At 70.3% G+C, this 55516-nt stretch carries 52 protein-coding genes (2 of these 52 cut by a window edge); 31 read left to right on the plus strand and 21 right to left on the minus strand.

What is annotated here, in order from left to right:
• A protein-coding gene (locus AB0B61_RS17775) for a hypothetical protein (RefSeq protein WP_358432620.1) crosses the window boundary here: on the plus strand, positions 1-468 show its 3' portion. The gene continues 78 nt to the left of window position 1, outside the view; 468 of the gene's 546 nt are visible here — the last part of the coding sequence; the start codon falls outside the window, past its left edge; its stop codon occupies positions 466-468.
• Positions 469-663: 195 nt separating this feature from the next.
• Here the strand turns inward: AB0B61_RS17775 and AB0B61_RS17780 are convergent, their stop codons facing one another.
• Positions 664-1218 carry a serine hydrolase domain-containing protein gene (locus AB0B61_RS17780; protein ID WP_358432621.1) on the minus strand — a complete coding sequence of 185 codons (555 nt, stop codon included), beginning with the start codon at positions 1216-1218 and terminating at the stop codon, positions 664-666.
• 435 nt (positions 1219-1653) lie between these two features.
• Between AB0B61_RS17780 and AB0B61_RS17785 the strand changes: the two genes are divergently transcribed.
• From AB0B61_RS17785 to AB0B61_RS17825, 9 genes are all read left to right on the plus strand, one after another.
• Complete coding sequence (locus AB0B61_RS17785; RefSeq protein WP_358433079.1) at positions 1654-2085, plus strand: YciI family protein; 432 nt, start codon at positions 1654-1656, stop codon at positions 2083-2085.
• A 110-nt stretch (positions 2086-2195) separates the two neighbouring features.
• Entirely contained in the window at positions 2196-3440 is a 1245-nt protein-coding gene (locus tag AB0B61_RS17790; protein WP_358432623.1) for an RNA polymerase sigma factor, read from the plus strand.
• Positions 3441-3917: 477 nt separating this feature from the next.
• Complete coding sequence (locus tag AB0B61_RS17795) at positions 3918-5258, plus strand: extracellular solute-binding protein (protein WP_358432624.1); 1341 nt, start codon at positions 3918-3920, stop codon at positions 5256-5258.
• Between the two features lie 57 nt (positions 5259-5315).
• Positions 5316-6236 carry a sugar ABC transporter permease gene (locus tag AB0B61_RS17800; RefSeq protein ID WP_358432626.1) on the plus strand — a complete coding sequence of 307 codons (921 nt, stop codon included), beginning with the start codon at positions 5316-5318 and terminating at the stop codon, positions 6234-6236.
• Positions 6233-7063, plus strand: a complete 831-nt coding sequence (locus AB0B61_RS17805) for a carbohydrate ABC transporter permease (RefSeq protein ID WP_225295030.1) — start codon at positions 6233-6235, stop codon at positions 7061-7063. Before AB0B61_RS17800 ends, AB0B61_RS17805 begins: the two co-directional genes overlap by 4 nt.
• Complete coding sequence (locus AB0B61_RS17810; protein ID WP_358432628.1) at positions 7060-8469, plus strand: GH1 family beta-glucosidase; 1410 nt, start codon at positions 7060-7062, stop codon at positions 8467-8469. Before AB0B61_RS17805 ends, AB0B61_RS17810 begins: the two co-directional genes overlap by 4 nt.
• Complete coding sequence (locus tag AB0B61_RS17815; protein WP_358432630.1) at positions 8450-9451, plus strand: LacI family DNA-binding transcriptional regulator; 1002 nt, start codon at positions 8450-8452, stop codon at positions 9449-9451. Before AB0B61_RS17810 ends, AB0B61_RS17815 begins: the two co-directional genes overlap by 20 nt.
• Positions 9452-9506: 55 nt before the next feature.
• Complete coding sequence (locus AB0B61_RS17820; protein ID WP_358432632.1) at positions 9507-10349, plus strand: aldose 1-epimerase family protein; 843 nt, start codon at positions 9507-9509, stop codon at positions 10347-10349.
• A 54-nt stretch (positions 10350-10403) separates the two neighbouring features.
• Positions 10404-11399 carry an aminoglycoside phosphotransferase family protein gene (locus AB0B61_RS17825; protein WP_358432634.1) on the plus strand — a complete coding sequence of 332 codons (996 nt, stop codon included), beginning with the start codon at positions 10404-10406 and terminating at the stop codon, positions 11397-11399.
• Here the strand turns inward: AB0B61_RS17825 and AB0B61_RS17830 are convergent.
• On the minus strand, positions 11343-13589 hold the full coding sequence (locus tag AB0B61_RS17830) for a M64 family metallopeptidase (RefSeq protein ID WP_358432636.1): 2247 nt from the start codon (positions 13587-13589) through the stop codon (positions 11343-11345). The two genes, AB0B61_RS17825 and AB0B61_RS17830, sit on opposite strands and share 57 nt — an antisense overlap.
• A gap of 58 nt (positions 13590-13647) precedes the next feature.
• Entirely contained in the window at positions 13648-14412 is a 765-nt protein-coding gene (locus AB0B61_RS17835; protein WP_358432638.1) for an anti-sigma factor, read from the minus strand.
• 120 nt (positions 14413-14532) lie between these two features.
• On the opposite strand from AB0B61_RS17835, the gene AB0B61_RS17840 reads away from it, so the two are divergent.
• The 3 genes from AB0B61_RS17840 (at position 14533) to AB0B61_RS17850 (ending at position 18057) form a co-directional block, all read left to right on the plus strand.
• Positions 14533-15732 carry an FAD-dependent oxidoreductase gene (locus tag AB0B61_RS17840; RefSeq protein WP_358433081.1) on the plus strand — a complete coding sequence of 400 codons (1200 nt, stop codon included), beginning with the start codon at positions 14533-14535 and terminating at the stop codon, positions 15730-15732.
• Positions 15733-15811: 79 nt separating this feature from the next.
• Positions 15812-17158: a class II 3-deoxy-7-phosphoheptulonate synthase gene (locus tag AB0B61_RS17845; protein ID WP_358432640.1), complete on the plus strand. Its 1347-nt coding sequence runs from the start codon at positions 15812-15814 to the stop codon at positions 17156-17158.
• Between the two features lie 122 nt (positions 17159-17280).
• The gene (locus AB0B61_RS17850; protein ID WP_358432642.1) at positions 17281-18057 is read left to right on the plus strand and encodes an SAM-dependent methyltransferase; all 777 of its coding nucleotides are present in this window, start codon (positions 17281-17283) and stop codon (positions 18055-18057) included.
• A gap of 60 nt (positions 18058-18117) precedes the next feature.
• Here the strand turns inward: AB0B61_RS17850 and trxA are convergent, their stop codons facing one another.
• The 3 genes from trxA to AB0B61_RS17865 form a co-directional block, all read right to left on the minus strand.
• Positions 18118-18492, minus strand: a complete 375-nt coding sequence (trxA, locus tag AB0B61_RS17855; RefSeq protein WP_225295049.1) for a thioredoxin — start codon at positions 18490-18492, stop codon at positions 18118-18120.
• A gap of 147 nt (positions 18493-18639) precedes the next feature.
• Positions 18640-20250, minus strand: coding sequence for a DUF6880 family protein (locus tag AB0B61_RS17860; protein ID WP_358432645.1), 1611 nt, complete (start codon positions 20248-20250; stop codon positions 18640-18642).
• Positions 20251-20360: 110 nt separating this feature from the next.
• Positions 20361-22043 carry an ExeM/NucH family extracellular endonuclease gene (locus tag AB0B61_RS17865; RefSeq protein WP_358432647.1) on the minus strand — a complete coding sequence of 561 codons (1683 nt, stop codon included), beginning with the start codon at positions 22041-22043 and terminating at the stop codon, positions 20361-20363.
• Between the two features lie 106 nt (positions 22044-22149).
• Between AB0B61_RS17865 and AB0B61_RS17870 the strand changes: the two genes are divergently transcribed.
• Positions 22150-23577, plus strand: a complete 1428-nt coding sequence (locus AB0B61_RS17870; RefSeq protein WP_358432649.1) for a pentapeptide repeat-containing protein — start codon at positions 22150-22152, stop codon at positions 23575-23577.
• A gap of 27 nt (positions 23578-23604) precedes the next feature.
• On the opposite strand, the gene AB0B61_RS17875 is transcribed toward AB0B61_RS17870, so the two are convergent.
• The 3 genes from AB0B61_RS17875 to AB0B61_RS17885 are packed head-to-tail and all read right to left on the minus strand — an operon-like array spanning position 23605 to position 24723.
• Complete coding sequence (locus AB0B61_RS17875) at positions 23605-24039, minus strand: SRPBCC domain-containing protein (protein ID WP_358432651.1); 435 nt, start codon at positions 24037-24039, stop codon at positions 23605-23607.
• Positions 24032-24373: a metalloregulator ArsR/SmtB family transcription factor gene (locus tag AB0B61_RS17880; RefSeq protein WP_358432653.1), complete on the minus strand. Its 342-nt coding sequence runs from the start codon at positions 24371-24373 to the stop codon at positions 24032-24034. Before AB0B61_RS17880 ends, AB0B61_RS17875 begins: the two co-directional genes overlap by 8 nt.
• A complete protein-coding gene (locus AB0B61_RS17885; protein ID WP_358432655.1) occupies positions 24370-24723 on the minus strand; it encodes a VOC family protein in 354 nt (117 codons plus the stop codon). Before AB0B61_RS17885 ends, AB0B61_RS17880 begins: the two co-directional genes overlap by 4 nt.
• A gap of 93 nt (positions 24724-24816) precedes the next feature.
• Between AB0B61_RS17885 and AB0B61_RS17890 the strand changes: the two genes are divergently transcribed.
• Complete coding sequence (locus AB0B61_RS17890; protein WP_358432657.1) at positions 24817-25509, plus strand: permease prefix domain 1-containing protein; 693 nt, start codon at positions 24817-24819, stop codon at positions 25507-25509.
• Here AB0B61_RS17890 and AB0B61_RS17895 read toward each other — a convergent pair.
• Positions 25480-25815, minus strand: a complete 336-nt coding sequence (locus tag AB0B61_RS17895) for a helix-turn-helix transcriptional regulator (RefSeq protein WP_358432659.1) — start codon at positions 25813-25815, stop codon at positions 25480-25482. The genes AB0B61_RS17890 and AB0B61_RS17895 overlap by 30 nt on opposite strands.
• A gap of 104 nt (positions 25816-25919) precedes the next feature.
• Between AB0B61_RS17895 and AB0B61_RS17900 the strand changes: the two genes are divergently transcribed.
• The 4 genes from AB0B61_RS17900 to cydC are packed head-to-tail and all read left to right on the plus strand — an operon-like array spanning position 25920 to position 31376.
• Positions 25920-27071, plus strand: a complete 1152-nt coding sequence (locus AB0B61_RS17900; RefSeq protein WP_358432661.1) for a cytochrome ubiquinol oxidase subunit I — start codon at positions 25920-25922, stop codon at positions 27069-27071.
• A 10-nt stretch (positions 27072-27081) separates the two neighbouring features.
• Positions 27082-27846, plus strand: a complete 765-nt coding sequence (locus tag AB0B61_RS17905) for a cytochrome d ubiquinol oxidase subunit II (protein ID WP_358432663.1) — start codon at positions 27082-27084, stop codon at positions 27844-27846.
• Positions 27847-27852: 6 nt separating this feature from the next.
• On the plus strand, positions 27853-29685 hold the full coding sequence (gene cydD / locus AB0B61_RS17910) for a thiol reductant ABC exporter subunit CydD (protein ID WP_358432665.1): 1833 nt from the start codon (positions 27853-27855) through the stop codon (positions 29683-29685).
• Positions 29682-31376 (plus strand): thiol reductant ABC exporter subunit CydC, encoded by a 1695-nt coding sequence (gene cydC, locus AB0B61_RS17915; RefSeq protein ID WP_358432667.1) that lies wholly within the window; start codon positions 29682-29684, stop codon positions 31374-31376. The genes cydD and cydC overlap by 4 nt, the downstream gene beginning before the upstream one ends.
• Before the next feature lie 10 nt (positions 31377-31386).
• Here cydC and AB0B61_RS17920 read toward each other — a convergent pair whose 3' ends face one another.
• The 5 genes from AB0B61_RS17920 to AB0B61_RS17940 form a co-directional block, all read right to left on the minus strand.
• Entirely contained in the window at positions 31387-32322 is a 936-nt protein-coding gene (locus AB0B61_RS17920) for a discoidin domain-containing protein (protein ID WP_358432669.1), read from the minus strand.
• 17 nt (positions 32323-32339) lie between these two features.
• The gene (locus AB0B61_RS17925; RefSeq protein WP_358432671.1) at positions 32340-33908 is read right to left on the minus strand and encodes an alkaline phosphatase D family protein; all 1569 of its coding nucleotides are present in this window, start codon (positions 33906-33908) and stop codon (positions 32340-32342) included.
• A 130-nt stretch (positions 33909-34038) separates the two neighbouring features.
• Positions 34039-35043: an aldo/keto reductase gene (locus AB0B61_RS17930; protein ID WP_358432673.1), complete on the minus strand. Its 1005-nt coding sequence runs from the start codon at positions 35041-35043 to the stop codon at positions 34039-34041.
• A 130-nt stretch (positions 35044-35173) separates the two neighbouring features.
• Positions 35174-36892 (minus strand): beta-galactosidase, encoded by a 1719-nt coding sequence (locus tag AB0B61_RS17935; protein ID WP_358432675.1) that lies wholly within the window; start codon positions 36890-36892, stop codon positions 35174-35176.
• A gap of 32 nt (positions 36893-36924) precedes the next feature.
• Positions 36925-38067 carry an ROK family transcriptional regulator gene (locus AB0B61_RS17940; protein WP_358432677.1) on the minus strand — a complete coding sequence of 381 codons (1143 nt, stop codon included), beginning with the start codon at positions 38065-38067 and terminating at the stop codon, positions 36925-36927.
• 200 nt (positions 38068-38267) lie between these two features.
• On the opposite strand from AB0B61_RS17940, the gene AB0B61_RS17945 reads away from it, so the two are divergent.
• The 4 genes from AB0B61_RS17945 to AB0B61_RS17960 are packed head-to-tail and all read left to right on the plus strand — an operon-like array spanning position 38268 to position 43466.
• The gene (locus AB0B61_RS17945) at positions 38268-39578 is read left to right on the plus strand and encodes a sugar ABC transporter substrate-binding protein (RefSeq protein WP_358432679.1); all 1311 of its coding nucleotides are present in this window, start codon (positions 38268-38270) and stop codon (positions 39576-39578) included.
• Entirely contained in the window at positions 39575-40489 is a 915-nt protein-coding gene (locus tag AB0B61_RS17950) for a sugar ABC transporter permease (RefSeq protein ID WP_358432681.1), read from the plus strand. The genes AB0B61_RS17945 and AB0B61_RS17950 overlap by 4 nt, the downstream gene beginning before the upstream one ends.
• A complete protein-coding gene (locus AB0B61_RS17955) occupies positions 40486-41343 on the plus strand; it encodes a carbohydrate ABC transporter permease (protein ID WP_358432683.1) in 858 nt (285 codons plus the stop codon). The genes AB0B61_RS17950 and AB0B61_RS17955 overlap by 4 nt, the downstream gene beginning before the upstream one ends.
• A gap of 11 nt (positions 41344-41354) precedes the next feature.
• Positions 41355-43466 (plus strand): alpha-galactosidase, encoded by a 2112-nt coding sequence (locus AB0B61_RS17960; RefSeq protein ID WP_358432685.1) that lies wholly within the window; start codon positions 41355-41357, stop codon positions 43464-43466.
• Positions 43467-43529: 63 nt separating this feature from the next.
• On the opposite strand, the gene AB0B61_RS17965 is transcribed toward AB0B61_RS17960, so the two are convergent.
• Positions 43530-44195 carry an AIM24 family protein gene (locus AB0B61_RS17965; protein ID WP_358432687.1) on the minus strand — a complete coding sequence of 222 codons (666 nt, stop codon included), beginning with the start codon at positions 44193-44195 and terminating at the stop codon, positions 43530-43532.
• Positions 44196-44243: 48 nt separating this feature from the next.
• Positions 44244-45215 (minus strand): HEAT repeat domain-containing protein, encoded by a 972-nt coding sequence (locus AB0B61_RS17970; protein ID WP_358432688.1) that lies wholly within the window; start codon positions 45213-45215, stop codon positions 44244-44246.
• Positions 45216-45320: 105 nt separating this feature from the next.
• On the opposite strand from AB0B61_RS17970, the gene AB0B61_RS17975 reads away from it, so the two are divergent.
• Positions 45321-45587 (plus strand): DUF1876 domain-containing protein, encoded by a 267-nt coding sequence (locus AB0B61_RS17975; protein WP_358432690.1) that lies wholly within the window; start codon positions 45321-45323, stop codon positions 45585-45587.
• Between the two features lie 54 nt (positions 45588-45641).
• Here AB0B61_RS17975 and AB0B61_RS17980 read toward each other — a convergent pair whose 3' ends face one another.
• Together AB0B61_RS17980 and AB0B61_RS17985 are read right to left on the minus strand one after the other, a co-directional pair.
• Complete coding sequence (locus AB0B61_RS17980; protein WP_358432692.1) at positions 45642-47045, minus strand: HAMP domain-containing sensor histidine kinase; 1404 nt, start codon at positions 47043-47045, stop codon at positions 45642-45644.
• Positions 47042-47749, minus strand: coding sequence for a response regulator transcription factor (locus AB0B61_RS17985; RefSeq protein WP_358432694.1), 708 nt, complete (start codon positions 47747-47749; stop codon positions 47042-47044). The genes AB0B61_RS17980 and AB0B61_RS17985 overlap by 4 nt, the downstream gene beginning before the upstream one ends.
• A 101-nt stretch (positions 47750-47850) precedes the next feature.
• Here AB0B61_RS17985 and AB0B61_RS17990 point away from each other — a divergent pair, with 101 nt between their 5' ends.
• The 7 genes from AB0B61_RS17990 (at position 47851) to AB0B61_RS18020 (ending at position 53095) form a co-directional block, all read left to right on the plus strand.
• Positions 47851-49194, plus strand: a complete 1344-nt coding sequence (locus AB0B61_RS17990) for a ferredoxin reductase family protein (protein ID WP_358432696.1) — start codon at positions 47851-47853, stop codon at positions 49192-49194.
• 49 nt (positions 49195-49243) lie between these two features.
• On the plus strand, positions 49244-49693 hold the full coding sequence (locus AB0B61_RS17995) for an FMN-binding protein (protein ID WP_358432698.1): 450 nt from the start codon (positions 49244-49246) through the stop codon (positions 49691-49693).
• Positions 49690-50454, plus strand: coding sequence for an FAD:protein FMN transferase (locus AB0B61_RS18000; RefSeq protein ID WP_358432700.1), 765 nt, complete (start codon positions 49690-49692; stop codon positions 50452-50454). The genes AB0B61_RS17995 and AB0B61_RS18000 overlap by 4 nt, the downstream gene beginning before the upstream one ends.
• Positions 50455-50537: 83 nt before the next feature.
• Positions 50538-51167 carry a hypothetical protein gene (locus tag AB0B61_RS18005; protein WP_358432702.1) on the plus strand — a complete coding sequence of 210 codons (630 nt, stop codon included), beginning with the start codon at positions 50538-50540 and terminating at the stop codon, positions 51165-51167.
• Complete coding sequence (locus tag AB0B61_RS18010) at positions 51164-51484, plus strand: transcriptional regulator (protein ID WP_358432704.1); 321 nt, start codon at positions 51164-51166, stop codon at positions 51482-51484. The genes AB0B61_RS18005 and AB0B61_RS18010 overlap by 4 nt, the downstream gene beginning before the upstream one ends.
• The gene (locus AB0B61_RS18015; protein WP_358432706.1) at positions 51481-52362 is read left to right on the plus strand and encodes an ABC transporter ATP-binding protein; all 882 of its coding nucleotides are present in this window, start codon (positions 51481-51483) and stop codon (positions 52360-52362) included. Before AB0B61_RS18010 ends, AB0B61_RS18015 begins: the two co-directional genes overlap by 4 nt.
• Complete coding sequence (locus tag AB0B61_RS18020; RefSeq protein ID WP_358432708.1) at positions 52355-53095, plus strand: ABC transporter permease; 741 nt, start codon at positions 52355-52357, stop codon at positions 53093-53095. Before AB0B61_RS18015 ends, AB0B61_RS18020 begins: the two co-directional genes overlap by 8 nt.
• 80 nt (positions 53096-53175) lie before the next feature.
• On the opposite strand, the gene AB0B61_RS18025 is transcribed toward AB0B61_RS18020, so the two are convergent.
• Positions 53176-54417: a trypsin-like peptidase domain-containing protein gene (locus tag AB0B61_RS18025; RefSeq protein WP_358432710.1), complete on the minus strand. Its 1242-nt coding sequence runs from the start codon at positions 54415-54417 to the stop codon at positions 53176-53178.
• A 185-nt stretch (positions 54418-54602) separates the two neighbouring features.
• Positions 54603-55516: the 3' portion of a hypothetical protein gene (locus tag AB0B61_RS18030; protein WP_358432712.1), read on the minus strand. 532 nt of this gene lie beyond the right edge of the window; only the last 914 of its 1446 coding nucleotides appear in the window; its start codon lies off the right edge, out of view — the gene reads right to left on this strand; its stop codon occupies positions 54603-54605.

The raw sequence follows: 55516 nt of genomic DNA on the forward strand, positions 1-55516 counted from the left end.
TTGCCAACCATCGTAGCCATCGGTGACCGCTACGCCCGGATCCGCGGCTATGCCCCCACTTCCGCCGAGGCGCAGCGCCTGCGCGCGGCTCTGGAGCACTGGTGGAAGACGGTCCTGTCCCCCATGGACGCCGACGGCAACCATCGAATCACCCGCGAGGAGGTCGCGCAGAGGGTGGCGGCGGCGCTCTCCGACGCCAAAGGAGCCGAGGCATTCCGTGGTGCCGGCGACGCGTTCTTCGAGGTCGCCGATGCCAACGGGGACGGACGCCTGATCAAGGACGAGTATGTGGACATCTTCGCCGTCGGATGCGGGCTGGCGCGGCGAGATATGATTCAGGCGTTCCAGCGCCTGGATCTCCAAGGTCGGGGCTACCTGGACCTGGACGAGTGGCGCAAGCTGGTCGAAGAGTTCTTCACGAGCACGGACGCCGACGCCCCTGGGAACTGGCTTTACGGCACCTACTGAATCGGCCATTGCCGCTGTGAGCGGTGGTGAGCTCGGCGACGGCGAGCTGGCGGCAGAGCGCGATGGAGTCCTGCGGGAGGAGCGCGCCCTCGTCGCCAGGAGGTGCCGGCGGCGCTGCGGACGGTTCGGCCGCTGACGCCGAGCTCCTCGCTCGATTCGCCGATGGCCCACACAGCTCCGGGGAAGATCGGCTCCTCAAGACCGATGCTCATGCCTGCCCACCATCATGGGCCAGGGCCGGAGCTGTGCATGGCTAGGCGAAGGGGAAGGAAGGTTGTCCTCCTGTCCAGATAACCGTGTACTCCACGGCTTCGCCCGGCGGGCGGTGCAGCTCTTGGCGAAGGACCCGTTGCGGATGGCTTGGGGATCGGTGCCGTAGAGGTCTCGGAGGTTGGCGCGGAGTGGCACGCCCGCGGTGTGAGTGAGGAGGTGGCGGGCCGTGACATGGCCGAGCGGGTAACCGACGACTTCCGGCCAGAGGGTCTTTAGCGGGTCATCCAGCGGAAGCTGCTGGTCGTGCCACAAGATGCCGATGACCGACCACGCCGCGACGATCTTGGTGAGACTTGCGACATCCCAGAGAGTATCGGTCCCCACCGCCGAGGTGGGGACGGCGGGATCGGCCAGCCCGCAGGCACCGACGTCGAGAATGGTGTCGGCGTCGCCTGTGGCCCATACAGCGGCTGGAAATACCCCCTCGCGTACACCCCGGTCGAGGAGAAGGGTGATGGCGTTGTGGGTGTCAGCCATTGTGGGTTTTCCCTCAGGTCTGAGCGGGCCAGGTCTGCATGTCAGAGTAGTGAACAGGCAACGGAGCCGCCGAGTATGCGCAGCGTGTCAGGCGATCTGCCAGCGAGGGCAGGGAAGACGCTGTCGATACCCTTCTCCTTACCCTTCCCTACTACCGCAAGAACTGGCGGGAAGCGGACTACGGCGGATCCCAAGCCCGGATCATGGCCAGGAAGCTGTCCGGGTCCTTGCTTGGAACGTAGATCGCCGGCCCTTTCCGCCGAGGGCCGAAGCCGTCGGAGGGCCGAAAGCGCCGGTCTTGGTTCGCGGTGCCTGGGACCGCTACGACGTCTCCTCGTGAAGGATCTCTGCTCACATGTCGATTCGGGGTATGACCGTTCGACGCGTTCGTGAGAGTGACGTTCGTGAGAGTGAAGGAGGCGGATCGTGAAGTTCATGATCGTTGGGAAGGCGAACGAGGCGACCGAGGCCGGCAAACTGCCCAGCCAGGAGCTCGTCGATGCGATGGGTGCCTACAACGAGAGCCTGGCCAAGGCGGGGGTGCTGCTGGCCGCCGAAGGGCTGTACCCCAGCTCCCACGGTGCGCAGATCGCCTACACCAAGGACGGCAAGGCGAAGGTGCTCGACGGGCCGTTCGCCGAGGCCAAGGAGCTCATCGCCGGGTTCTGGCTGATCCAGGTCAAGTCTCGGGAGGAGGCCATCGAATGGGCGCTGCGGGTGCCGGTTCCCGGTGGGCATGAGGGGGTCGGGCTGGATGTCTGGCAGGTGTTCGACGCCTCCGACCTGCCGGACGAGTCGATGACTCCCGAGGCGACCGAACGCGAGGCGGCACTGCGCGAGCGCCTGACGGGTTCCGCCGAACAATAGAAGCCGCTTCCCGCCCGCGAGCCCAACTCTCCGTTTGCGGGCCCGAATCGCCCACCAGGCTCCGGTCCCGGCTTGCGGGGGGTGGGGCGGGCTGGTCTTATGGCCAGGTGATGGCTTCCGATACGCATCGGGCGATCGAGACGGTCTGGCGGATGGAGGCGGCGCGGCTCATCGCCGGCCTGACCGGGCTCGTGCGCGACCTCGTTCTGGCCGAGGAGTTGGCCCAGGACGCGCTGGTCGCGGCGCTGGAGCAGTGGCCGGAGTCGGGGGTGCCGGGCAATCCCGGGGCCTGGCTCATGACCGTCTCCAAGCGCCGCGCCATCGATCTGCTGCGCCGTCAGGAGCGCTACGCGCGCAAGCTGGCCGAGATGGGCCGTGAGCTGTCGGAGGAGCCGGGTGCCGACGAGGAGCTGCCCGGCACGGACGAGATCGAGGACGACCTGCTGCGGCTGGTGTTCACGGCGTGTCATCCGGTGCTGTCCACGGAGGCGCGGGTGGCGCTCACGCTGCGGGTGCTCGGCGGGCTGAGCACCGACGAGATCGCCAGGGCGTTCCTGGTCCCGGAGCCGACGGTGGCGCAGCGGATCGTACGGGCCAAGCGGACGCTGGCCGACAAGCAGGTGCCGTTCGAGGTGCCGCAGGGCGAGGAGCTGGCCGGACGCCTGTCATCGGTCCTGGAGGTCATCTACCTGATCTTCAACGAGGGCTACTCGGCGACGGCCGGTGACGACTGGATGCGGCCGGGACTCTGCGAGGACGCGCTGCGGCTCGGCCGGGTGCTGGCCGGGCTGATGCCCAAGGAGCCCGAGGTGCACGGCCTGGTCGCGTTGATGGAGATCCAGGCGTCGCGCGCGGCGGCCCGGGTGGGCCCGTCCGGCGAGCCGATCCTGCTGCTGGAGCAGAACCGGAGCCGCTGGGACCGCCTGCTCATCCGCCGTGGCCTGGACGCGCTCGAGCGGGCCGAGGATCTCGGCGGCGACCTGGGCCCGTACGTGCTGCAGGCCGCCATCGCCGCCTCTCACGCCAGGGCGCTCACCCCCGAGGAGACCGACTGGCGGGCCATCGCCACTCTCTACGAGGCGCTGGCGCGGATGTCGCGTTCTCCGGTCGTCGAGCTCAACCGGGCGGTCGCGCTCGCCATGGCGTACGGCCCGGCGGTCGGGCTCGAGTTGGTGGACCAGCTGGTCGACGAACCGGCGCTGAAGGGTTACCACCTGCTGCCGAGCGTACGCGGGGATCTGCTGGTCAAGCTGGGGCGACAGGGTGAGGCGCGCGCCGAGTTCGAACGGGCGGCGGCCATGACCCGCAACGCCCGCGAGCGCACCCTGCTGCGAGAGCGCGCCGCCGCCTGCTGATCGCCGTCACAATGATGGCCGCCTCCCTGATGGCCGTCGCCTGCCGGTCGCCGACGGCACACCGTCCGAACGCCGGGACAAACCCAGCACACCGTACGAATGCCGCGACAGATGCCGCGACAGCCCCGACACGCCGTACGGACGCCGCGACGGACGCGGCAGATCCGACCGCGGGCGTGACCACAGGCGTGACCACGAGAAAAGGCCGCAGTGGGTGGGCGACATGCCCAGGAAGCAAACACAAACGAGTCCCTTGTGATGGGAGCGCTCCCAAACGGCCCTTTGCGCCGTAAGTCACCAAAAATCCCCTTTCAGGATGAGAAATCGCACCATTGGTAACGGTTGCGTTTCAGCGCATTGACGGGCACAGGCCATAAGTGCACCCTTTGTGGGAGCGCTCCCAAGGATTTCCCACCGCGGCCCGGAGCGTGTGCCGCGGTGCACCTCCCCACCCATACACCCGAGAAGGGGTCCACCATGATGAACCGCAAGCGTCGCGGCGGTCTCGCCGCGGCTTCCGCCCTGGCGGCGGCGGCGCTGACCGTCGCATCCTGCGGCTCCGGCGGCACTCCGGCGGCCAGCAACGCACCCGCGTCCTCGGCGGCCGCCGAACCGGTCACGATCCGGGTGCAGACTTTCGGCGGCGGCTCGAACTTCGGCTACAAGAACGCCATCACGAAGTGGAACGCCGAGCACAAGGACATCCAGATCAAGGAAGAGCACCTGACCGACCAGTTCGAGCAGCAGTACTGGCCGCAGATGATCCAGTGGTTACAGGCCGGCAACGGTGCGGGCGACGTGGTCGGCATCGACGAAGGTGGCATGGGCCTGGCCAAGGCGCACCCGGAGTGGTGGGCGGACCTGAAGGAATTCGGCCTGGACTCCCGCAAGGCGGACTTCCCCGCATGGAAGTGGGAGAACGGCCTCACCGGCGACGGCAAGCTGTTCGGCCTGGGCACCGACATCGGCGGCATGAGCATCTGCTACCGCTCGGATCTGTTCAAGAAGGCCGGGCTGCCCGCCGAGCGGGACAAGGTCAGCGCCCTGTGGCCCGATTGGGACGCCTTCATGAAGGTCGGCCAGCAGTTCCAGGCGAAGGTGAAGGACACCAAGTTCGCCGATGGCACGAACACCCTCTACCAGGTGGTCCTGTACCAGGAGGCGGCCAAGAACGGCAATGTCACCTATTTCGACAAGGACAACAACCTCATCGTCGACAAGAACCCGGCGGTGAAGGCGGGCTTCGACTTCGCCACGAAGATGAGCCAGCAGGGCCTGACCGCCAAGCTGCGTAACTTCACCGACGAGTGGGCGGCGGGCACCCAGAAGGGCGCGTTCGCCACGGTCGGTTGCCCGTCGTGGATGCTCGGCGTGGTCAGCGGCAACGCGGGCGACGGCGGCAAGGGCAAGTGGGACGTGGCCGCGGTACCCGGCGGCGGCGGCAACTGGGGCGGCTCCTGGCTGTCGGTGCCGAAGCAGAGCAAGCACCCGAAGGAAGCCGCGGCGGTGGCCGACTACCTGACCAGCGCGCAGACCGAGGCGAGCATCTTCACCGACTTCGGCAACATGCCGAGCAACACGGCGGCGCAGCAGGACGCGGCCGTGCAGAGCGCGAAGAACGAGTTCTTCAACAACGCCCCCATCGGCGAGATCTTCGCCAAGTCGGCGTCGAGCCTCCAGCCGGTCTTCCTCGGCGTCAAGCACGCCCAGGTCAAGAACGCCATCGAGTCGGTGATCCAGGGCATGGACGACGGCTCGGTCCCCTACGGCAAGGCCTGGCAGCAGTTGGTCGACGACGCGGTGAAGGCCGCGGGCTGATCTTCCCCGCCCGGCCCGCCATGAGCGGGCCGGGCTACTGCCGCCGAAAGGTCTCCTATGAGTATCGACACCCTTCCGACCGGCCGTCTCTGGCGTTCCAGACTGGACGTCAAGGTGATGCCGTACACGCTGGTGTCCCCGTACTTCATCCTGTTCGCCGCCTTCGGGCTCTTCCCGCTGGCGTTCACCCTCTACTACTCGCTCTACGACTACGACCTGGCCGGGACCACGAAGTGGACCGGGCTGGGCAACTACGCCAAGCTGCTGGCCGACGAGGACTTCTGGAACGCCGTCACCAACACGGTCGGCATGTTCCTCCTGGCCACCATTCCGCAGTTGCTGCTGGCGCTGTTCCTGGCCAACGCGCTGAACAAGCGGTTCCGGCTGCGCCTGGCGATCCGGATGAGCGTGCTGCTGCCGCTGGTGACCTCGGTGGTCGCGGTGGCGGTCGTGTTCACCCAGCTCTTCGCCCGTGACTGGGGCCTGGTCAACTGGATCCTCAGCTGGTTCGGCATGGACGCCATCAACTGGCGGGCCGAGCGGGTCCCGTCGTGGCTGGCCATCGCCACCATGGTCGACTGGCGCTGGACCGGCTACAACGCGATCATCTTCCTGGCCGGCATGCAGACGATCCCGCGCGACCTGTACGAGGCTGCGGCCATCGACGGAGCCTCGCGGCGGCGGCAGTTCTGGCAGATCACCCTGCCGATGCTCCGCCCGACCATGATCTTCGTGGTGCTCAACTCCACGATCGGCGGGCTCACACTGTTCTCCGAGCCGACGACGTTCTACAACGGCAACGTCGACGGCGGGTCGCAGGGCCAGTTCCAGACGGTCGCGATGTTCGTCGTCAAGCAGGGCTTCCGCGAGTTCGACTACGGGTACGCCGCCGCGGCGGCCTGGCTGCTGTTCCTGCTCATCCTCATCGGCGCGTTGATCAACTTCCTGTTCGTCCGCAGGATCGGGGGCACCAAATGACCAACTGGTCGCCGACCCTCATCACCCGGGTCATGCTGGCGCTGGCCATCGTGCTGTCCGCCTTCCCGCTGTACTGGATGCTGGTCATCGCCTCGCGCACCAACGCCGACGCGGTCGCGGTGCCGCCGCCGTTCCTGCCCGGCGGCAACCTCGGCCAGAACATCGTCGCGGTGCTCAACAACGAGGACGCCCACTTCCTGCTCGGCCTGACCAACTCGTTCATCGTGGCGAGCGTGGTCACCGTCTCGGTGGTCATCATCTCGACGCTGGCCGGCTTCTCCTTCGCCAACCTGTCGTTCAAGGGCAGGAACGTGCTGCTCCTGGCCGTCCTGCTGACGATGGCGGTGCCGCTGCAGCAGATGGGCGTGGTGCCGCTCTACCGGCTGATGGTGAGCCTGGAGTGGACGGGCACCCTCAAGGCGGTCATCCTGCCGTACCTGCTCAACGGGTTCGGCGTGTTCCTGATGACCCAGTACACCCGCCAGGCGGTGCCGATGGAGCTGGTCGAGGCGGCCAGGGTCGACGGCGCGGCCACCCTGCGGATCTGGTGGAACGTCGTGCTGCCGGCCGTACGGCCGGGCATGGCGGTGCTCGGGATCAACACGTTCATGCTGATGTGGAATGACTTCATGTGGCCGCTGATCGTCCTCACTCCGGACAATCCGACCGTCCAGATCGCGATCACCTCGCTGAACGCCAGGTTCTCCACCAACTACACGTTGATCTTCGCGGGAACGGCGCTGTCCATCATTCCGCTCATCGCGGTATTCGTCGCATTCGGCCGCCAGATCGTCGGCGGACTCATGGAAGGTGCGGTCAAGGCGTGACGACACAAGAGGAACAGACGCGTGCCGGGCTGCAATTCCCGACGGGATTCGCGTTCGGCGCGGCCACCTCGGCGTACCAGATCGAAGGCGCGGTCGCCGAGGACGGGCGCGGCATCTCCATCTGGGACACCTTCACCAAGACCCCAGGCCGCGTGCTCAACGGGGACCACGCGGACGTGGCCATCGACCACTACCACCGATACCGGGAAGACGCCCAGATCATGGCGGAGCTGGGCCTGACCGCCTACCGCTTCTCCGTCTCCTGGCCCCGGATCCAGCCCGACGGGTCGGGCAAGGTCAACCAGAAGGGCCTCGACTTCTACAAGCGGCTCACCGACGAGCTGCGGCAGCACGGCATCGACCCCTGGCTGACCCTCTACCACTGGGACCTGCCCCAGGCGCTGGAGGACAGGGGCGGCTGGCCCAACCGCGACACGGCCTACTGCTTCGCCGACTACGCGGCGACCGTGCACGAGGCGCTGAAGGACCACGTGCACACCTTCAGCACCGTCAACGAGCCATGGTGCACCGCGTTCCTCGGCTACGCCTCGGGTGAGCACGCCCCTGGCCGTCGCGAGCCGGAGAACGCGATCAGGGGCGCGCACCATCTCAACCTCGCGCACGGCCTTTCCGTACAGGCGATGGGCGCCAGGCGGGTCGGCGGCTGCGTGAACCTCTACGCGATCACCCCGGCCACCGACAGCGAGGCGGACCAGGACGCGGCGCGGCGCATCGACGGGCTGCAGAACCGGTTCTTCCTCGACGCACTGATGACCGGCCGCTACCCGCAGGACGTCCTCGACGACCTCGGGATGGACCTGGGCTTCATCAGGGACGGTGACCTGGCGACCATCAAGGCGCCGATCGACGTGCTGCTCGTCAACTACTACAGCCGCTTCACGGTTTCGGGAGCACCAGGCGGCAGGGCCTCGGCGGCGGCGGCGCCCACGGATTCCGCCTCGCCCTGGGTGGGCAGCGAGCACGTGTCGTTCGTCGACGGCGGCCGGCCGGTCACCTCGATGGGCTGGGAGATCGACCGGGGCGGCCTGGTGGAGGTGCTGACCAGGGTGGCGCGGGACTACCCGGCGATCCCGATGGTCGTCTCCGAGAACGGCGCGGCCTTCGACGACGTCCTGGAGCACGGCCGGGTGCACGACTCCGAGCGGGTGGCCTACTTCGAGGACCACCTGCGCGCCTGCCGCGACGCGATCGACGCCGGGGTGCCGCTGGAGGGCTATTTCGCCTGGTCGCTTATGGACAACTTCGAGTGGGCATGGGGCTACGGCAAGCGTTTCGGCCTCGTGCACGTGGACTTCGAGAGCCAGCGGCGCGTGCTCAAGGACAGCGCGATCTGGTACTCGGAGATCATCCGGCAGAATAGGCGTCATGAACCGACCGACTCTTGAGGCAGTCGCTGCTCTGGCCGGAGTAGGCCGTGGCACGGTGTCCAGAGTCATCAACGGCTCACCCAACGTGAGCGAGAAGGCCCGCGACGCCGTGCAACGGGCCATCCAGGAGCTGGGCTACGTCCCCAACCGCGCGGCGCGGGCGCTGGTCACCCGGCGCACCGACACGGTGGCGCTGGTGGTGTCGGAGTCCGAGCTGCGCGTCTTCGACGAGCCCTACTTCGCCGGGACCATCAGGGGCATCGGCTCGGCGCTGGCCGAGACGGGCCTGCAGCTGATCCTGGCCATGGCCCAGTCGCAGGAGGAGCACGAACGCCTGGAGCACTACCTGACGGGGCAGCACGTCGACGGCGTGCTGCTCCTGTCGCTGCACGGCGCCGACCCGCTGCCCGGCCGGCTGGAGGCGATGGGCGTGCCGACCGTGCTGGGCGGCCGCCCGGTCGGCCTCACCCCCTACAGCTACGTCGACATGGACAACCGGGCAGGGGCCCGGCAGGCGGTCAAACACCTGCTGGGTCTCGGCAGACAGCGCATCGCCACGATCGCCGGGCCGCAGGACATGGGCGTGGGCGTCGACCGGCTGGCCGGCTACCACGACGCGCTGCTCACCTTGGGCGCGCGGGAGCTGGTCGCCTACGGCGGCGACTTCTCCGAGGAGAGCGGCGCGGCGGCCATGCGCGAGCTGCTGGCCGCCGAGCCGGAGCTCGACGCCGTGTTCGCCGCCTCGGACCCGCTGGCGGTGGGGGCGATGCGGGTGCTCAAGATGGAGGGCCGGGCCATCCCGGACGACGTGGCGGTGGTGGGGTTCGACGACTCCAAGGTCGCCTTGCACGCCGACCCGCCGCTGACCACCGTGCACCAGCCGGCCGAGGAGATGGGCCGCCAGATGGCCCGGCTGCTGGTCGCGCGGATCAACGGCGAGGTGCTTCGCCAGCCCGTGGTCATCCTCGACACCCATCTGGTGCGCCGGGCGTCGGCCTGACCTCGGGATATCCTTTGCCCGACCCCCTGCTTGACCCCCGAGAGAGGATCCTGCCGTGCCCCAGCTCGCCGCCGCCGGATACACCGCGCGGATCAGCCCGCGCGGCGCCGCGCTCAGGACGCTTCGCCACGGCGCCCGCGACCTGATCACGAGCTGGCCCGCCGAGGGCCCGGTCCCCTATTTCGCGGGTACGATCCTCGCCCCCTGGCCGAACCGGGTGGGCGGCGCCCGCTACTCGTTCGGCGGGCGGACGCACGAGCTGGCGGTGAGCGAGCCCGAGCGCGGCCACGCCCTGCACGGGCTGGTGTCCGGCGTCGACTGGCAGGTCGTGGAGCTGCTGGCCGCCGAGGACCACCACGCCTTCGTACGCCTGGCGCACACGATCACCCCCACGGCCGGTTACCCGTTCACGCTGACGCTGCGGGTCCTGCACCGGCTCGACGAGCACGGGCTGACCACCACGGTCACCGCCCGCAACGACGGCGCCGAGGCCGCCCCCTACGGCTGCGGCCCCCATCCCTGGCTGCTCGGCGACGACCTGGAGCTGCCCGCCGCCAAGGTGCTGGTCACCGACGCGGAGCTGCTGCCCCGCTCCCTGGACGACGTGTCCGGCTCCCCGTACGACTTCCGCGAGGCCAGGCCGCTCGACGGCGACGTGATCGACCACGCGTTCACCGGGCTGGCGGCCGGCGAGGCCCGGGTCGGGGGCGTACGCATGACGTGGGACCCGGCCGTGCTGCCGTGGGTGCAGGTCTGCACCAGCAAGCAGCTCGGCTACGAGGGCGTGGCCGTGGAGCCCATGACCTGCCCGCCCGACGCGTTCAACTCCGGCACCGACGTGGTGGTGCTCGAACCGGGCGGCGAGCACGTGGCCGGCTGGACGATCAGCGCCGCATAACGGGCTCAGGACAAGCTGGACGATCAGCGCGGCCTGACCCCACAATCAGGTCTCGTGGACAGCAGGACGAAACGGCGTCTATCGCCCGCCGAGCTCGACGATCTCGCCCGGCGCGCGCTCGGCGCGGGCGTGACCCGATCCACCGAACTCACCGACGGCTACGCCAACGCGGTCTGGCGGCTCCTCCTCGACGACGGCCGCGACGTGGTACTCAAGCTGGCTCCCTCCCCCGAGCTGGACCAGCTCAGCTACGAACGCAATCTGCTGCGGATGGAGGCGGCGGCCTGCGAGCTGGCCGTCGCCGCGGGCGTGCCGGTGGCCACGCTGCTGGCCGCCGGGTTCGACGATCCGGTGCTCGGCGGCGACTACCTGCTGTTCGGGACGCTGGACGGCGTGTCGTGGAACGACGTGAAACCGGACGGCGACGACGCGCTCCGGCGCGAGCTGGGCCGCCACCTGGCCAGGTTCAATTCGGTGACGGGCGAGGTGTTCGGCTACCCGCACGCGGGCATCACCGGCCGTACCTGGCGCGAGGCGTACCTGGCCATGGTGGGGGCGCTGCTGGCCGACACCGAGCGCTACCCGACGCCGCTCCCCCGGCCCGTCGCGGAGATCGGCGCGGTGCTCGCGGCCGCCGCGCCCGTGCTGGACGAGGTGACCACACCGCACCTCGTCCACTTCGACGTCTGGGCCGGCAACGTCTTCCTGGACGTCTCCGGGACGCCCAGGATCCAGGCGATCATCGACCACGAGCGGGCGTTCTGGGGCGATCCGCTGGCCGAGTTCGTCACGCCGACCATCTTCGGCGAGCTGCGCGACGACGACCCGCTGCTGGCCGGGTACCGCGAGGTGACCCCGCTGGAGCTCACCCCCGCCGCGCGGACCCGGCTCGACCTCTATCGTGCCTACCTCTACCTGATCCTGCTGGTGGAGAACGGGCCGCGGCAGTACCCCGAGTCGGAGTACGCGCGGGCCCGCGACCTGTCCACCACCTCACTCACGGACGTCCTGGACCGCCTCGTAGGAGGTGCCCCCGGCTCCCGCGCCTAGCTTGCCGCACTGTCCCGCGCCCACGCCGGCGACCTTGTTGGGCACGTCCAGGTCCACCGGCGCGGGCGTGTTGCCCGTACAGGCGAGCGCGCCCTTGACCGTGGTGCCCGACAGGATCGGCGCCGTGTTCGAGGTCAGCAGGGCCGCGCCGCGGATGTCGGCGGCCACGACGGCCAGCGCCCCGGCGCGGTCGACCGTCAGCGCGCCGTCCACCCGCGCGCCGAGAACCTGCACCGAGGCGGCCCGCGAGGCGTTGAGCGCGCCGGACAGGCGGCCGCCGGTGACGACCACCGAGGCCCCCGCCCGTACGGTCACCGGGCCGCTCACCTGCGCGTGGTCCAGGCAGGTGACGCCGTCGGCGACGGTCAGCGGGCCGCGCTGGGCACCGGTGAGGGTCCTGGTGCAGGCGGGCGGCGGGGCGATCGTGGTGACCGTGAAGCTGCCCGCCTTGCCGTAGTTGCCCGAGCCGTCGATGGAGCGGTACTCGATCGTGTGCCGCCCCCTGGGGAGCTTGCCGTACACCAGGGAGTCGATGGTCGTCCCGTCCTCGGTGAACGTCCACGGCAGCTCGGAGGAGGTCGGCCAGCCGAAGTAGTTGAACCAGCCGTCGCCGTCGACCCTCGACTCCGAGACCACGTAGCCGCCCTGGTCGTCGGTGCCGGTCAGCTTCATCGAGAACGGCCCGTTGTAGACGTAGGTGTCGCCGGACCTGACGAGCGGCCGCGACAGCTCATAGCCGGTCTTGGGCGAGGTGGCGTCGACCGTCCAGGTCAGCGTCCGGTCGCCGACCGTGGCGGTGAGCGTGTGCGTGCCGTCCGACGGCTTCAGCTCGCCGAGGTCCAGGTCGCTGTCGCCCTCGCCGACCCGCTTCCCGTCGAGCGCCCACGCGACCGCGGGAACGCTCGCCGCCGGGTGCGTGGTCTCCACGTACACGACGCCGGTACGGCCCAGCGGCCGGTCCACCGAGGTGGCGGAGACGATGCCGGGGGTGACGCCGTCGGGCGGGGTGGTCAGGGACGTGTCGACGGTCCAGGAGCGGGAGGCGGACATCGCGGCCCGGATGGCCGGGTCCCTGACGAAGGTCGTCGGGTCGGTGACCGTCGCCTTGACCGTGTGGGTGCCCGGGGTGAGGCCGAGCTCGCGTAAGTCCAGGGCCGTGCCCTGTTCGGCGGGCCGGTCCGTGCCGTCGACGTTCCAGGTGACGGTGAGCGCGTGGCCGTTCGGGCGCATCGGCTCCACCCAGAGCACCCGGTCGGCGCCGACGGGCGCGTTCGACGGGGTGGCGTCCTGGATCACCGTCGTCTTGCCGGTGATCCGCTGTGCCATCACCTCCCGGCTCACCTGGTCGTAGTAGTAGCCGAGCGTCTTCATCATGGAGTGCCGGCTCGGCCGCCAGACGCCCGTGGTGGCGTACATGCCGCCCTCGTAGCGGCCGATCGGGCCACCGGACTCGCTGGGCTCGCCGAGCCAGCGCCACCACTTCTTCTTCTGGTCGAGCATCTGCTGCTCGGTCAGCAGCGTGTGGTGGGCGGAGGCGGGCTCGGGCCCGGTGTACGGGCCGCCGGGCACGCCGCGCTGGTAGTAGTCGTACTCGTCCTGCAGGCCGCCCAGGGAGTGGCCCAGCTCGTGCGGGCTGATCAGGGCGGACATGGAGTTGCTGCCGGAGGCGGTCGCGTAGGAACCGCCCGCGCCGCCGTACGTCCCGCTGTTGGCCAGCGCGAGGATCTGCCGGTTGGCCGAGGTCGTGCCGGTGACCAGGTTCGCGTAGCGGGTGGCGGCCGTGTTGTCCATGGTGATCAGCCGCTGGACGCTGCCGGGGTTGCACTGGCCCCAGAAGCCCATGCTGAGCGGGGTGGTCTTCTTCGGCGAGGTCAGGGCGGGGTCGCAGCTGACACCCGACTCGCCGGAGACGATGTCCACCCGGTAGACGTTGATGTAGGCGCGGTAGGACTTGTACGGCTCGATGGACCACATCACGTTGAGGTGCCGGTCGACGTCCGCCTGGAACTTCGCCTGCTCGGACTCGGTGTAGCCGTCGCCCATGATGACCAGGTTGAACCGTTTGGCGGGCGTACCGGTGACCTGGACCGGCACGACGGTGGCAGCGCCGGGCGCGGCGGCTGCCTCTGCGTTGGCTGGGGGGATGTATAAGACGGCGGCGGCCAGGACCAGGGCCGCGGATCTACGCATGATCCGCATTATCGGCCCGTTGTGTGCCGGCGTCTCATCCCAAAGCCGATAAATCTGGTCAGGCTGAGGGGAGTTCGGCCAACAGGACCGGCTGGGTGGTGGGCTGCTTGGAGCCGCCCGCCGGTTCGACCGTGAGGCCGATGCGCTCGTCCCCCTTGGCCGCCCCGGTCAGCATGGGCGTGGTGACGCCATCGGGGCGCCGGTCCAGGAGTCCCGCTGAGCGGATGCCGTCCGGGCCCATCAGCCACAGCTCGTACACCCTCGACTGGGGAAGTTCGGGCAGGCCCGACGACGTGAACACCATCCGGCCCCGCGCGCGCGACACCACGACGGTGCCGCTGCCGCCCGCGGTGACCGGCAGCCGTACGGTCCGGACATCGGGCGCGGCCAGGACCGCCGCGACCTCGCCGTCCCTGGCCTGAAGGTTCCCCAGGTCGCGGCGGGCGTCGAACCCCACGACGCCGAGCGCGACGGCCGCCGCCGTGGACACGGCCGCCAGCCCGGCCACCACCCTCCCCCGCCCCCGGCCTCGCCGCAGCGGCTGGCTTGAAGGCCCTCCCACTTCCCAGACGGTCACGTCCCCCGGCGAGTGCGTGGGAGCCTGTGGCGTGCGGGCGACGGCCGTGAGGACGCGGGTGCGCAGGGCGGCGGGGGGTGGCTCGGCGACCGCGAGGGCGAGCAGGACGGCCGTCTCGCGCAGCCGCCGCACCTCCGTCCGGCACGACGGGCATTGCGCCATATGCGTTTCGAACAGCACCCCGTCGCTGTCCGGCAACGCGTGCACGGCGTAGGCGCCGGAAAGGGTGTGGAGCTCATCGCTCATGTCGCACTCCACGTCGGTCGGGGTCACGTCATTACTTCGCTAGTACTTCGGCGTTTCGGACGTGCCGGATGGCAGCGGGCAAGTGCATTTCTCCATAGACAGAGTTAAACTCAATACGTGATGAATTCCTGTGTGATCGCGGGCGGCGGCCCGGCGGGCGCCATGCTCGCCCTGCTGCTGGCCAGAGCGGGTGTCGAGGTGACCCTGCTGGAGAAGCACGCCGACTTCCTCCGTGACTTCCGCGGCGACACGATCCACCCGTCCACGCTTCAGGTGCTGGACGAGCTCGGGCTGGCCACGGAGTTCCTGAAGATCCCCCACCGCAAGACGTACGCGTTCACCCTGCTGACCGACGACGGGCCGATCCAGCTGGCCAGCCTTCGCGGGCTGCCTGGCAAGTACGACTACATCGCCTTCGTCCCGCAATGGGACTTCCTGAAGCTCGTCACGTCGGCCGCTGAGAAGTACCCGACGTTCCGGCTGCTCATGAACGCCGAGGCGTACGGGCTGATCCGCGAGGACGGCGCGGCCCGCGGCCTGCGCTACCGCGACAAGTCGGGCGAGCACGAGATCAGGGCGGAGCTGACCGTGGCCGCGGACGGCCGCGGTTCGACGCTGCGCGCGGCGGCCGGGCTGGTGCCGCAGGAGTTCGGCGCGCCGATGGACGTCCTGTGGTTCCGGCTGCCGCGCGTCGAGAGCGACCCTGAGCAGACGTTCCTGCGGATCTCCACCGGCCACGCGATCGTGGGCATCAACAGGGAGACCTACTGGCAGCTGGCCTACCTCATCCCCAAGGGCGGCTATGACCGGCTGGCCGGACAGGGCATCGACGCCTTCCGTGAGCCGGTGGCGCGGCTGCTGCCGTACCTGGAGGGGCGCGTCGAGCAGATCGCGAGCTTCGACGACGTCAGCATGCTCACGGTGGCGCTCAACCGGCTCCGCCGCTGGTACCGGCCCGGTTTCCTGGCCATCGGCGACGCGGCGCACGCGATGTCACCGGTGTTCGGCGTCGGCATCAACCTGGCGGTGCAGGACGCGGTCGCCACGGCCAACCTGATCGCCGAGCCGCTGAGGTCGGGCCGGCCCATCCCGGAGGCCACGTTGCGCCGGCTGGAGCGCCGCCGCATGCTGCCCACCAGGATCACCCAGGCCGCGCAGCGCGTGGCTCAGGACCGGCTGCTCGGCCCGACGATCGACAGCCAGGTGGGGCCGCCGCGCATCCCGGCGACGCTGCCGCGGAATCCCCTGTTCAGCGGGGTGATACGGCGCTTCCTCGGGTTGGGGGTGCGCCCCGAGCACGTACTGACACCCGAACTCTGACCCGCCCCGCGGGGTCGCTTTCTCACAACGTGGACATCGGGGTCGGTGACGCCGAGCCGGTAGCATACCCTCGTATGTCGTGAGCGCACTGAGCAATCCCGAGGAACTCGATTCCTGGCGAGCCCTGCCGGCGGCCCAGCAGCCTGACTGGCCCGACCGCAGCGAGCTCGAGAAGGTCGTCGCCGAGCTCGGCGGCCTGCCCCCACTCGTCTTCGCCGGCGAGTGCGACCAGCTCAAGGAGCAACTGGCCGCCGTCGCCCGAGGCGAGGCGTTCGTGTTGCAAGGCGGTGACTGCGCCGAGACGTTCGCCGGGGCGACCGCCGACAATGTGCGCAACAAACTCAAGACGCTGCTGCAGATGGCCATCGTGCTGACGTACGCCGCCAAGGTGCCGGTGGTCAAGATCGGCCGCGTGGCCGGGCAGTTCGCCAAGCCGCGTTCCAAGGGCACCGAGACGCGCGACGGCCAGGAGCTGCCCGCCTACCGGGGCGACATGGTCAACGGCTTCGCCTTCACCCCTGAGTCCCGCAGGCCCGACCCGTGGCGGCTGCTGAAGGCCTACCACTCCTCGGCCGTGACGCTCAACCTGGCCCGCGCCTTCACCAAGGGCGGCTACGCCGACCTGCGCCAGGTGCACGCCTGGAACCAGGACTTCGTGGGCGAGTCCCCCGCCGGCCGCCGCTACGAGCAGCTGGCCAGGGAGATCGACCAGGCGCTCGCGTTCATGCGCGCCTGCGGGGCCGACCCGGAGGAGTTCCACACCGTCGAGTTCTACTCCTCGCACGAGGCGCTGATCCTCGACTACGACCGGGCGCTCACGCGCATCGACTCGCGGACCGGCAGCCCGTACGACGTGTCGGCGCACATGGTCTGGATCGGCGAGCGCACCCGCCAGCTCGACGGCGCGCACGTCGACTTCTTCTCCCGCATCCGCAACCCCATCGGCGTCAAGCTCGGCCCGACCACCACGCCCTCCGAGGCGCTGGCGCTGGTCGAGAAGCTCAACCCCGAGAACGAGCCGGGCCGGCTCACGTTCATCACCCGGATGGGCGCCTCCAAGATCCGCGAGCACCTGCCCGCGCTGGTCAAGGAGGTCACCGCGGCGGGCGCGCAGGTCGCGTGGATCTGCGACCCGATGCACGGCAACACGTGGGAGGCGCCGAGCGGCCACAAGACGCGCCGGCTCGACGACGTGCTCGACGAGGTGACGGGCTTCTTCGAGGTGCACCGCTCGCTCGGCACGCATCCCGGAGGCATCCACATCGAGTTCACGGGCGATGACGTGACGGAGTGCGTGGGCGGCGGCCACGAGATCGTCGAGGACGACCTCTCGCGCCGCTACGAGACGGCCTGCGACCCGCGTCTCAACCGCGGCCAGTCGCTCGACCTCGCCTTCCGGGTGGCGGAGCTCTACCGCTCCAGCTGAGTACGTGAACGGCAGCCCCGGGTCGGGCCGGGGCTGCCAGAGGATTCTTCGGTCACGCCTGTCCGCGATCTTCTATGATCGGCCTGACAAAGGTGAGAATTCCTCAACTATTGGGAGAAATCGTGGACAGCGCCCCCGATGGCGTGGACCCGAGCGTGCCCAACATCGCCCGGATGTACGACTACTTCCTGGACGGCAAGGACAACTTCGCCTCCGACCGGGAAGCGGCCGAGCAGATCTTGAAGCTGTTCCCCGACACGAGGGACTCCGCGAGGGCCAACCGCGACTTCCTCCGCCGGGCCGTACGCCATCTGGTCGACTCCGGCGTCGACCAGATCGTGGACCTCGGCGCTGGTCTGCCCACCCAGGGCAACACGCACGAGATCGCGCCCGAGGCGCGCGTCGTCTACGTGGACTACGACCCCGTGGTGTGCGCGCACGGGCGGGCTCTGCTGTCCAGGGGCACGAACGTGGAGTTCGTCCAGGCCGACATCAGGGACACGGACCCGCTGCTGGAAACTCTGGCAGAGACGATCGACTTCGACCGCCCGGTGGCGTTCCTGATGCTGGCCGTGCTGCACTTCCTGCCGGACGAGGCCGCGTACGGCATCGTCGGCAGGCTGCGCGACGCGGGGCCCGCGGGCAGCCGGCTGGTCATCAGCCACGCCGTGGACGCCGCGCCCGACTCCACCCCGCAGGCGCTGGAGATCTACAAGCAGGCGACGGCCGCGCTCAACCTCCGGACACCCGAGCAGATCGCCGCCTTCTTCGAGGGCTACGAACTGGCCGAACCCGGCCTGGTCTACCCCCAGGACTGGCGCCCCGACCCCGGCGATTCCCTGCTGGGCGCCAAGGCCGTCACCAACGTCGGCTACGCCGGAGTCGGCCGCAAATCATAGGCGCCGCCCTGTGGAACGAGAAAAGCCCCGCTGGTATGGCGGGGCTTCGTGGTGCGGCGGTCAGTTCTGGTCGGCCTTCTTGAGCTCCTCGTTGAGCTCGGTCCTGATCGCGTCCATGTCGAGCGCGCGAACCTGGCTGATCAGGTCTTCGAGCGCGGGCGCCGGGATCGCACCGGGCTGCGCGTAGACCACGATCCCGTCGCGGATCGCCATGAGCGTCGGGATCGAGCTGATGTCGAAGCCCTGCGCCAGGGCCTGCTCCGCATCGGTGTCGATCTTGCCGAAGGTGATGTCCTCATGCTTGTCGGACGCCTTCTCGAAGATCGGCCCGAACATCTTGCACGGGCCACACCACTCGGCCCAGAAGTCGAGCAGGACGATCCCCTTGTCGGCGATGTCGTTGAAGTTCGTCTCGGTTACCTCGATGGTCGCCACAAGTGGCTCCTCGTATCGTCGCGTGAAGTCTGTATGTCATCCCAAGGTGCAAAGCTGTCAACCACGTACCCGCCACCAGCATTCCATGCTCCCGCCACCGGGCCTCACATATCGGGCGCCGGGATTTCCGGCGTGGGCGTGATGGCGTCAGAGGAGGCCCGCGCCGTCCAGTTGGGTGTGGAAAGCCTTCTTGCCGGGGTGGGCGGCGCGGAGCCGGGCGACGTAAGAGGCGAACTCGGTCTGATCGCCGGTGCGCTCGAACAGGGTTCGCAGCGTGAAGAGATACTGGATCGCCTCCTGGTAGCCGGGTCTGCTGGCCCGGCTGACGCAGGATTCGGCCAGTTCCCGGTAGATCGGGATGGCGTCCTGGGGATGGGTCTGGGCGCGGGCGTTGACCACGCGCATGCGCAGGTCAGAGGCGAGTCCGTACGTCTGGAGGACCTCCCAGGCGCCCGCCACGTCCTCGTTGATCAGCAGCACCTCGGCCAGTGTGGGGGCCATGGCGGGCGACGAGCGGAGGTGCGCGATGGCCTTGGCCTGCCACGGGGCCGCGTCCGGGCCGGCCTGGCGGGTCAAGTTCTGATAGGTGTGCGTGGACGGTGAGAGGGTGAAGAGCTGCCAGCGGGTCTCGAGCGCCTGCTCGGTCCGTCCTGCGTGCTGATGGCAGTCGAGAGCGAGGGTGAGGAGCTGCTGATCGCGGCCGTAGCGGCCGATCCCCTGGGCGATCCAGGCCAGGGCTTCGTCGTGACGCTCCTCGCCGATCAGGAGACGAGCGATCTTCGCGATGTCGCCGCCGCCGGCGGCCCGCTGGGCGAGCATGGCGATCACGGCGTCGGTGCCGCCCTCGGCGCGGGCGAGCGACTCGCGCAGCGCGGCCACCTTGTAGTCGCGGATCCGGTCGGCGAAGGTGCCGTTCAGCAGCTCGTGGCAGCGGCGCAGGCCCAGATCGCCCAGTGCGGGAGCGTAGCCGGGCAGCGAGGTCTCGAAGGTGCACCAGTTGCTGATCAGCACCTTGCCCATCAGCCACTCCGCCAGCTTCACCGGGTCGGGCGAGCCGGCCAGGCAGGCGTCCCGATGCATGCCCTGGACGCGCTCGAGATCCTCGACGAGCTGGCCGCCATAGACCTCCCCGGTGTCCAGCACCTCCTCGATGAGGTCGATCGCGCGGACGGTCAGCTCGCGTGCGGTGTCCGGTGACGGCTCGATCAGGTCGTCGATCTCGTCGAGGATCTCCTCCAGGTCCTCGAGATCGGGATACCACTCGCCCTCGTGCCAGGCGTCGCAGACATCCGCGGCCTCGGCCAGCAGGTCCGCCATGACCGATTCCAGGTCGGCGAGGAGGTCGGTCGACTCCTCGCCGATGATGGTCTCCGCGAGCTCGGTCCGCAGCCGATCGGCGAGCTCGGGGTCCGTCGCGGCCAGAGTGGCGAGGCGGCGGGCCAGCCAGTCGGAGTCCTGGGTACGCAGCAGCGCGTACAGGTCGGGCGCGGGCCGCACATCGCCCATCCGGACCCAGGTCACCGCCGCGGCGGCCGCGTGGGCGCACAACTCGGGATCCAGGCACTCGCAGACCGCGCGCATCCCGCTCGCGGTGAAGGTGACCGTCACCGAACGCCCGCTCACCAGCGCGGCGACCGACGTCCCCTTCTCGGTCAACCCCGCGACCATGCCGTCGGCGACCAGCGCCAGAGCCTCGGCGAACACCAGCTCGCTGACCTGGCTCCGTACGGCTTCCTCGTCAACCTGGATGAGCGCCATGATGTCGATTATCCCGCAATGATCAACTGTGCTCGCCCCGGGGCGGGGGGCACCCGATGTCCACGTCACGGGCGGCCCGTACGGAACGCGGGCCGCCCGTGACGAAAGGATCAGCGGCCCGGCAGGGTGAGGCCGATGATGAGCGGGTCGTGGTCGGTGGACCGGAAGGCGTCCGGCTTGTACAGGGACGCCGGGTTGAACTCGGTGTTGTAGTCGAGAATGCGCGGCTCGTCCGAGTTGATGTGCCAGATCGTCGCGCTGGTGACCCGCTTGAGCAGCTGCCGGCCGACCAGCGCGTGGTCGAGCTCTCCGGCCAGGCCGTCGAACAGGTAGCTGTAGCGCTGCCGCGCCGGCACGAACCTCTTGGTCAGGCTGGTCAGCCCGCCCGCCTCCAGCGTGTGGATCGGGTCCTCCTCGCCGTAGGCGTTGAGGTCGCCGAGCACCACCGGGTTCGGCAGGTCCTTGACCAGGCCGAGCAGCGCCTGCGCCTGCTTGACGCGGGTGGCGTTCCAGCAGCTCTGGCCGTCGCCCTGGTCGGCGTCGGGGCCGTCGGCCGGGCAGGTGCCCTTGGACTTGAGGTGGTTGACGACCATCGTGAACGGCTGGCCGCCCGCCTTCCTGCGGAACGTCTGGATCAGCGGCGGCCGGCTGAACACCGCGTCCTGCGAGGCCTGGGGAGCGCCGACGGGCGTCAGCTTGGCCGGCTTGTAGATCACCGCGACCTGGATGGCGTCCGTGCCGGGGTACGGGTGCTGGAGCGCCGCGTACGTACCCGCGCCGACCTCGGCGTTGACGGCGTCCACGAGGGCTTGGAGCGCCGTCTGACCGTTGTTCTCGACCTCCATGAGGCCGACGGCGTCGGCGTTGAGCCCCTTGAGCGCCGCCACCAGCTTGGCCAGCTGCCGCTGCTGCTCCACGGCGTTGGTGGCGCCGCGCGAGCCGAGGGTGGTGAACCAGTTCAGCGTGTTGAACGAGGCCACCTTGACGTTGCCGATGACCGGGAAGGGCCGGGGCGTGCGGGGGTTGGTGTTGTGGTAGTCGATCGGCTTGGTGGGCTGCAGGCGGTAGAGGCCGAACCCGTAGCCGAGCACGCCGGTGATGCCCGCGGCCAGGTCGCCGGTCCGCACGATGGGCGGCAGGGTGGCCGGATTCTCCCTGCTGGAGCCGTCGTCGATGAGCAGCGAGCGCCGCTTGTTCAGCGCCGCGTCCACGCCGGGCCGGTCCGTCGGCTGGAACAGCCGGCCGCCGGAGGAGACGGTGACCTCGCCGTACCGGCCCAGGTTGTAGTGCTCGCTGACGGTCAGCGGCTGCGGGAAGGTGAGCAGCATGTTCTCGACGGACTCACGCCCGTCGTCCGGCAGCTTGTACGGCTGAGCCGCCACCGAACCGGTGCCGCAGACCTCCACCGCGGTGACCGGTGACAGTTCCGTCCAGCCGTTGTACTCCGTCACCTTGCCCGTCACGAGCACCCGGTCGCCCGCCGCGACGTCCTTGACGGTGTCGCGGGCGTAGGCGAACAGCCCTTCGGAGGTCTTCGGGTCGGCGTCCGGCTTCGGGTCCTGCAGGAAGAAACCGCTCAGCTGGTCGCCGCGCTGGAAGTCACCGGTGACGATGCCTTCGACGGTGACGGTCTGCCCGGCCAGGGGGCTGGCGTCACCGCTCCCCTGCACCTCCGAGATGCGCCGGCTCGGCGGCGTGTCGCACGCGGCGGCCGGTGCGGCGAGCGCCGGCGTGGCGGGGAGGGCGGCCGCCACGACGAACGCGACGAGAAAAGTTCTGGATAAAACACGCATGACCAGCACTTTAGAGGGAATTGCGGTCACAGATTTCCACCAAAAAGTGGCTAGAACATTAAATCATCGAACCTTGACATTGCCCTGGTGCGGGTATGACGACTGTATGGACTGGGTCACCTGCGCCTATTCGGCAGCCTGCTCGGGAATCGCCCACCAGCCGTACGACCGTTGCCTGGCACACCTGCAACCGGACGAAGTAGCCGAGACCCTCGACGAGATGGCTCCCGGCCGCCTTCTCGACCTGCGCGGCACACCGATCAGCGGCGCGCTGCTCAGCAGGATCATCGAGGTGACGGGCGGTCGGCCCGGCCGGGCCCGGCTGGACCGGGTCACGTTCACCGGCGACGTACGGCTGTCCGGCGTGACCTTCGCCGGCGACGTGTCGCTCGACGGCGCCCGCTTCGAGCGGCTGGCCTCCTTCTTCGGCGCCCGGTTCGAGGGCAACGTCTCGCTGGCCGGGGCCGGGTTCGCCCGCGAGTTGTCCTTCCACGGCGTCCGGGTACGCGGCCACCTGTCCCTGGACCGGGCGGTGATGTCGCGTGACGCGCTGTTCAGCCAGGCGGTGTTCGGTCACGGGCTGTCGTGCGAACGGGCCAGGTTCGACGGCTACGCCACCTTCGACGGGGCCGCGCTGGGCGACGGCGCGAGCTTCCGCGGCGCCAGGTTCGGCCGTACGCTCTCCTTCCGCAAGGTCAGCGGCCCTGCCGGGTTCGACACCGCGCACTTCGCGGCCGACGCCTACCTCTCGGTCACCGGGCGGCTGTCCGCCTCGCGGGCCCGCGCCGACGGCACGCTCGACGTGGCCGTCGCCGCCGGCCGCGCGAACCTGCGGCGGATGGAGGTCACCGGCGCGACGACGATCCGGCTCGTCGACTCCGATGCCGATCTGGAGGGGTCGGTGCTGCGCGGGCCCGCGATCGTGACCGGGCGCGGCCGGTCCGCGCTGACCTCGCTGCGGCACGTCGACGCGGCCGACCTGGCGCTGTTCGGCCTCGACCTGTCGGGCTGCCGGTTCGCCGGGCTGGCCCGCCCGGCCGCGGTCCGGGTCAAGAACTGCACGTTCGCGCTGACCCCGCGCGGGGTGCGGGTGAGCCTGCACTGGCCGATGCTGCGCTGGTTCTCCCGGCGCAGCGCGCTGGCCGACGAGCACACGATGCGCGGCTGGGCTCCCCCCGCCCCCGCGCCGGACAAGGGTCCGGCCCACCGGCCGGCCGCGCACGCTCCGACGGCGCAGGACCCGCCCGCCGGACCCGACCGGCTGGCCGCCCTCTACTCCGGGTTGCGCGTCCAGGTCGACGACGTGGGCACCTCGGCCGACTTCGCGTTCGCCGCGATGGAGATGCGCCGCCAGGCGGGCCGCCGGTGGTGGCTGTCCCTTTCGTGGCTGCTGTGGGGGTACGGCATGCGGATGGGCCGGGCCGCGGGCTGGCTCGTCCTGCTGATGGCGATCACCGTGGCCGCGCTGTTCTGGACCTCGACCTCACACGCCGAACGCGGCGCCGAACAACCCGCGCCCGCCGCCCACCCCTAGCGGCCGTCCAGGAGGAGACGCCGTCCGTCACAACTCGTCGAGGACCTTGCCGATGGCGGCGAAGTGCGTGGAGCGCCAGCCGCCGCCCATGATCTTGCGGGCCATCTGCTGCATGGCGCCATCGGGGTCGAAGCCCTCGTGGTCGAGGAAGAGCCTGGTGCCCGTGCCCTCGGGCTCCAGCCGCCAGGTGACGGTCCAGTCGGCGTGCTTGCGATCGCTCCAGCTGATCTTCAGCAGCTTCTCCGGCTCCAGCTCCAGCACCTCGCAGTAGACGATGCCCTCGAAGCCGGTCTGCTTCACCGGCGTGGTGGTGAAGGTGAACCGGTGCCCCACCTCCGGGCTGAAGTCGTTGGGCATCAGCCAGCGGGCCACCAGTTCGGGCTCGGTCAGCGCCCGCCACACCTTCGCGGGCGGGTGCCCGAGGAACTGCTCCAGCCGGATCGAACGCAGGTCGTCAGACATCCCGGTCTTCCCTTTCATCGTGATCCATCTCGTCGAGCAGACCGCTCAGGCCGGAGAGCTTCTCTCTCCAGAAGCGTTCGTACGGCGTGAGCCACTCACGGATCTCCATGAGCGGCGCCGCCTCCAGCCGGTAGAGCCGTTCTCTCCCCCGGCGCGTCTCGGCCACCAGCCCGGCATCGCGGAGCACCTTGAGATGCTCGGAGACGCTGGGACGGCTCATGTCGAACCGCTCGGCCAGCCGCCCGGCCGGTTGGCCGCCCTCATCGAGCAGCAGCCGCAGCAGCTCCCGCCGGGCCGGGCTGGCCAGCGCGGTGAACACGTGGTCGGCGGTCATGCCTGGGTGGCCACGAAGCCATTGCCGTCAGGGTCCTGGAACAGCAGCTGGCGCCCCCACGGCTCGTCGGTGGGGCCCTCGAAGGGCGTGCCGTGCTCGCGCAGCCGCTCGGCGAGCGCGTCGACGTCGGCGCAGGCGACCACCAGGCCGCCGATGGGGGCCATGTCCGGGAACCAGGAGGCGAGCAGCAGCGTGGTCTCGGCCCCCTTCGGGGCGACCGTGAGCCAGCGGCCCATCGGGAACGGATTGTCGGTGCGGGTCTCGAAGCCCAGGACGCCGCCGTAGAAGGCGAGCGCCCGGTCCTGGTCGGATACGGGCACGGTCACGGTCGTGATGCTGGAGATGGGCATGTGGGCCACTATATGTAGGAATTTCCCTACGTATCAAGTCATCAGGGAGATCCCTGATTACGTACCGGGATCCGCCTTCGTAAGATGGGAGGCATGCGGATCGACGACTACGTGGCCGAGCTGGGCAGGTCGCTGGCCGGGCCGCCGGGGCCCAAGCAAGACCTGGTCGTCGAGGCGCGCGACAGTCTGACCGACACCGCCGACGCGCTGGAGGCCGAGGGCCTGGTCCGGGCCGAGGCCGAGCGGCTGGCGGTGCGGCAGTTCGGCGCGATCCCCGAGATCGTGTCCGGCTACCAGCGGGAGCTGACCGTCGCGGCCGGCCGGATGCTGGGCACGCTGCTGCTCATCAGCGTGCCGATGACCGCGCTGATGTGGTCGGTGCTCTGGCGCTTCTACCCCATGGACCCCACCGCCTGGACCAACAGGCCCGTCTGGTTCTCGCCCGTCTCGCGGGCGCTCGACATCCTGCAGCTGGGCACGGGCGTGTTCGGCGGGCTGTCGCTGTTCGCGCTGAGCCGGGGCGGCCGGTGGCGCCTCAGGCCGCATCTGGTGACCAAAGGGCTGGGGATCGTCGTCTGGGCGATGCTGCCGGTGGTCGGCGGGCTGAGCCTGGTGCTCAACTATGGAGCCGATCTGCCGCAGGGCGTCGACTTCTTCCTGCCCACCGTGCTCGCCAACCTCGTGACGTCGGCCTGCTGGGGCCTGCAGCTCTACGGCGCGACGCGCTGCCTGCGCCTCACCCGGGCGGTCTGCGCCTCACCCGGACTGCCTGACCCCCGGCCGTAGCACTCCGCCGATCACACTGGCGAACTCCGCCCAGGCCGACCGCTCCCCTTCCAACTGCTTCCTGCCGGAATCGGTCAGGCGATAGGTGCGCCGCTTGCGCCCCCCGACCGTGGCCCACTCGCTGGCCAGGTAGCCGATCCGCTCCAACCTGCGCAGCGCCGGATAGACGGTCCCGGTCGGTACGTTGAGCGCTCCCCCGCTGCGCGCCTGCAGGGCCTCGATGATGGCGTAGCCGTGCAGCGGCTCACCCTCCAGCACGGAGAGCAGCAGGGCGTCCATGTGGCCGCGCAGCGCGTCGGGGTTCATGGCTCCGATCCTAGATAACCCTTCGTTGAGTAGCCAGTCTACATGTAGGCCGTCTATATGTAGACTGGCTATAGGTAGGCAGGCACAACGAAGGGGGATGGCGCATGGACGCGCTGGAACTGGCCCGGTTACAGTTCGCGATGACCGGGAACCTGCACTTCCTGTTCGTCGTGCTCACGCTGGGGCTCGCGCCGCTGGTGGCGATCATGCACACGCGCTGGGCACTGGCGGGCAGGCCGCTGCACGAGCGGCTGACCAGGTTCTGGGGCCAGGTCTATGTCATCAACTACGCCTTGGGCATCGTCACCGGGCTCGTGATGGAGTTCCAGTTCGGGCTCTCGTGGAGCGGGCTGACGCACTACGCGGGCGACGTCTTCGGCGCTCCGCTGGCCATGGAGACGCTGGTGGCGTTCTTCCTGGAGTCGACGTTCCTCGGCCTGTGGATCTTCGGCTGGGGACGGCTGCCGAAATGGGCGCACCTGGCCTGTATCTGGCTCGTGACACTCACGGCGTACGGCAGCGCCTTCTTCATCATGGCGGCCAACTCCTTCCTGCAGAACCCCGCCGGAGCCGTCGTCAGAGGCGACCGGATGGAGCTGGTCGACATCGGTGCGCTGTTCACCAACAAGACGCTGATCTTCTCCTTCCCACACGTGATCGGGGCCGGGCTGTTCACCGGGGCGATGGTGCTGGTCGGGGCGAGCGCCTACCAGCTGCGCCGCCGTACGTCCGAGGTGGAGTTCTTCACCAAGTCGCTGCGCACGGGGGTGACCACGGCCGCCATCGGCATCTTCCTGACCGTCGGCTTCGGTTACGCCCAGTTCGCCGGCATCCAGGAGGGCAAGTTCGAGGGCGACACGGGGGCGGTGCCGCTCGGGATCATGATGGAGGTCGGGCAGCTCCTCGCGCTCGTCGTGCTGTTCCTGATGCTGCCGCTGATCCGCGTCCTGCCGCGCTGGCGGTGGACGCATCCGCTGCTCATGCTGATGACGCCGCTGCCGTTCGTCCTGGCCATCATGGGCTGGCTGGCCAGGGAGGGCGGGCGGCAGCCGTGGATGATCTGGCGGAAGCTCACCGTCGCCGACGCCATGACGCCCGGCCTCACCCCGCCGATGATCACCGGCTCACTGATCGCCTTCGTGGGCGTGCTGGTGCTGCTGGCGATCGTCGACTACGTCCTCATCGCCAGGGTGGTCAGGCGCGGGCCGCGCGAGCTCGACCTCGGCGCCGTCCGCGAGCCCGCCCTGACCTACTAGGAGTCGTGACATGGAACTGATCTGGTTCGCCTGCTTCACGCTGCTGCTGGCCGGATACTTCGCGCTGGAGGGCTTCGACCTGGGGGTCGGGCTCCTGCTGCCGGTCCTCGGCAAGTCGGCCGACGGCAAGGATCGCATGGTGGCGGCCATGGCCCCGTTCGTGCTGGCCAACGAGGTGTGGCTGGTCGCGGTCGCCGGGACGCTGTTCGGCGTCTATCCGGCGCTCGAGGGCGAGGTGCTGTTCGGGCTGTATCCGGTGGTGGTGGCCATGCTGCTGTCCTGGATCCTGCGGGACGCCGGGCTGTGGTTCCGCCGCCGGATCGGGGGCACGGCCTGGCGGGGCTTCTGGGACCTGATGATCGCGCTCGGCTCGCTGGGGCTCTCGTTCGGCTGGGGCGTGGCCCTGTACGCGGCCGCCACCGGGTTCGGCTCGTCCCTGCTGAACCCGGCGGGGTTGATGCTGGGCGTGGTGGTGACGCTGCTGCTGGCCTTCCACGGCTGGACGTTCCTGGCCTGGCGCTCCCCCGGCCTGGCCGGTGCCACCCGCTCGGGGCGCGCGCTGGCCGTGTCCGGAGTGGTGGCCGCGATCCCCGCCCTCGGGGTGCTCCTGGGCAGCATGCCGTACCTGCTGGAGCACACCGCGCCGGCCGAGACGCTGAATGTGCTGAGTGTCATGACGCTGCCGTTCGCGCCGATCGTCATCATCGCGCAAGGATGGGTGTGGCGCACTTTCCGTCCTGGCGAGGACGCCGTCCGGATCCCGTCGTTCTTTTGAGGGCTCGTGCACAAAGATCTCCTGCGGCTCATGCGGGTCGAGCAGTCGGTGCGGCGCCACCTGGCCGTCACCTTCGCGGCGGCGATGGCGGCCGGGCTGCTCGTGCTCGTACAGGCGGAGCTGCTGGCGGGGGTCCTGTCCGGCCGGTTCACGACCGTGGCGCTGGCGGGCCTGGCCGCCGTGGTGGGCGTCCGCGCGCTGCTGGGGTGGACGCAGGGCATCTTCGCCGGCCGTACGGCGACGGGCGTCAAGTCCGCGCTCCGGCACCGGCTGCTGGCCAGGCTGCAGGAGCTGGGTCCGGCCCGGCTCGCCGGTCACCGCTCGGGTGAGCTGGTCACGCTCACGGGACGCGGCCTCGACCGCCTCGACGCCTACCTGACCGGCTACCTGCCCTCGATCGCCGTCGCGGCGGTGGTGCCGCTGGCGATACTCGTCCGGCTGTTCGCCGCCGACCTGGCGAGCGCGGTGATCGTGCTGGTCACGCTGCCGCTGATCCCGCTCTTCGGGGCGCTCGTGGGGATGACCACCAAGGCCGTCACGGAGCAGCAGTTCCGCGCGCTGTCGCGGCTCGGCGGGCACTTCCTCGACGTCGTACGCGGCCTGCCCACGCTGCGCGCCTTCGGCCGGGCCCGCTACCAGGCGACGGTCATCCAGCAGGTGGCCGAGGCGCACCGCGCCACGACCATGCGGACGTTGCGGGTGGCGTTCCTGTCGTCGCTGGTGCTGGAGCTGTGCGCGTCGCTGTCGCTGGCCCTGGTGGCGGTGCCGATCGGGCTGCGGCTGCTGGGCGGGTCGCTGGACCTGTCGACGGCGCTGCTGGTGCTGCTGCTGGCTCCGGAGGCGTACCTGCCGCTGCGGGCCATGGGCACCCGCTTCCACGCCTCCATGGAGGGGGTGGCGGCGGCGGACGCGGCCTTCGCCGTACTGGACGCCGAGCCTGCAGCCGTCAGCGCGGCCATGTCTCGGAAGCAGAAACCCCCGGAGGGCGCCACGCCCCGGAAGCGGCTTCCGCAGGGCCCCGCGGCCCCGTCGATCCGGCTGGAGGACGTCACCGTCCGCTACCCCGGCCGCGACGACCCGGCGCTCGAGCATGTCTCCCTCACCATCGAGCCCGGCGAACGCGTGGCCCTGGTCGGTGCGAGTGGCGGCGGCAAGAGCACGCTCCTGCACCTCATCCTTGGCTTCGTCGAGCCGTCCGAGGGCAGGGTCCTCGTCGACGGCACCGACCTGCGCGACCTCGACCTGGACGCCTGGCGCGACCGGCTGGCCTTCGTCCCGCAACGCCCGCACCTGTTCGCCACCTCGGTCGCCGGCAACATCCGCCTCGGCGCGCCGTCCGCCTCCCTGGAGCAGGTACGGCAAGCCGCCGCGGCCGCCTACGCCGACGACTTCATCCAGGCCCTCCCCGACGGCTACGACACGGCGGTGGGCGAACGGGGCGCGAACCTGTCCGCCGGCCAGCGGCAGCGCGTGGCCCTGGCGCGGGCCTTCTGCCGCCCGGACACCTCGGTCCTGCTGCTGGACGAGCCCACGGCCCGGCTCGACGGCCGCAGCGAGGCGGCCGTGGTGACGGCCACCGCCGACCTGGCCCGGGACCGCACCGCGATCATCGTGGCGCACCGGCCGGCCATGATCGACCTCGCCGACCGGGTCGTCCGCATCCACGAGGGCCGAGTGATCGCCGACCGCTCCCGCCTCGGTACGGGTACGGGCCGTTCCGACCTCGGTACGAGCGCGGGCCGTTCCGACCTCGGTACGAGCGCGGGCCGTTCCGACCTCGATACGGGCACGGCCCATACCGACCTCGATACGAGCACGGCCGTGAGGGGAGAGCGATGAACCGGCGCATGGGCCTGCGGCTCTCCTGGGCGGTGCTGGCCGGAGCGGCGGCCGACCTGGCCGGGCTGGGGCTGATCGCGGCGGCGGCGTGGCTGATCACGCGGGCCGCCGAGCAGCCGGAGCTGGCCGCGTTGAGCGTCGCCATCGTGGCCACCAGGGCGTTCGCCACCAGCAAGGGCGTCTTCCGCTACGCCGAGCGGCTCACCGGCCACGACGTCGCCCTGCGCGCCCAGGCCGGCACCCGCGAACGCCTCTACCAGGCCCTCATCCCCCCGCAGCGGCCCCGGCACGGCGGCGCCGACCTGCTCAGCCGGATGGTCGACGACACGGAGGCCGTCCAGGACCTCCTGGTGCGCTGCCTGCTCCCCGCCACGGCCGCCGCGCTCGCCGGCCTGGCCGCCGTGGTCATCGGCCTCACCTTGCTCCCCGTAGCGGCCCTGGTCCTGCTGGCGGGGCTGGTCGTGGCGGGCGTCCTGCTGCCCGCCGCCACGGCCGCCGCCGCGCGCCGCTGGTCGGCCAGGATCGCCCCCGCCAGAGCCGCCCTCGCCGAGCGGGTGGCCGACCTGGTCCACGGCTCCGCCGACCTGGCCGCGTACGGCGCCAGTGACCGCGCCCTCGCCCAGGCCCGCGCCGCCGACGAGGCCCTGGCCGCGCTGGAGCGCCGCCAAGCCCGCGTCCACGCCACCGCCCTGGGAGCCGGCACCCTGGTGCAGGGCCTTACGGTGGCGGCGATCGTGCTGCTCGCCCAGGCCGCCGGGACCGACCGGGTGGCCATGGCGGTGCTCGCCCTGACCGCGCTGGTCTCCTTTGAGCCGGTGCTCCCGCTGGCGGCGGCGGGCGAACGCCTGGCGGGCATCCTGGCCGCGCTCAGACGCCTGCGCGAGGTGAGCGCCACCCCACCCGCCGTCACCGAGCCGGACACCGCTCCCACTCACCCGCCAGCCCCCCTCCCGCAGTCGCCGCTGACGGTCGAGATCGACGACCTCGTCGTACGGCACGCGCCGGAGCAGCGGGCGGCCGTCGACGGGGTGTCGCTGAGCCTGACCCCCGGCAAGCGGGTGGCCCTGGTGGGGCCGAGCGGGGCCGGGAAGAGCACTCTGCTGGCCGCGCTGATGCGCCTGGTCGAGCCCGAGTCCGGCGAAATCCGGCTCAACGGGGTGGACATCCGGCGGCTGGCCTCGGACGACGTACGGGCCATGATGACGGGGCTCACCCAGGACCCCTACATCTTCCAGACCACCCTGCGCGCCAACCTGCGGCTCGCCGGCCCCGAGGCCGGTGACGAGGAGCTGCGGCAGGCCGTACGAGATGCCCGGCTGGAGGAGTGGGTCGAGCGGGCCGGGTGGGAGGCCGAGCTGGGCGAGGACGGCCGGACCGTGTCCGGCGGGCAGTTGCAGCGGCTGGCCCTGGCCAGGGCGCTGCTGTACGACCCGCCGGTGCTGCTGCTCGACGAACCGGCCGAGGCGCTGGACGAGGAGACCGCCGACGCGCTCATGGCCGACCTGCTCGACGTGACGCACGACCGCACCACCTTGCTGGTCACCCACCGGCTCAGGGGCCTGGAGCAGGTGGACGAGATCGTCGTGCTGGAGGACGGGCGCGTGGTTCAGCGCGGCCACCACGACGATCTCGTCACCAAGCCGGGCTACTATCGCGACCTTTGGGAGTCGGAAGTCCTGACCAGACGATGATCGCCGGGCGTCAGCGCACTTCGACCTCGACGATGCGGGTGTAGTCGTTGGCGCCGTTCGAGGCCAGCGCGACGATGCGGACGGCGTCCGCCGTGACCGGCGCGAAGTCCGAGCGGGCGTTGCCGGCGGTGTTGCCGCGCACCTGGGCGACCGTCTGCCACTGACCCGCCACCTGGACCTGGACGTCCCAGTCGCGCAGCCCGAAGGTCGAGGCCGGGTACCGTTCGGTGCTCAGCGTGTACAGGTCCACGCGGGAGACCTGCTTGGCGCCGCCCAGCGCGATGGCCACGGTGTCCGGCCAGGCTCTGGCGGTGGCGTCGTTCCAGCCGTTGCCCCCGGCCCAGCCGTTGGAGCCGCTGTCACCGTCGGCGATGCTGCAGGGCGGGTAGTTGGCGTTGACGTGCTGGGAGGAGGCGGTGACCTGTCGCCGGAGGGCGAGGTTGCCGCCGTTGTCGAGCTTGTCTGGGGTGACCACCTCGACGGGTACGGCCAGCGTGCGGTCCCCGGTGCGCAGGCGCAGGCCGTACTGGCCCTCTGGGGTGGTCGGCGGGACGGCGACCAGCAGTTTCGCGCCGAGTTCGTAGCCGGGGGGCAGGTAGCTGGACAGGATCGAGCGGGAGGCGCTGAGCGGCTGGTCGATCTCGACCCGCATGTCGGAGTAGGCGGCCTTCTTGGCGTCGCTGCGCATGCCGATCTCGATCTTGGCCGGGCAGGCGGGGTCCACGCCGAGCGGCGCGATGAGCTTGTCGGCGCCCGCGATGGGGGTCAGTTTGCCGGTGCCCTTGGACTTGCCCGGTCTGACATTGATCGAGGTGACGGAGGCGGGCTGCTGCTCAGGAGGCTGAGCGGCGGGTGAGGGATCCTGCTGCGGAACGGCCGCGTTCGCGCCCGGCCCGGTCAGGACCGTGACGGCGGCGACGGCCAGCGCGGCGGTGAGGTGTCGCATGATCATTCCTTCCGGGGTCAGAGGGCCTGGAGGCCGGGGGTGCCGTCGAGGGTCACGAGGCTGGCCCTGGTGGAGACGGGCGCGCCTGGCTTGTCGACGTACGGGACGACCTTGAAGTCGGCCCGCCACTGGCTCCGGGTGACCTCGCAGGAGACGTAACCGCGCTGGTAGCTGGAGAACCTGAGGTGCGGGTTGGTCGGGTCGCTGCCCCCGGCCGGCAGTCCGGTGGTGGCGCTGCCGTTGCCGCCGCTGCTGACCGAGGTGCCGACGAACTCCACGCCGACCGTGCGCGAGGCGGGGTCGTCGAAGTTCGCCTTGAGCTCGCCGGCCAGGTTGTAGTGGATGTCGCCGGTCAGCACCACGGGGTTGCTGACCTCGCGGTCGATCATGCCGTTGATGACGCGGTCCTTGGCGGCCTTGTAGCCGTCCCAGAGGTCCATGCTGAGCTTCTGGGCGGGTCCGGGGTCGTAGTCGAGCTGGATCATGGCGATCTGCTGGGCCAGCACGTTCCACTTGGCGCGGGACCTGTCCATGCCGTCGAGCAGCCACTTCTCCTGCTCGGCGCCGAGCATCTGCCGGGCCGGGTCGAGCCGGTCGGCGCAGTCGATCTGCTGGCCGTCGCCGCAGACCTGGTCGTCGCGGTACTGCCGGGTGTCCAGCACGTTGAACTCGGCGAGGTCGCCGAAGGTGAACCGGCGGTAGATCCGGGCGTCAGGGCCCTGCACGGCGGGCACCCTGATGGGCATGTTCTCCCAGTAGGCCCGGAAGGCGTTGGCGCGGATCACCAGGTAGTCCTGCTCGGTCACCTCGCCGCCGGGGCCGTACTTGCCCGCCCAGTTGTCCAGCACCTCGTGGTCGTCCCAGGTGACGATCCACGGCGCGCGGTGGTGCGCGGCCTGGAGGTCGGGGTCGCTCTTGTAGAGGCCGTACTGGATGCGGAAGCGGTCGAGGGTGTCGCACTGCACCCGGTACTGCTCGGGCACCGGGGTGTTGCGCAGCCCGCCGGTGGGCACGATGCCGTACTCGTAGATGTAGTCGCCGAGGTGGAAGACCACATCGGGCTCCTCCTCCGCGAGGTGGCGGTAGGCGCTGTAGTAGCCGTCCTGCCACAGGGCGCACGAGGCGAAGGCCAGCTTCAGGGCGTCGGGCCTGCTCCTGGCCGCCGGGGCGGTCTTGGTCCGGCCGACCGGGCTGATCTGGCCGCCGGTGCGGAAGCGGTAGAAGTACTCGCGGCCGGGGCGCAGCCCCTTGGCGTCCACGTGGACCGAGTGACCGTACTCGGGCGTGGCCCACGCGGAGCCGTGCCCGGCCCGGCGGGTGAACGCCTCGTCCTCCGCGATCTCCCAGTCGACCTGGATCCTGCCGTACGGCATGCCGCCGAGCGGCTCCAACGGACTGACGGCCAGGCGCGTCCAGAGGATCACCCGGTCGGGCAGCGGATCGCCGGAGGCGACACCTAACTGGAAGGGGTAGTCGGCCCTGGCGCTGGCCTGGGCCGTCCACGGGTCGGCGAGGTTGGTGGTGAAGGCCAGGGCAAGGGCGGAGCCGCCGATCCCGAGGAAGGATCGGCGTGAGGGACGATGCATGGGCTTCCTAAGAGCTGGGGGGTCGAAAGCCCTCACTTTTTAGCAAGCAGCCAAGCTCCTAACAAGACTTAGGTTAAAAATCACAGGCAATTGTGTTAAATCGTCCTACTCCTAGAGGCTTCCTGTGCGGTTACTGTGACTTCACCACGGCGTGCGGCTGCAGCAGCTCGTGGATCTGCTCCATTTGCGCCTGGGCCAGCGGCCCGTGCCGCAGCGCGCCGGCGTTCTGCTCGGCCTGGTCGGCCGTCCTGATGCCGGGGATCGGCACCGTGCGCCCGCTGCGGGCCAGCAGCCAGCCGAGGGCGCCTTGGGCGAGGGTACGCCCGTCGGAGGTCAGGATGTCGCGGATCGCCTCCAGCATGGCGAGGAACTCGGGGGCGGGCCGGCCGTCCTTGAAGAAGGTCATCCACTGCGGAGAATCGCCGCGTACGTCGTCCATCGGCAGCCGCGAGTCCCGGCCGTACTTGCCGGTGAGCAGCCCCATCGCCAGCGGCCCCCGGTTGACGGAGGCGAGCTCGTGGGTGTCGCACACCGCCAGCATCGCCGGGGTGTCGTGCAGGACGTTGAGGTCATGCTGCACGGCGGCGCAGTGCGGCCCTTTCGCGAACGCGGCCGCCCGTTCGGGGTCGTTGGTGCTCCAGCCGTAGGCCCGGATCAAGCCCTCCTCGACGAGCTCCTCCAGCGCGGCGATCATTTCGTCCACCCGCTCCGGCGGTGCGTCCCCGACGTGCAGCTGGTAGAGGTCGATGTGATCGGTTCCCAGCCGCTCCAGCGACGCCCGGCAGGCCCGCCGGATGTATCCGGGCGAGGTGTCCTCGCCGGTGAGCGTCCGCGTCGCCGCGTCGAAGGTGAGGCCGAACTTGGTCGCGATCACCACCTCGTCCCACCGTCCGGACAGCGCTCTCCCGAGCACCCGCTCGCTGTGTCCGGTGCCGTACACGTCGGCCGTGTCGAAGAAGGTGACCCCCAGGTCGAGCGCCCGGCGCACGGCCGCCACCGACTCCTCGTCGTCCACCTGCCCCCATCCGGCCGGCTTGCCACGGGCCATGAAGGGGCCGCCGATCGCCCATGCCCCGAACCCGATCGCACTCACCCGCAGGCCGCTACGTCCCAAGATCCGGAATGAATCAGTCATCTCGCACTCTCCCTGGAAATGGCAACAGGGAAGACGCTGCCAGCTGGAGTGGACTCCAGGTCAAGTACGTCGATCATCGGTCTCCTTCGAGCCGGGGCTTCCGCCGGCGGGGGGAGCGTGCGAACCGGCGCTAGACGCCGGCCTGTGCCAGGACGTTCGCGAGTCCGGACGCGTCCAGCTTGGTCGAGATGTACCAGGCGCTGCCCGCGCCTGCCTGGTGCCGGGTGACCGCCGGGCCGCCGCCGACGTAGGTCACGGCCGCCGTGGCGCCGGTCAACTGGACGGTCTCGCTCCAGAAGGCGCCGACCGTCCCGTCGGACAGTGCGACGGGGCCGGTCAGGGGACGGAACTCCTCGACGCGGACGCCGAGCAAGTCGCGCAGCGCGCCGGGATAGCCGCCCAGCCGGACGCGGGTGTCGGGGTCGGCGACGCCGCTGAAGTACGACACGATCAAGGTGCCCCCACTCTCGACGTACGCGGTGAGGTTGGCGACGGCCTCGTCAGAGATCAGGTACAGGGACGGCATCAGCACCGCCCGATAGCGCGAAATATCGTGAGAAGGGTGGACGAAGTCGGTGGCGAGGCCCCGCTGCCACAGCACCCGGTGCGCCTGCTCCACCGACGCGCGGAAGTCCAGCCCGGTCACGGGCAGAGCCGGGTTCCGCAGCGCCCAGGCGGCCTCGTCGTCCCAGAGAATGGCCACCTCGGCCTCGGCGGGCTGCGCAGGCGGAAGGGCACTGAGCGTCCGGCCCAGGTCGGCGATCTCGCGGAAGACCCGGCTGTCGGCGCCCGCGTGCGGGACCATGCCCTGGTGCCACTGCTCCGCCCCGCCCTGGGAGGCGCGCCACTGGAAATGCAGCACTCCAGTGGCCCCGCGGGCCACGTATTCCAGGCTGCGCCGCGTGTGCTCTCCCGGTTCCAGCGGGAGCGTCCCATCAGGGACGTACATGGCCGCGACGCCCTGCTCCATCAGCAGCCACGGCTTCCCGCGCGCCCAGGAGCGGGCCAGGTCGGAGGCGAAGGCGACCTGGGCGAGCCCGCCGTCGCCGGGCTCGTCGGTGTAGTGGTCGATGCCCACGAGATCGACCTCGGCCGACCATTTCCAGTGGTCCAGCGGCGTCCATCCCGCCATGACGTAATTGGTGGTCACCGGCTGCCGCCCATGGACGCGCAGGATGTCACGCTGCTCGCGGTAGTGGGCGAGCAGCGCGTCGGAGCAGAAGCGGCGGTAGTCCAGCAGGTGGGCGGGGTTCGACCGGTACTGGGTGGTCCGTGGTGGCATGATCTGCTCCCACGCCGAGTAGTGCTGGCTCCAGAACGCCGTGGTCCACGCGTCGTTGAGCGCGTCGAGGGACTTGTGCCGCTCACGCAGCCAGGCGCGGAAGGCCGTCGCGCAGTGATCGCAGTGGCAGGTCGTGCCGTACTCGTTGTGCACGTGCCACATGGCCGTCGCCGGGTGGGCGCCGTACCGCTCGGCGAGCGCCGTCGCGATGCGGCGCGAGGCCGCCCGGTACGCGGGCGCGTTGACGCAGTACGTGTCGCGACTGCCATGGGTGAGCCGGGTCCCGTCGGCCCGCACCGGCATCGCGTCCGGATGGGCCAGGCCGAACCAGGGCGGCGGGGAGGCCGTCGGGGTCGCCAGGTTGACCTGGATGTCGTTGTCGTGCAGCAGGTCCATGATGCGATCGAGCCAGCCGAAGTCGTAGACGCCCTCCGACGGCTCAAGCCGGGCCCAGGAGAAGACCCCCACGGTGGCGAGGTTGACCTTCGCCTCCCGCATCAGCCGGACGTCCTCCAGCCAGACGTCCTCTGGCCATTGCTCGGGGTTGTAGTCTCCGCCGAAATACATGCTCTCTCCAACTAGGGGGTTACGGCCGCTGATCAGTCGCTGCCGGTTACGAAACTCTGGATGGCCACGACCGCGCCACCACGGGCCCATTCGCGGAAGTCGTCCACTTCGATCAGCACGTCGACCGAGTTCACCCGGCCGCGCCGGTTCGCGCTGAGCGCCCGGTCGAGACCGTCCTTGGCGACGCGGGCCAGCTCCACGCCCTCACCGGCCACGATCACCGTCTTGACCATGGAGAACGTCGCGACGTGGGCGATGAGCCTGCCGAGCGCGTCCGCGGCTTCGGCGACGACGGCGAGGCACACCTTGTCCCCTTCCGTGGCCAGGCGCATCACCTCCTCGTACGTCACCGGCCGCCGCAGTCCCTGCCCGGCGGCGGCCACGATGGACTCGCTGGCCAGGTAGGCGGAGGCACAGCCGCGGTGGCCGTCCCCGCACATCGGCCCGCCCGCGTTCAGCACCAGGTGGGCGAACATGCCGAGGTCCGACTCGGCCGCCGTCACCAGATGATCGTGTACGACCAAGGCGTAGCCGACTCCCGCCCCGATCGAGACGAGCGCGAAGTCGCGCAGCCCGCGGGCCGCCCCGAACCAGTGATGCTGGTGGCCCAGCGCCGCCACGTCGTTCTTGACCACGCACGGGATGCCCAGAGCCTGCTCCAGCAGTGACTTGAGCGGCACCTGCCGCCAGCCGAGATACGACGAGTCGACCAGCCGCTCACCGCCGAGCTGGACCGCCGAACGGGCGTCGCCGCCGAGCGTGACACCGGCCCCGACAGGCGTCCGCTCGCCGCCGGACAGCTCATCGAGCAGCCCCCTGATCTGGCGGCACACGGCCTGGGGGCGGCGGTCGGAGATCGGCTCGTCGCGGGCCGCGACGATCTGGGCGCGCAGGTCGGTGACGACCGCGTGGACGCGGTCCGCGGTCAGCTTGACGCCGAAGAAACAGTGCTCGCCCGCGGCCACGTCCAGGGGGCGGGTCGGGCGGCCGTTGACCGGGTCGTGGACCACGTCGCCTTCGACGAGGAGCCCGGCGTCGACCATGGGCTTGGTCAGCCGCGTCAGGCTGCCGGTGGACAGGCGCAGGGTCCTGGCCAGCGCGGTCCTGGACTGCGGACCGTGGATGATGAGCTCCTTGACGATGGAGCGTGCCGCGTCGGGCAAGACGTCCCACATGCCGCACCATCCTTGAGGCTCCACCCGCATCAGCGCCAGCCCTCTCACTTGATTTCGCGGCAAAGCTAGCATGTCCACTACGTCACAACGTGTTCACATAACACGCAAGAAATCTGTGCACAAGTAGTGACATGGCTCTCACCTTCTCCCTAGGTTGGCTCTGTTACAAAGCCAGCCCGCTTTGTAGGAAGAAGGCACGAATGCGTATCACGAGGCTCGCCGGCTCGATCGCGGCGCTCAGCACGGCCGCCGTCCTCGCGGCCTGCTCGTCGGGCACGTCCGGGAGCACCAGCACGCCGACAGCGGCCAGTGGGCCGGTCACGCTGGAGTTCTGGTGCTGGGGCACCACTCAGAAGCCCAAGGTCGAGGCGTTCAACAAGTCCCATCCGGACATCCAGGTCAAGCACACCGACGTGGGAGGCGGCACGGACACCGCCGCCAAGCTGCTCACGGCGACCCGGGCGGGCAACGGCCCCGACGCCGCCTGCCTGGAATACGAGACCCTGCCTTCCATGATCGTGGCCGGTGCGCTGGCCGACATCTCCGCCCACACCGGCGACGTCAAGACCGCCTTCAGCCCGGAAGTGTGGAACTTGACCAGCTTCGACGGCGCCGTGTACGGAGTGCCGCAGGACGTCGGCCCGATGGTCCTGGTCTACAACAAGAAACGCTTCCAGGAGCTGAAGATCGAGCCGCCGGCCACGTGGCAGGACTTCGCGAAGGTCGCGGCGGACGTACGCGAGAAGGACCCGGAGACCTACCTGGCGACCTTCGCACCCGCGGAGTTCGGCAACTTCGCCGGGCTTGCCCAGCAGGCCGGCGCGTCCTGGTGGAAGGTCCAGGACCAGACGTGGACCGTAGGGATCGCCGACCAGGCCTCCCTCGCGGTGGCCGACTTCTGGCAGGGGCTCATCGACAAGGACCTCGTCAAGGCCGAGCCGCTGCTCACCCCGGAGTGGAACAACAAGCTGAACAAGGGCAAGATCCTCACCTGGCCGAGCGCGCTGTGGGCGCCGGGCGTGCTGTACGGCGTCGCGGAGAAGCAGGCGGGCGACTGGGCCATCGCGCCGCTCCCTCAGTGGAAGGAGGGCGACGACCGGGTGGCCTTCCAGGGCGGCTCCGCGCTGACCGTCACGAAGACCTCCAAGCACGCCGAGGCGGCGGCCACGTTCGCCAAGTGGATGAACACCGACAAGGCGGCGAACGCCGTCCAGATCGAGCTGGGCGAGTACCCGGCGTCGCTGGCCGGGCAGGAGGCCGCGAGAACCAGCGCGCCGCCCAAGCTGACGGCGAACCAGAAGGACTACTGGGACATCGCCACGAAGGCGGCTCAGCACACGATTCCGCACATCAGCTGGGGCCCGAACGTCAGCACCGCCGGCAGCGCCTTCCAGGACGCCGTCGCCACCGCGGTCCGTGATCACACCCCACTGCGGGACGCGCTGACGAAGACGCACAACCTCGTGGTGGCGGACATGAAGACCACCGGCTTCAAGGTCGCCGGCCCATGACCGCCCTGCCCAGGGCGGAGCGCAGGTCCCGGGCTCCTTATCTCTTCGTGGCGCCCGCCGTGCTGCTCTTCGTCGCCTTCCTGGCGGTCCCCATCGGCTACGCGATCTACCTCAGCGCGCGCGGCCTGAGGCTGACCGGCAAGGGCATCTTCGGCACGCGCGAAGAGGTCTTCGTCGGGCTCGACAACTACGTCAAGACGCTCACCGACCCCGGGTTCTTCGCCGGCTTCGGCCGGCTCGCGCTCTACGGCCTGATCAGCGTGCCGCTCACGCTCGGGCTGGCGCTGCTGTTCGCGCTGCTCCTCGACCACGCCGGGTCGCGGGCCAAGAGGTTCTCCCGCACGGCGATCTTCATCCCGTACGCCGTACCCGGCGTGACGGCTTCGCTGCTGTGGGGCTTCATGTACCTGCCCTCGACCAGCCCGTTCAGCTACCTGACCCGGGAGCTGGGGCTGGGCGAGATCCCGTTTCTCGGGGCGGGCGGCATCTACCCGTCGCTGGCCAACATCGCGGTGTGGGGCGGCGTCGGCTTCAATATGATCATCATCTTCACGTCGCTGCGCGGCATCCCGTCGGAGCTGTACGACGCGGCGCGCATCGACGGCGCCTCCGAATGGCAGATCGCCTGGCGGGTCAAGATCCCGCTGGTGGCGCCGGCCCTCGTGCTCACCGGGTTGTTCTCGCTGATCGGAACGCTGCAGGTGTACGGCGAGCCGACCACCGTGAAACCGATGACGTCGGAGATCTCCGGGGACTGGGTGCCCCTGATGCACATCTACCGCGACGCCTTCGTCCGCGACGACCTGGCGCTGGCCTCGGCCGCTTCCGTCCTGCTGGCGGTGGGCACGCTCGTGGTCTCGGTCCTGCTCCTGAAGGTCACCCAGAAGCGCGCGTTCGGAGGTATGCAATGAGCGCCGCCAACAGCGTGCTCACGCACCGGCGCGCCCAGATCCTGCCCACCATCGTCCTGCTCCTCGGCTCGATCTATTGCCTGGTGCCGGTCGCCTGGGTGCTGGTGGCCTCGACCAAGTCGAGCGGCGAGTTGTTCTCGACGTTCACCTTCGCGCCGGGGACGGGCCTGCTGGACAACCTGCGCGACCTGTTCACCTACGGGAACGGCCTCTACCTGCGGTGGACGGCCAACAGCGCCCTGTACGCGATCGCCGGCGCCGCGGCCTCGACCCTGATCTCGGCGCTGGCCGGGTATGCCATGGCCAAGTACGACTTCCGCGGCCGGAGCCTGCTGTTCTACGCCATCCTGGCCGGCGTCCTCGTGCCCGGCATGACGCTGGCCATCCCGCAATATCTGATCATGTCCGAGCTCGACCTGGTGGGCGGCTACTGGTCGGTCCTGCTGCCGAGCCTCATCTCCCCGTTCGGCATCTACCTGGCCAGGGTCTACGCGATGGCCTCCGTCCCGGACTCGACGATGGAGGCGGCCAGGATCGACGGAGCGAGCGAATATCGCATCTTCGGCTCGATCGGGATGCCCATGATGGTGCCCGGCATGGTGACGATCTTCCTGCTGCAGTTCGTCGGGATCTGGAACAACTTCCTGCTGCCCTTCATCATGCTGTCGGACGAGTCCAAATTCCCGATCACCGTGGGCCTGTACACCGTGCTCAGCAAGGGTTCGGGCCAGCCCACCCTGTACGGCATCGCCATCGTGGGCGCCGCCGTGTCGGTGATCCCGCTCATCGTCCTGTTGCTGAGCCTGCAGCGCTTCTGGCGGCTGGACCTGCTCAGCGGAGGACTGAAAGGATGAAACCGCCGTCCATGGAGATTCTGCACTTCAGAGCCGCCGGTGTGTCCGTGGTGATCGAGTGTCCGCCCGATGCCCTGCCCGCGATCCTGCACTGGGGTCCGGACCTGGGCCCGCTCGAGGACGAGGCACTGGCCCACCTGGCGGCCGATCTCCGTCCGCGGCTCGACGTCAGCGTCGACGTGCCCGTACGGATCCCGCTGGTGCCCGAGGCGCGTACCGGCTGGATGGGCCTGCCCGGCCTGTCCGGGCATCACCAGGGACAGAACTGGTCCCCCGCCTTCACCAGCGTCGCCTACCAGCGGACCGGGCAGTCCCTCACCGTCACCGCCAGGGACGAGCACGCCCGCCTCGGCCTCACGATCATCATCGAGCTCGGCGACTCAGGCCTCCTGCGGGCCCGGGCGGACCTGCGCAATCAGTCCCAGTCCCCCTACACCCTGGACGCGCTCAATCTCGCCTTCCCCGTGCCCGGAACCCCCACGGACCTCCTCGACCAGGCCGGGCGGTGGGCCAAGGAACGCATCCCGCAGCGCCGCCCCCTCACCACCGGCATCCACCTGCGCGAGAACCGCCGCGGCCGGACCGGCCCCGACGCCGCCACCGTCCTCTTCGCGGGCACCGCCGACCTCGGCTTCCGGCGCGGCGAGGCCTGGGGCCTGCACGTCGGCTTCAGCGGCAACCACCGCCACTACGCCGAGCGCACCTCCAGCGGCCGGACCATGCTGGGCGGCGGCGAGCTGCTGCTGCCCGGCGAGATCATCCTGGCGCCAGGTGAGAGCTATCGGAGCCCCTGGCTCTACGCCACTTACGGGCGCGGCCTGGACGCCGCGGCCCGCCGCTTCCACGAGCACCTGCGCGCCAGGCCCGCGCACCCGTCCGGGCCCCGGCCCGTGATGCTCAACACGTGGGAGGCCGTCTATTTCGAGCACGACCTCGACCGCCTGCTGGAGCTGGCCGGACGGGCCGCCAGGATCGGGGTCGAGCGGTTCGTGCTGGACGACGGCTGGTTCCACGGCCGCCGCGACGCCCGGGCCGGGCTCGGCGACTGGACCGTGGACGCCGCCGTCTGGCCGGACGGGCTGACGCCGCTGGTCAAGCGGGTCAGAGAGCTCGGCATGCAGTTCGGGCTCTGGTTCGAGCCAGAGATGATCAATCCGGACTCCGACCTGGCCCGCGCCCACCCCGGCTGGATCATGCAGACCGGCGACCGCCTGCCGCCGCTCGCCCGCGATCAGCAGGTGCTGGACCTGACCAACCCCGAGGCGTACGCGTACGTCAAGACGCGGCTGCTCGCCCTGATCCACGAGTACGACCTCGACTTCATCAAGTGGGACCACAACCGCGACCTCGTGGACGCGGGCTCCACGGCGAGAGGCGGCCGGGCCGCCGTCCACGCCCAGACGCACACCGTCTACCGGCTGCTCGATGAGATCAGGGCCGAGCACCCGCGCCTGGAGATCGAGTCCTGCTCGGGCGGCGGCGGCCGGGTGGACCTCGGCATCCTGGAGCGTACCGACCGCGTCTGGGCCAGCGACTGCATCGACCCCGCGGAGCGCCGGCAGATCATGCGCTGGACCGGGCAACTGCTGCCGCCCGAGCTGATCGGCAGCCACATCGGCGCCGGTCGCTCCCACACCACCGGCCGCCGCCACGATCTCGCCTTCCGCGCCGCCACCGCGTTCTTCGGCCACTACGGGATCGAATGGGACCTCACCACGCTCACCGACGGCGAGCTGGACGACCTGGCTTCGTGGGTCGCCCTGCACAAACGGCACCGCCACCTGCTGCACACGGGCGTGGTGGTCCGCGTGGACGACGCTCCCGAGAGCGTGCAGGCCCATGGCGTCGTCGCCGCCGACGCCTCCGAGGCCGTCTATGAGATCGCCATGCTGGACCGCCCGTCCACCTGGCCGCCGGGCCGGCTCCGGCTGCCCGGGCTCGACCCGGCGACCGTCTACTCTGTGCGCCCGCTCATGCCCGTGACCTCGCACGGGACCGCCCCGGCCTGGACGACCGGCGACTTCGCCCTGCCCGGCTCCGCGCTGGCCGGCTCGGGCATCGCCGTGCCGCCACTGTTCCCCGACGAATCCGTGCTGGTCCACCTCGTCGCCAGGAGCCGCTGAGAAGGTCGCGGACAATCCCGAGCCGTCACCGGGCAGCGCCCCACTGCTCCTTCGGCCGGGCGGCTACTGCGACTTCACCACCGGCACGCCCTCGCTCGCCTGCACCAGCACGAACCCCTGGCCCTGGAAGGCGAGCTGCATCGCCTCACCGCTCCCCCGGCCGATCAGCGCGCCGACCTTGATCGTCCGGTTCACGCCGACGTGCAGGCCGGTGCTCCAGCAGACGGCCGACTGCCCGTCCGCGTACGTCGGCATGGCCGCGGCGTCCAGCAGCACCGGCGTGCCGTGCGTGGTGACCGCCACCCACCCGGTGCCGGTGAGCGTGGTGTTGAACAACCCGCCCGCCGCGACGCCCGCGCCCTGCACCCGCTGGATGTCCCAGGTGAGCTGCGGCTGGAAGGCCAGCAGGTTGCGCCCGTTGACGGTCAGCCCCTCGTTCTCCAGGTAGAACAGGTGGATGTCGTCGGCGTTGTCCGCGAGGTAGAGCAGGCCCTGGCCGCGTACGCGCATCAGCGACGCGCCCTCACCCGTCACGGCCTTCTTGAGCAGCTTGCCGATGCCGCCCGCGCCCTCGTACTCGAAGTCCATCTGGCCCTGGAAGGCCACCATCGAGCCCTGCTTGGCCAGCACCTCGTGGGGCAGCTGGACCCGGAGCATCTTGCCGTTGGCCAGGGCGAAGCCGGCGGGAACCTGGCGCGGATCGAGGTTGTCGAAGACGGAGCTGCGCATGATCGACCTTTCGGTGAAAGAGGTCCCGCCAGCGTAGTGACTCCAGGATCAGGCCAGCGGCTCGTCGCCGAGCTCACGCAGCGCCAGCGCGGCGTAGCCCCGGAGGTCGCCGTAGTTGAACGCGATCTCCTCGTACGCGGCGTCGTCGCGGCCGGCCCAGCCCCGCAGTTCCTCCGCGACCCGGCCGTCCGCCTCCGAGCCCCGCAGCCGGGCCTGCGCGACGGCCGCGCCCCAGCGCACCACGTCGCGGGGATCGTCGAGGGCGGCGTCCAGCGCTGTCGCCGTTTCGGGAGCCGTGCTGAACGAGCCGAGCAGGCCGATCGCGACCAGGGCGGTGGCTGCCACCGCCGGGTGCTCGTCGGCCGCCGCCCTGAGCAGCGGCGGCAGGCCGGCGGCCCGCTCCTCGGGGTACCAGGCCAGGGCGTAGGCCGCGGCGGCGCGCACCGGGGCGTCCGCGTCGGCGAGCAGGTCGCGGAACAGCGGCAGCCCGGCGCCGACCGCGTCGTACGCCATCAGCGCGAAGTACGCGAACAGCCGCTCCTCCTCGGCGGGCTCAAGCGTCTGGAGGTACTGGAACAGGGCGACATCCTCGCCCCAGTCGTCGTCTTCGTCCTCTTCGTCGTCCTCGTCTTCGTCGTCCTCGTCGTCCGTGAACTGCTTGCCGGCGGCCAGCAACAGGTCCCCGCCCGCCGCCGTGGCGCGATGGTCGTCGAGGGGATAGCCGGACGGCAGGAGCTGCTCGCCGTAGCCGATGGCCAGCTGCGTCAGCAGGTGCAGCACGGCCGGACGGTCCGGCGTCTCGGGGTCGGCGAGCAGTTCCAGCAGGAACGGCACCGCGTGGGCGCTCGCCTCGTAGCGGGTGCCCTGGTGGAAGATGTTCCCGTACAGGCTGTGCAGAGCCTTGTCCCGGATGCCGGGATCGGGAGAGCGCAGGGCGCGGATCTGGTCCGGTACGTCCTTCGCGCGGCCGTAGGCGTGCGTCAGGTCGGCCCAGTCGATCGTGTCGAGACTCGCCAGCATGCGGACATGCTGGCATATGGCGCATGCCGGTGTCCGGAAGTCCGTGACACCGCATTCCCTGGGGGCAGGTGCCCAGTACGTACCGAGGACGTACAGGGAGGCATCATGCGGAGCAAGCAGTGGACCGTGCAGATCTACATCAGCGAGGACGACACCGATGAGCGCACGCTGGCCCGTGCGGTCCTGTCCGCCGAGGACAGCGGGTGGCATGAGAGTGTCGGCGTGGCCAGGCGCAACCCCGATGACCGTGCCGTGCCGGAGATCGGCGACGAGCTGGCCGCGGGGCGGGCGCTGATGGACCTGGCCGACAAGCTCCTCGGCGACGCCGCCGAGGACGTGGCCACGCTCGGCGGCCCGATCGAGGCCCGTTGACCACGCGAACGCACGAAGGCGTCCGGCAGGAAGCCCCCCCGGACGCCTTCACGCTCAGCCCTCCGAAGGTAGGAGCAGCCGGAACTCGGTCCGGCCCGGACCGCTCCGTACGTCCACCGAGCCACCGTGCGCGACCACCACGGCGCGGACGATCGCCAGCCCGAGCCCAGCCCCTCCGGTGGCGCGTGACCGGCCCTGGTCGGCGCGGGAGAACCGCTCGAAGATCTCCTCCTCCAGCCCGGCCGGCACGCCGGGACCGTCGTCCTCGACGGTGACCTCCACCGCGCCCGGCAGCCTCCGTACGGCCACGACGACCGTGGTGCCGTCCGGAGTGTGGACGCGGGCGTTGCTCAGCAGGCTCGCGATCACCTGGTGCAGCCGGAGCGCGTCGCCGGTCACCGTGACGGGGTCCTCCGGCAGCTCCAGCCGCCAGCGGTGGCCGGGCCCCGCGGCCCGCGCGTCGCCCGTGGCCTCGATCGCCAGGCGGGACAGGTCGACCTCCTCCCGGGCCAGCGGCCGTCCCGCGTCGAGCCGGGCCAGCAGGAGCAGCTCGTCGACCAGCTCGCTCATCCGCCCCGACTCGGCGTCGATCCTGCCGAGCGCGTGCCGTACGCCGTCCGCCATCGGCTCGTCGCCGCGCAGGGCGAGCTCGGCGTGCCCGCGGATCGCGGCCAGCGGGGTGCGCAGCTCGTGGCTGGCGTCGGCGGCGAAGGCGCGCAGCCGCTGCTCGACGGCGTGCCGGCGGCCCAGAGCGGCCTCCACGTGGCCCAGCATGCGGTTGAACGCGGCGCCGACCTGTCCCGTCTCGGTGCGCGGGTCGGTGTCGGGTACGCGTTCGGCCAGGGTCACCTCGCCGCTGGCCAGGGGCAGCTCGGCGACCTTGCGGGCCGTCGTGGCGATGCGTTGCAGGGGGCGCAGCGCCAGCCGTACCCACAGGGCGCCCGCGACCCCCGTGACGGTCAGCGCGCCGGCGAACATCACCAGCTCGAACAGCCACAGGCGGTTCAGCGTCTCCTCGACACCGTGCAGGGACAGCCCGGTGATCATGACGTCGCCGTCCCGGCCCGGGGCGGCGACGAGCCGGTAGTCGTCCAGCTTGGACAGGTCCACGGTCTGCGGCGGCCCCCCGACCGGCAGCGCCGCCAGGATCGCCTCGTCGTCAGGGCTGAGTCCGGGGTGGGTGCCGTCCCGCTCCGACACCACCGCCGCGTGGGTGACGCGCCCGCCGACCAGCCGCGCGCCGAACGTACCCCGTGCCTGTCCCCGCGTGTCCTCGCCGTGCTCCAGGCTCGCGGCGAACCGGGGGCCGTCGGCGGCGATCTGCTGGTCGACGCGGGCGAGCAGGAACCGCTCCATCGCCACCGACGTGGCGACGCCGATGGCCGCGCACGACAGCGCGAGGAGGACGAGCAAGCCGGCGATCAGCCGGGCCCTGAGCGTGCGAGGGGCGAGGTTCACGGCTTGAGCACGTACCCGACGCCGCGCACGGTGTGGATCAGCGGCCGGCGGCCCGCGTCGATCTTCTTGCGCAGGTAGCTGATGTACAGCTCCACGACGTGGGCCTGGCCGCCGAAGTCATAGGACCAGACGTGGTCGAGGATCTGCGCCTTGCTGAGCACCCGGCGCGGGTTGCACATGAGCAGCCGCAGCAGCTCGAACTCGGTGGGCGTCAGCTCGACCGGCGTACCGGCCCTGCTCACCTCTCTGGCCTCCTCGTCCATGGACAGGTCGGCCACCACGAGCCGGTCCTCGGTGCCGGGCCGCGCCATGCCCGCCCGGCGCAGCAGCCCGCGCAGCCGCGCGAGCACCTCGTCCAGGCTGAACGGCTTGGTCACGTAGTCGTCGCCGCCCGCCGTGATGCCCGCGACCCGGTCCTCGACCGCGTCCCGCGCGGTCAGGAACAGCACGCACAGCTCGGGCCGCAGCGCCCGGAGCCGGCGCATGAGCTCCAGCCCGTTCAGGTCGGGCAGCATGACGTCCAGGACCGCGGCGTCCGGCGCGAACCCTTCGGCCGCGCGGATCGCGGCGGCCCCGCTCGCCGCGGTGCGCACCTGCCAGCCTTCCTGGCACAGCGTCTTCTCCAGCACTTCGAGGAGGTCCGGCTCGTCGTCCACGACGAGCACGCGGATCGGTGTGCCGTCCGGGCGCAGCAGGCTGTTCATGTTTCCTCCTCTTCGTCACAAAATACGAGGTTCTTCTGAGAATCCTCTGAAGGGCTCCGTTCATAGGGAAATCAGAGGTTCGCCGGGCACGGTCTACTCCCATGACCACTCTTCACGCACCGGCTCGGGCCGCTCTTGCCGCGCCGCCGCGCCGCCGCCTCCGGCCCGAGCCCGTGCTGGCGGCCGTGGTGGCCGGCGCGGTCGCGGTCGTCGTCCTGTGGTGGCGCGGCACGCCGTCCGTGTCGGGCCTGGACGGCTGGCTCACCGAGAGCGGCCGCGTCACGGGCCTGCTGTCCGGGTACGGCATGGCCGTGCTGCTCGGGCTGATGGCCCGCGTCCCGGCTCTGGAGCGCGGCGTGGGCAGCGATCGGCTGGCCCGCTGGCACGCCATGGGCGGCCGGTACGTCATCGGGCTGGTCACCGCGCACGTCCTGACGATCATCTGGGGGTACGCGGTCGCCGACCAGGCCGGGGTGGTGGACGAGGCCGTCACGATGGCGCTGTCCTTCCCCGACGTGCTGAAGGCGACCGTGGCCTTCCTCCTGCTGCTCGGGGTGGCCCTGGTGTCGGCCCGCGCCGCCCGCCGCAGGCTGCGCTACGAGACCTGGTACTACCTGCACTTCTACACCTACCTCGCGGCCTGGCTGGCGTTCGGGCACCAACTGGCGACCGGCGCCCAGTTCACCGGCGATCAGGTGGCCCAGTACGCCTGGTACGCCCTCTACCTCGGGGTGGCCGCGCTGCTGATCTGGTACCGCTTCCTCGGCCCGGTCCGGGTATGGGCGCGCCACCGGCTGCGGGTGGCCCACGTCAGCGCCGACGCGCCGGGCGTCGTCTCGATCCATCTCACCGGCCGGAACCTGGCGCGGCTCGGCGCCGAACCGGGCCAGTTCTTCCGGTGGCGCTTCCTGACCCGTGAGCTGTGGTGGTCGGCCAACCCCTACTCGCTGTCCGCCGCGCCGGACCGTGGCGGGCTGCGCATCACGGTCAAGGCGCTGGGCGACCACAGCGCGGCGCTCGCCCGGATGCGGCCGGGCACCCGGGTCATCGCCGAGGGGCCGTACGGCGGCTTCACCGCACGTCTCGGCCGCGCCCGCAAGTCGGTGCTGATCGCGGGCGGGGTCGGCATCACGCCGCTGCGCACGCTGTTCGAGACGCTGCCCGGGCGGCTGACGCTGCTCTATCGCGCGCGTACGCCGGAGGAGCTGCTGTTCCGGGACGAGCTGGAGGAGATCGCCAGGGTACGCGGGGACGCCCGGCTCTACTGCTCGGTCGGGCCGAGGTCCCCGGACCTGTTCGACGGGCTCGACCGCCTGCTGCCCGACCTCCGCGAGCACGACGCCTACGTGTGCGGGCCGCCCGAGATGACGCGGGCGGCGATCGGGGCGCTGCGTGCGGCGGGCGTGCCCGCCCATCGCATCCATCACGAGTCGTTCGAGTTCTAGCCCCAGCCTTCAGTCCGCGTTCTAGTTCCCTTTTCAGGAGGTTCCCGCCATGCGGAGAGCGCTGCTCGCGGTGGTCGCCACCGCCATCGGCCTGGCATTGCTGCTGTCGTTCAAGCCGCACGACGTCACCGGGGCCACCCAGCCACCCGCCGCCCTCGCCCAGACCCAGACGTCCGCGACGCCGGCGCCCACCTCGTCCACCTCGTCCGAGGGATCCGCAGGTGCCCGGACGGTCGACGGCGACGTGGCCGACACGCGCTGGGGCCCCGTACAGGTGCGGATCAGCGTCAGCGGCGGCAAGATCTCCGACGTCCAGGTGCTCCAGGCGCCGAACGAGAACCGGCGCGACGTCGAGATCAACGACAGGGCGCTGCCGGTCCTCCAGGAGGAGGCCCTGTCCGCCCAGAGCGCCCAGATCGACTCCGTCTCGGGCGCCACGTACACCAGCGACGGCTACACCCGCTCCCTGCAGAGCGCCATCGACCGGGCCGGGCTGTGACCCGCCACGTCGAGCACGCGATGGGGACCGTCTTCTCCTTCGACGTACGCGACGCCGACCCCGACGCCACCGCCAGCACGACCGCCCGCGCCGACGATGCGACGGCGGGGGCGGTGGCGCGGGCGGTCGCCTGGCTGCACCACGTGGACGCGGTCTTCTCCACCTACCGGCCGGACAGCGCGATCAGCCGCCTCGGCCGGGGCGAGATCGAGCTGTCCGGCTGCCCGCCCGAGGTGGCCCAGGTGCTCTCGCTGTGCGCACAGGCAGAACACGACACGAACGGATATTTCACCATCTACCCCGGTGGCCGCCTGGACCCGTCCGGCCTGGTGAAAGGGTGGGCGATCGAGGAGGCGTCCCGGATCCTGTCCGAGGCGGGCGCGCGCCGCCACTGCGTCAACGGCGGCGGCGACATCCAGCTCGGCCCCGGCCCCTCGCCGTGGCGGATCGGCATCGCGCACCCCGCCCGGCCCGGCGCCCTCTGCACCGTGGTCACCGGCCATGACCTGGCCATCGCCACCTCGGGCAGCGCCGAGCGCGGCCCGCACATCCTCGACCCCCACACCGGGCGCGCCGCCGACGCGCTGCTCTCCATCACCCTCGTCGGCCCCCGCCTGACCGCCGTCGACGCCTTCGCGACGGCGGCGTTCGCGATGGGCGACGCCGCCCGCGACTGGGTGGAGGAGACCTCCGGCCTGGAGGCGTTCGCGGTGACCGCGAGCGGCGACACCTGGCGGACCAGGGGCTTTCCCGCTCTCTGATTCCTCTCCTCGCCCCGGCGGGTTGTGTTGGCGGCGCAAGCTGGTTTAAAGTACAAACCAGTTTGAGGCTAAGAGGAGTTGTCATGGTAGACGACGGCGAGCGAGCCCCCAGCCCGGAGGAGACTCTGCGCCTCATCGAGGAGCAGCGAGCCGCCACGGTGCGAAGGTTCAGGGGTGATCCCCTGTTCCTGTACGTCCCCTGGGGCGTGGCCTGGTTGATCGGCTTCACCTGCGTCTTCCTGCACTACGGGCTGGACGGCAAGCCGTACGCGCCGATCTCGCAGATGCAGGCGGTGGCCGTCCTGATGATCTCCATGGTGATCGCGGGCTCTCTATCCGCGTACGAGATCACCAAGATGAACATCGGCGTCCGGGGCGAGAGCTCGGCCAGGGGCGCCATGTATGGCTACACGTGGTTCGCCGGGATGGTGGTGATGTCGATCATCGCCATCCGGATCAGCCCGATGCTGCCGGAAGGAGAGTCCGGTCTGCTCTGGGCGGGCGTCTCCATGCTGGTGGTGGGCGTCATGTACATGGCCGGCGGCGCGATCTTCCTGTACTGGCCGATGTTCTTCGTCGGCGTCGGCGTGACCGCCGTCAACGGCCTGGGCGTGCTGCTCGGCCCCGGCTGGCACGCGCTGCTGACGGCGGTGCTGCTCGGCTTCGGGCAGATCGTCCTGGGCCTGTGGTGGCGATGGAGGCAGTGCCGGTGACGGCCGGTGATGTTCCGGAGCTCGATCCGGTGATCCACGCGCAGGCCAGGCTACGCGTCGTGGCGACGCTCAACGCGATGGGCGGGGGCGACGAGATCGCCTTCCCCGCACTCAAGGATCTGCTCGGCATGACGGCCGGCAACCTCTCGGTCCACCTGACCAAGCTCGAGGAAGTCGGCTACGTCCAGATCACGAAGACGCACAAGGGCCGTACCCCGGTCACCTATGTCTCGCTCACCAAGCGCGGCCAGGTCGCCTTCGACGACTACACCAAGGCGATCCGCGCCCTACTCGACTCCGCAGGAGGCACTCCATGACCATCCTCGCCAGAACGGTGGAGGTCACCCGGCGCTACGGCGACGTGCTGGCCCTCGACCGCGTCTCGCTCGACATCAGGGCGGGAGAGCTCGTCGGCCTGCTCGGCCCCAACGGCGCGGGCAAGTCGACGCTCATCAACCTGTTCGTGGGCCTGCGCAAACAGACGTCCGGCACGGTCGAACTGCTCGGCGGTTCCCCGCAGGATCCGGTGGTACGCCGAGGCATCGGGGTCACGCCGCAGGAGACGGGCCTGCCCGAATCGCTGCGAGTAGGCGAGATCGTCGACTTCGTCTCAGCCCATTATCCGGAAAAAGCCGATAAAGGGGAGTTACTCGCCCGGTTCGGCCTCGACGACCTGGTCAAGCGGCAGATCGGTGGCCTGTCCGGCGGCCAGAAGCGGCGGCTGGGCGTGGCGCTGGCCTTCGCCGGCAACCCGCGGATGGTCTTCCTCGACGAGCCGACCACCGGCCTCGACGTGGAGGCCAGGCGCGCGCTCTGGGACGGCGTCAAGGACTTCCATGAGGGCGGCGGCACGGTCCTGCTCACCAGCCACTACCTGGAGGAGATCGAGGCCCTGGCCCAGCGGGTCGTGGTCGTCGGCCACGGCCGGGTGCTCGCCGACGACACCGTGCGGGCCGTACGCGACATGGTGGGTGTGCGGCGCGTCTCGCTGGTCGCCGAGGACCTGCCCGAGCTGCCCGGCGTACTCGCCAGCGAGCGTGCGGACGGCCGGATCAACCTGGTGACCACCGACCCCGACCGGCTGGTCGTCGAGCTGGTGCGGAGCGGCACGCCGTTCTCCGGTCTGGAGATCAGGCCGACCTCGCTCGAGGAAGCCTTCCTCGCCATCACCGCCAAGGAGACCGAACATGTCTAGCCTGATCCTGGCCCACACCCGCTATCTGATGCTGGAGCAGCTCCGGGTGCCGATCGGCCTGGTCGCCAGCTCGTTCTTCCCGGCCGCGTCGATGCTGGCGTTCGTGGTGCCGTTCACGGGGGACGATCCGGTGGCCGCGACGCGGGCGACGGGGTCGATGATGATGATCGGCGCCATGTCGGCCGCGCTCATGGGGCTCAGCATCACGGTCGCGCAGGACCGCGAACTACCGTGGAACCCCTACGTACGCACGCTGCCCGCTGGACCGTTCCCCCGCTTCGCCGGGCGGATCCTCACGACGATGGCCACGATGCTGGTGTCGACGATCCCGGTGGTGCTGATCGCGGCCCTGTTCACCACGGCGACCATCACGGTGCCGAACCTGCTGATCGGGCTGCTCGCGCTGCTCGGCGGGGCGGTGCCGTTCATGCTGATCGGCCTGTTCCTGGGCTTCGTGCTGGCCTCGAAGGCGGCCATCGGCGTGTCGCAGGTCGTGTTCTTCCCGATCGCGATCCTGGGCGGGCTGTTCCTGCCGCCGCAGATCATGCCGGACTTCGTGCAGAAGGTGTCGCCGTTCGTGCCGAGCCGTGGCGCCGGGGAGCTGATCTGGGCCGTGACGACCGGCACCTCGCCGAACATGATCGCGGTGATCATGCTCGGCGTGTGGACCGTGATCGCGGCGCTGGCCGCGGGCTGGGCCTACCGGCGCGACGAGGGCCGCCGCTTCTCTTGAGATGAGATCACCTCGAACGGGGGGTGTGCCGCCGAGTCCGCAGCGATCTCGACGGCACACCCGTCCGTGAGGGGGTCCGGTTATTTCTTCTCTTCGAGGGTGACGGAGACGTTACTCGACTTTCCGTCCCTCATATAAGTGATCTGAACCTGTTGGCCTACTTTGAAACCTCTGACCTGGCCAACAACTGTATCTCCGCCCTCCACCGGCGTGTTGCCGATCTTGGTGATGAGGTCGCCCTGCTTCAGCCCGGCCTTGTCGGCAGGGCTTCCGGAGGTGACCTGGCGGATCAGCGCGCCGGGCACGTCGCCGGTGGCGTCGGTGACGCTCACGCCGAGGAAGGCGTGAGTCACCTTGCCACCGCTGATGAGCTGGTCGGAGACCTGCTTGGCGGTGTTGACCGGGATGGCGAAGCCGACGCCGATGTTGCCGCTGCTGCCGCCGTTGGTGGCGATCGCGCTGTTGATGCCGATCACCTGACCGGCCGCGTTGACCAGCGCGCCGCCGGAGTTGCCCGGGTTGATGGCCGCGTCGGTCTGGATGGCGTCGCCGAGCGTCGTCGCCCCGCTCTCCTGACCCTGCTGCTGCTCCCGCTGCTGGCCCCAGCCAGGCGGAAGCTGCTGCTGCTGGTCCTGCTCGCCGCCGACGGTGACCGTGCGGTTGAGCGCGCTGACGATGCCCGCCGTGACGGAGCCGTCGAGGCCGAGCGGGCTGCCGATGGCCAGTACGGCGTCGCCGACCTGGAGCTGGTCGCTGTCGCCGAGCGAGGCCTTGGTCAGGCCCGAGACGCCGTCGGCCCTGATGACCGCGAGGTCGGTGGACGGGTCGGTGCCCACGACCGACGCCTTGGCCGTCTTGCCGTCGTTGAACTTGACGGTCATCTGCCCGCCCTGCCCGGCGCCGACGACCACGTGGTTGTTGGTGAGGATGAGCCCGTCATCGGACAGCACCACGCCCGAACCCTCGCCGGTCTGCCCCTGGATCATCACGACCGAAGGCTGCACCTTCTGCGCGACCTGGGCCACGGTGAGCTGGTTGGAGGCCGCCTTGAAGACCGGGCTCGGCGCGGAGACGACTGTGGTGTCCTGGAACGCCGTGGCGGCGACGGCCCCCACCGCGCCGCCGCCCACGGCCACGGCCGCCAAGGCGAGCCCGGCGATCGTCTTGCGCCCGACGGAGAAGCCCCGCCTGGGCGGCTTGGGAGGCGGAGGCTGGTTCATGATCACGGTGTCTCGCCGGGGAAAGCCCCCGGCGGAGGGCGGCTGGTCGCCGAACTGGCTCCAGCCGCCGGCGCCCTGCTCGCGAGGCTCGTTCGCGTTCATCGTCATCTCCTCAAGTACCGATGACTCAAGAGTGCCAAGGAGCGCGTAAGTGCAGGTTAAGCCGGTGATCAGAACTGTATGAGAGGGTTGACGGCAGCCTTATCACAGCTGGTCACGGCCCGGTTATCCGCGTGAACCCGGTCAGAAATTTACCTTGGACGGCAACCACACAGGTCAAGGTCGGTTTAATCAGCCCTCACTCGCTCGAGCGAGTCGGCTCCTCGCGCGAGTACCAGGGTGGAGAGTTCGGCGAGGATCGGGTCAGGACCCAGGGTACGGATGGGGATGTGGTGCGCGGTGGCGGCCAGGGCGTGCAGGCGTGGCGGGGTGAGCGGCCGGACCGCCCAGCACACCAGTTGCGCCGCGCGTTCTTCGCTGCTGGGGGTGCGGGCGAGCTGCTCGTCGGTCGCCGGGGCCGGTGGATCTACGGCCAGGAACGCGACCGGCGCCACCTGGGGATCTTCGCCGAGCGGACGCACCCGCGCCCACGCCTGACCGTCGCGCATGCTGAGCCGTACATAGGGTTGCGGGCACAGCTGCCAGCCACTGCGGCGCAGCCGGGAGGATTTCTTGGTCATCGGCGACAGCCAGTGATCGGGGATGAGCACGGCCGCTCGGTCAGGGTGCCACAGCACCCCGCAGTCCACGTCGGCCTCGTCCTCGGCCGCGCCTGCGTGGTCGGCGTATGCGGCCAGCAGGGCCTGCAAGCAGGCGATGGTGTCGGCCGGCGTTCTGTGCCGGGCGATCATCGCACCGCCCCGATACACCAGATACAGGTTCCTGGGCCGTTCGACGGTGAGGGTGGCCGGCGCGTACGCGGCGTCGGCGGTGTGCGCCGACAGCCAGCCGTCGAGTTCGCCGGTGACCGCACCCCGGGTGGCGATCCCCACGACGCGGTCGCCGGCGCGGACCGGCCGCACCGAGGTGCCCTCGCCGGAGGTGACGTTCACCGAGCAGGAACTGGGCGTCTCCACCACCACCCGGTCGGGTTCGTCCCCGAACATCGACACGATCGCGGCGCTCACCTGGCGGTAGCCCTCCAGGATCCGCGGCGGCCTGCCCGGGCGGAGCAGCACGCCGCTGGGCGTGCCGAGGGGCG

The sequence above is a fragment of the Nonomuraea sp. NPDC049158 genome, from assembly GCF_040648335.1.
Lineage (GTDB): Bacteria > Actinomycetota > Actinomycetes > Streptosporangiales > Streptosporangiaceae > Nonomuraea.

Excerpts from the sequence above, each read along its gene's own strand:
- AB0B61_RS17780 (WP_358432621.1), bottom strand. The coding sequence starts at position 1,218 with ATGGCTGACACCCACAACGCCATCACCCTTCTCCTCGACCGGGGTGTA.
- AB0B61_RS17785 (WP_358433079.1), top strand. The coding sequence starts at position 1,654 with ATGATCGTTGGGAAGGCGAACGAGGCGACCGAGGCCGGCAAACTGCCC.
- AB0B61_RS17790 (WP_358432623.1), top strand. The coding sequence starts at position 2,196 with ATGGCTTCCGATACGCATCGGGCGATCGAGACGGTCTGGCGGATGGAG.
- AB0B61_RS17795 (WP_358432624.1), top strand. The coding sequence starts at position 3,918 with ATGATGAACCGCAAGCGTCGCGGCGGTCTCGCCGCGGCTTCCGCCCTG.
- AB0B61_RS17800 (WP_358432626.1), top strand. The coding sequence starts at position 5,316 with ATGAGTATCGACACCCTTCCGACCGGCCGTCTCTGGCGTTCCAGACTG.
- AB0B61_RS17805 (WP_225295030.1), top strand. The coding sequence starts at position 6,233 with ATGACCAACTGGTCGCCGACCCTCATCACCCGGGTCATGCTGGCGCTG.
- AB0B61_RS17815 (WP_358432630.1), top strand. The coding sequence starts at position 8,450 with ATGAACCGACCGACTCTTGAGGCAGTCGCTGCTCTGGCCGGAGTAGGC.
- AB0B61_RS17830 (WP_358432636.1), bottom strand. The coding sequence starts at position 13,589 with ATGCGTAGATCCGCGGCCCTGGTCCTGGCCGCCGCCGTCTTATACATC.
- AB0B61_RS17835 (WP_358432638.1), bottom strand. The coding sequence starts at position 14,412 with ATGAGCGATGAGCTCCACACCCTTTCCGGCGCCTACGCCGTGCACGCG.
- AB0B61_RS17840 (WP_358433081.1), top strand. The coding sequence starts at position 14,533 with ATGAATTCCTGTGTGATCGCGGGCGGCGGCCCGGCGGGCGCCATGCTC.
- AB0B61_RS17860 (WP_358432645.1), bottom strand. The coding sequence starts at position 20,250 with ATGGCGCTCATCCAGGTTGACGAGGAAGCCGTACGGAGCCAGGTCAGC.
- AB0B61_RS17865 (WP_358432647.1), bottom strand. The coding sequence starts at position 22,043 with ATGCGTGTTTTATCCAGAACTTTTCTCGTCGCGTTCGTCGTGGCGGCC.
- AB0B61_RS17870 (WP_358432649.1), top strand. The coding sequence starts at position 22,150 with ATGGACTGGGTCACCTGCGCCTATTCGGCAGCCTGCTCGGGAATCGCC.
- AB0B61_RS17875 (WP_358432651.1), bottom strand. The coding sequence starts at position 24,039 with ATGTCTGACGACCTGCGTTCGATCCGGCTGGAGCAGTTCCTCGGGCAC.
- AB0B61_RS17880 (WP_358432653.1), bottom strand. The coding sequence starts at position 24,373 with ATGACCGCCGACCACGTGTTCACCGCGCTGGCCAGCCCGGCCCGGCGG.
- AB0B61_RS17885 (WP_358432655.1), bottom strand. The coding sequence starts at position 24,723 with ATGCCCATCTCCAGCATCACGACCGTGACCGTGCCCGTATCCGACCAG.
- AB0B61_RS17890 (WP_358432657.1), top strand. The coding sequence starts at position 24,817 with ATGCGGATCGACGACTACGTGGCCGAGCTGGGCAGGTCGCTGGCCGGG.
- AB0B61_RS17895 (WP_358432659.1), bottom strand. The coding sequence starts at position 25,815 with ATGAACCCCGACGCGCTGCGCGGCCACATGGACGCCCTGCTGCTCTCC.
- AB0B61_RS17900 (WP_358432661.1), top strand. The coding sequence starts at position 25,920 with ATGGACGCGCTGGAACTGGCCCGGTTACAGTTCGCGATGACCGGGAAC.
- AB0B61_RS17905 (WP_358432663.1), top strand. The coding sequence starts at position 27,082 with ATGGAACTGATCTGGTTCGCCTGCTTCACGCTGCTGCTGGCCGGATAC.
- cydC (WP_358432667.1), top strand. The coding sequence starts at position 29,682 with ATGAACCGGCGCATGGGCCTGCGGCTCTCCTGGGCGGTGCTGGCCGGA.
- AB0B61_RS17920 (WP_358432669.1), bottom strand. The coding sequence starts at position 32,322 with ATGCGACACCTCACCGCCGCGCTGGCCGTCGCCGCCGTCACGGTCCTG.
- AB0B61_RS17925 (WP_358432671.1), bottom strand. The coding sequence starts at position 33,908 with ATGCATCGTCCCTCACGCCGATCCTTCCTCGGGATCGGCGGCTCCGCC.
- AB0B61_RS17930 (WP_358432673.1), bottom strand. The coding sequence starts at position 35,043 with ATGACTGATTCATTCCGGATCTTGGGACGTAGCGGCCTGCGGGTGAGT.
- AB0B61_RS17935 (WP_358432675.1), bottom strand. The coding sequence starts at position 36,892 with ATGTATTTCGGCGGAGACTACAACCCCGAGCAATGGCCAGAGGACGTC.
- AB0B61_RS17940 (WP_358432677.1), bottom strand. The coding sequence starts at position 38,067 with ATGTGGGACGTCTTGCCCGACGCGGCACGCTCCATCGTCAAGGAGCTC.
- AB0B61_RS17945 (WP_358432679.1), top strand. The coding sequence starts at position 38,268 with ATGCGTATCACGAGGCTCGCCGGCTCGATCGCGGCGCTCAGCACGGCC.
- AB0B61_RS17950 (WP_358432681.1), top strand. The coding sequence starts at position 39,575 with ATGACCGCCCTGCCCAGGGCGGAGCGCAGGTCCCGGGCTCCTTATCTC.
- AB0B61_RS17955 (WP_358432683.1), top strand. The coding sequence starts at position 40,486 with ATGAGCGCCGCCAACAGCGTGCTCACGCACCGGCGCGCCCAGATCCTG.
- AB0B61_RS17960 (WP_358432685.1), top strand. The coding sequence starts at position 41,355 with ATGGAGATTCTGCACTTCAGAGCCGCCGGTGTGTCCGTGGTGATCGAG.
- AB0B61_RS17965 (WP_358432687.1), bottom strand. The coding sequence starts at position 44,195 with ATGCGCAGCTCCGTCTTCGACAACCTCGATCCGCGCCAGGTTCCCGCC.
- AB0B61_RS17970 (WP_358432688.1), bottom strand. The coding sequence starts at position 45,215 with ATGCTGGCGAGTCTCGACACGATCGACTGGGCCGACCTGACGCACGCC.
- AB0B61_RS17975 (WP_358432690.1), top strand. The coding sequence starts at position 45,321 with ATGCGGAGCAAGCAGTGGACCGTGCAGATCTACATCAGCGAGGACGAC.
- AB0B61_RS17985 (WP_358432694.1), bottom strand. The coding sequence starts at position 47,749 with ATGAACAGCCTGCTGCGCCCGGACGGCACACCGATCCGCGTGCTCGTC.
- AB0B61_RS17990 (WP_358432696.1), top strand. The coding sequence starts at position 47,851 with ATGACCACTCTTCACGCACCGGCTCGGGCCGCTCTTGCCGCGCCGCCG.
- AB0B61_RS17995 (WP_358432698.1), top strand. The coding sequence starts at position 49,244 with ATGCGGAGAGCGCTGCTCGCGGTGGTCGCCACCGCCATCGGCCTGGCA.
- AB0B61_RS18005 (WP_358432702.1), top strand. The coding sequence starts at position 50,538 with ATGGTAGACGACGGCGAGCGAGCCCCCAGCCCGGAGGAGACTCTGCGC.
- AB0B61_RS18015 (WP_358432706.1), top strand. The coding sequence starts at position 51,481 with ATGACCATCCTCGCCAGAACGGTGGAGGTCACCCGGCGCTACGGCGAC.
- AB0B61_RS18020 (WP_358432708.1), top strand. The coding sequence starts at position 52,355 with ATGTCTAGCCTGATCCTGGCCCACACCCGCTATCTGATGCTGGAGCAG.
- AB0B61_RS18025 (WP_358432710.1), bottom strand. The coding sequence starts at position 54,417 with ATGAACGCGAACGAGCCTCGCGAGCAGGGCGCCGGCGGCTGGAGCCAG.